The organism is Curvibacter soli (genome assembly GCF_029211125.1).
GTDB lineage: Bacteria > Pseudomonadota > Gammaproteobacteria > Burkholderiales > Burkholderiaceae_C > Curvibacter_A > Curvibacter_A soli.
In genome coordinates this window covers 1-56033 of record NZ_JARGEN010000074.1, presented here as the reverse complement: position 1 = coordinate 56033, position 56033 = coordinate 1, and the positions used below count along the sequence as shown (strand labels likewise).

The window sequence follows — 56033 nt, the reverse complement described above, 5'->3', positions numbered from 1 at the left end:
CGCCGACCGCTACCTGGGCACGCACTTCTTCACCAACGACGGCGGCGGCAACGCCATGATGTACATCAACCTCATCTGGATCTGGGGCCACCCCGAGGTGTACATCCTGGTGCTGCCCGCCTTCGGCATCTATTCCGAGATCGTCGCCACCTACTGCCGCAAGAAACTGTTCGGCTACACCTCCATGGTGTATGCCACCTCGGCCATCGGCGTGCTGTCGTTCATCGTGTGGCTGCACCACTTCTTCACCATGGGTTCGGGCGCCAACGTGAACGCCTTCTTCGGCATCACGACCATGATCATCTCCATCCCCACGGGGGTGAAGATTTTCAACTGGCTCTTCACCATGTACCGCGGGCGCGTGCAGTTCAGCGTGCCCATGCTCTGGACCATCGGCTTCATCATCACCTTCGTGATCGGCGGCATGACCGGCGTGCTGATGGCGATCCCGGCGGTTTCGTTCGTGCTGCACAACAGCCTGTTCCTGATCGCCCACTTCCACAACACCATCATCGGCGGCGTCGTGTTCGGCTACATCGCCGGGCTCGTGTACTGGTTCCCCAAGTCATTCGGCTTCAAGCTCAACGAGAAGTGGGGCAAGCGCTCGTTCTGGTGCTGGTTCGTCGGCTTCTACATGGCCTTCATGCCGCTCTACATCCTCGGCTTCATGGGCATGACGCGCCGGCTCAACACCACGACCGATCCATCCTGGCGCCCGTACCTGCTGTTCGCGCTGGCCGGCGCCGTGGTCATCATGATCGGCATCGCCTGCATGCTGGTGCAGATCGTGGTCAGCGTGGCCGAGCGCAAAAAGAGCCTGGACCTCACGGGCGACCCGTGGGACGGCCGCACGCTGGAGTGGTCGACCGCATCGCCGCCGCCGTTCTACAACTTCGCCCACGTGCCCCAGGTGCAGGCCCAGGACGACTTCTGGGCCAGCAAGGCCAACGGCTGCGCCTACGCGCCGCCGGCGCCCTATGAGGACATCCACATGCCGCGCAACACCAGCACCGGCCTGCTGATGGGACTCTTCAGCATGGTGCTGGGTTTCGCCCTCGTGTGGCACATCTGGTGGCTGGCCTTGATCGGCCTGGTGGGCATGGTGGGCGCCTTCATCGCGCGCAGCTTCGACAACGACACCGACTACTACGTGCCCGCCGCCGAGGTGGAGCGCATCGAATCCGCCCACCGCAAGCAACTGGCCTGCCTGGCACCGCAAGCCTGAACACCATGTCGAGCACTACCACCACCCATTCCTGCGCCATCCACGACGACGGCCACCACGACCACCACGATGCCGGGGCCAATACGGTCTACGGCTTCTGGGTCTACCTGATGAGCGACTGCATCGTGTTCGCCGGGCTGTTCGCCACGTTCGCGGTGCTCAGCACGGCCTACGCGGGCGGCCCTACGGGCAAGGAGCTTTTCGATTTGTCATACGTGCTGATCGAAACCTTCCTGCTGCTGTTGAGCAGCCTCACCTTCGGTTTCGCCATGCTGTCGGCCCACAGGCAAAACTTGCCTCAGGTGTACCTGTGGCTGGGCGTCACGTTCCTGTTCGGGCTTGGCTTCATGGGCATGGAACTCAACGAGTTCGCCCACCTGCTCCACGAAGGCGACGGCCCGGGCCGCAGCGCTTTCCTGTCGGCGTTCTTCACGCTGATCGGCACACACGGCCTGCACGTGAGCGCGGGCCTGCTGTGGATGGTGGTGCTCGTGATCCAACTCCTGCGCGGGGGCCTGACGCCTGCGCTCAACACGCGCCTGGCCTGCCTGAGCCTGTTCTGGCACTTTCTGGACATCGTCTGGATCGGCGTGTTCACCGTGGTCTACCTGATCGGAGCGATGTAAATGGCCAACGCCCACTCTTCCCACCACGCAAAGGCCGATGCGGGCCACGGCGGCCTGAAGTCCTACCTGACCGGCTTCATGCTGGCGGTGGTGCTGACGGTCATTGCGTTCGCGGTCGTGATGACCTCCGCCCTGGGCCGCGAGGGCATGCTGGTCGTCGTCGCCCTGGCGGCGGTGGCGCAGATCCTCGTGCATCTGTACTTCTTCCTGCACATGAACAGTTCGCCCGAGCAGCGCTCCACGGTGCTGACCTTCGCCTTCACGGTGCTGATCGTCGCCATCGTGATCGCGGGATCGCTGTGGATCATGTACAACCTGAACGCGAACATGATGATGTCGCACTGACGGTGCACGGACAGCACGCCTGCCCACTGCCCATTGCCCGCGACAGGCCCGGGCCCTGCCTGCGTGCGGGGCCTTTTCATGGATGCCCGCGGGATGCGCGCCTGCCCAGACGCGACAGTGCCAAGGCGCAACCGGTGGCGCCCGACTTATATTGCGCGCATGAACTCCTCCGCCCGCACGCTACCCATGGCCCAGGTCCTGCTCTGCGGGGCCGTCGTCGTCACCCTTTCCATGGGCATACGCCACGGCTTCGGCCTGTGGCTGCAGCCGATCACCCAGGAACAGGACTGGACGCGGCAGACCTTCGCGTTCGCGCTGGCGGTGCAGAACATCTCCTGGGGAATCTTCGGCATCCTCGCCGGCATGGTGGCCGACCGGTTCGGCGCGTTCCGCGTGCTGGTCGGCGGCGCGGCGCTGTATGGGCTGGGCCTGGCCGGCATGGCGCTGGCACCCACGCCCGCGCTGTTTGCGTTGACGGCGGGCGTGCTGATCGGCGCGGCGCAGGCGGGCACGACCTACGCCGTCATCTATGGCGTGCTGGGGCGGCAGATCGACCCGCAGAAGCGCTCCTGGGCCATGGGCATCACTGCGGCGGCGGGTTCGTTCGGCCAGTTCCTCATGGTGCCCGTGGAAGGCTGGCTGATCGGGTACTTCGGCTGGCGCGGCGCGCTGCTGGCGCTCGGCGCGGCGGTGCTGCTGGTGGTGCCGCTCGCATTCGGCCTGCGTGAACCGCGGCGGCAGGCAGCAGGAGCCGCGACCCACGACCAGACGATGCGCCAGGCGCTGGCGGAGGCGCTGCGCTACCCCAGCTTCCAGCTACTCATGGCGGGCTATTTCGTCTGCGGGTTCCAGGTGGTCTTCATCGGCGTGCACATGCCGAGCTACCTGAAGGACCACGGCTTGGCGCCCGCCGTGGCGAGCTACGCGCTGGCGCTGATCGGCCTGTTCAACGTAGTGGGCACCTATGCCGCCGGCGCACTCGGCCAGCGCATGGCCAAGCGGCACATCCTGGCGTTCATCTACTTCGCGCGGGCCGTGGTCATCGCGGCGTTCCTGCTCGCGCCGCTGTCGCCGGCCAGCGTGTATGCCTTCGCGGCGACCATGGGCCTGCTGTGGCTGTCCACCATCCCGCCCACGAACGCCGCCATCGCGCAGATATTCGGCATCCGGCACCTCTCGATGCTGGGCGGCTTCGTGTTCTTCAGCCACCAGGTCGGCTCGTTCCTGGGCGTGTGGCTGGGCGGCTTCCTGTACGACCGCACGGGCAGCTACGACATCGTCTGGTACATCGCCATCGCCCTGGGCATCTTCGCCGGCATCGTCAACCTGCCGGTCAAGGAAAGCCCCATTGCCCGCCCGCTGCCGCATGGAGCCACGCCATGAGAAAGCAGCCCGCGCTGCGCATCGCCGGTGCGGCCCTGGCCGCCGCGGTGCTGGCCGGGGTCTTCGCGCTGTACACCCAGCCGGACTTCCTGGTCACGCTGGCCGAGCGGCTATGGGCCTGCTTCTGACGCCCATGCAGGAAGCCTCGGAATGGATCCGGCGCTGGGCGCACCTGGTGCCGCCCGGTGGACGGGTGCTCGACGTGGCCTGCGGCGGCGGACGGCACATGCGCTGGTTCGCCGCGCGCGGCCACGCAGTCACGGGCGTGGACCGCGACGCGGAAAAGCTGCGCGCCCTGCAGCCCCACGGCGACACGGTGTGCGCCGATATCGAGAACGGCCCCTGGCCGTTCGCCGGGCGCGGCTTCGAGGCGGTGGTCGTCACGAACTACCTGTGGCGCCCTCTGTTTCCCGCGCTGCTCGGCGCGCTGGAGGCGGGCGGCGTGCTGCTGTACGAGACGTTCGCCCAGGGCAATGAAACCGTGGGGCGCCCCGCGCGGGCGGAGTTCCTGCTGCGGCCCGGCGAGCTGCTGCAAGCCTGCGCCGGGCTGTCCATCGTGGCCTATGAGGACGGCTTCGCCCGCACCCCCGACCGCTTCGTGCAGCGCATCGCAGCCGTGCGCCGCAACCTGGCGCAGCCGCTGCCGCGCCACCTGCTGGAGAATGCGGGCCGGCCGCCGGCTAATCAGTAGAATGCGCATTTCGCCATTCCGACCCCCGTTCATGACTTCCGCAACCGGCCCCATCACAGGCAGCATCGTGGCGCTGGCCACTCCCATGTTCGATGACGGCAGCGTCGACTACCCCACGCTGCGCAAACTGATCGACTGGCATGTCGCGGAAGGAACCGACTGCATCGGCGTGGTCGGCACCACGGGCGAATCCCCCACGGTCACGGTGGAAGAGCACCGCGAAATCATCCGCGTAGCGGTCGAGCAGGCGGCGGGGCGCGTGCCCATCATGGCGGGCTGCGGCGCCAACTCGACCGCCGAGGCCATCGAGCTGGCGCAGTTCGCCCAGCGCATCGGCGCCGACTGCCAGCTCCAGGTCGTGCCCTACTACAACAAGCCCACGCAGGAAGGCCAGTACCGCCACTTCAAGGCCATCGCCGAGGCCACGGGCGACCTGCCCATCATCCTCTACAACGTGCCGGGACGCACCGTGGCCGACATGCAGCACGACACCGTGCTGCGGCTCGCGCAGGTGCCGGGCATCGTCGGCATCAAGGAAGCCACCGGCAACATCGAGCGTGCGCAGTGGCTCATCCGCGAAGCGCCGCGCGGCTTCTGCGTCTACTCCGGCGACGACCCCACCGCCGTGGCCCTGATGCTCTGCGGCGGCCAGGGCAACGTCAGCGTCACCGCCAACATCGTCCCGCGGCGCATGCATGAACTCTGCGCCGCCGCCATCGCGGGCGATGCACGGCGGGCGATGGAAATCCAGTTCCAGCTCATGCCGCTGCACAAGCAGCTTTTCGTGGAAGCCAACCCCATTCCCCTCAAGTGGGCGATGGCACGCCTGGGCCTCTGCAAGGGCACCATGCGCCTGCCTCTGACCGCGCTCTCATCCTCGTACGAGGCGGCGGTCGAAGGCGCGCTGCGCGCCTGCGGCCTGCTCTGAGCACCCGCGCCCACCAGCACCCATTTCCCGAGATTCAACGAGGTCACTGCGTGAACCACCTAGCCAAACTGGGCCTGCTCGGCCTTTCCTTTGCGTTGTCCGCATGCTCCGTGCTGGAAAGCGACAAGATCGACTACAAAAGCGCCACCAAGGGCGGCTCCCTCGAAGTGCCTCCCGATCTGACGCAGCTCAGCCGGGATGCGCGCTACGCCATGCCGGGCGGCCCCGTATCGGCCAACGCCTTCCAGGCAGGCCAGCGCGCGGCCAACAACTCCAGCGACTCCAGTACTGCGGCCACGTCCATTGGCGACGTGCGCATCGAGCGCGACGGCAACCAGCGCTGGCTCGTCATCAGCCGCCCCGCCGACAAGCTCTGGGACCCGGTGCGCGAGTTCTGGCAGGAGAACGGCTTCCTTCTCGCGCTCGACCAGCCGGACCTGGGCATCATGGAAACGGACTGGGCCGAGAACCGCGCCAAACTGCCCCAGGACATCATCCGCAGCACCATCGGCAAGGTGTTCGACTCGCTGTATTCCACCAGCGAGCGCGACAAGTTCCGCACCCGCATGGAGCGCACCGCCAACGGCGGCACCGACATCTTCATCAGTCACCGCGGCATGGTCGAGGTGTACACCAGCGGGCAGAAAGAGCAGACCGTCTGGCAGCCGCGCCCCGCCGACCCGGAGCTGGAGACCGAGTTCCTGCGCCGCCTCATGGTGAAGCTCGGCGTCTCGCAGGAACAGTCCAAGGCCCTCGTCGCCTCCGGCGGGCAGACCCAGGCCATGGCGCGCGCGGCAACGGTCGATAACGTGCCTGTGGTGCAGCTCGACGAGGACTTCGACCGTGCCTGGCGCCGCGTGGGCCTGGCGCTGGACCGCACCGGCTTTACCGTCGAGGACCGCGACCGCAGCAAGGGCCTGTACTTCGTGCGCTACGTGGCGCCCAACCCCGACAAGCAGGAGCCCGGCTTCTTCGGCAAGCTGTTCGGCAAATCCGCCCTCGCCGCGCCGCCGCTCAAGTACCGCATCGCGGTGCGCACACAGGGCGGCGCGACCAACGTCTCCGTGCTCAACCAGAACGGCGAGCCCGACACGTCGGCCAACGCGCAGAACATCGTCAAGGTGCTGGTCGACGAGCTGAAGTAGCGGGCGCCGACGGCAATGCTGCGGTTCCGCAGCCTGGGCAGCGGCAGCACGGGCAATGCCATGGTCGTCGAAGGCGCTGCCGGCGCGGGTGGCGCGCGGCGCCTGCTCGTGGACTGCGGCTTCGGCCTGCGGGAGATCGGGCAGCGGCTCGCCCACGCCGGGCTGTGCGCTGACGACATCCACGCCATCTTCGTCACGCACGAACATTCCGACCACATCGGCTGCGCGCACGCGCTGGCCCTGCGCCACCGCATCCCGGTGTGGATGAGCCATGGCACGCACACCGCCATCGGCGCGCCCGATTTCGACGGCCTGCTGCGGGTGGCGCGCGATGGCGCCGCCATCGACCTCGGCGCCTTCGCGGCGCTGCCGTTCACCGTGCCGCACGACGCGCGCGAGCCCCTGCAACTGACCTGCGACGACGGCGGCGCGCGGCTGGGCATCCTGACCGACCTGGGGCACGCCACGCCGCACGTGCTGGAGCGGCTCGCTGGCTGCCACGCGCTGCTGCTGGAATCCAACCACGACCCCGACCTGCTGAGCGCCTCGGCCTATCCGCCGTTCCTCAAGCGGCGCGTGGGCGGCCCGTACGGCCACCTGGCCAACGCGGCGGCGGCGGACATCCTGCACGCGCTGCGGCATCCGGGCCTGCGGCGCGTGGCCGCCGCGCACCTGAGCGAGCGCAACAACCGGCCCGAACTCGCGCGCGCCGCACTGGCCGGCGCGCTGCAGTGGGACATGGCCGACATCGCCGTTGCCGACCCGCGCACGGGCACGGGCTGGCTGGGCTGCTGAGAAAGCGCCCACATGGAATCGGCATAGGGGGCCTCCAGCATAGGAGGCGCCCCTGCCACACCACCCGGCGTGCGGGTCCGCACCGGGCGGTTCGAGAGCTTGAGGTCATGAGAGTCTGGGTACGCCCAGCCTGTCGAAGTAGGCGATGGTCAGCACGGTCTTGCGCAGGCCGTCGCTGTTGCGCCACCAGCGGCGGCTGTTGGCCACCAAAAAGCCACCCGAAGGTGGCTTCGATGCCCGATAGGCGGAGCCGGTCTCAGTTCTTGGCGCCGCCCGCGGCATTGGCGGCAGCGGCTGCCGCAGACGAGGCGGCGGCATCGGCTGCTTTCTTCGCGGCATCCTCGGCGGCGGCAGCGGGAGCAGCGGCCGGCGCTTCGGCAGCGGGTGCAGGTGCCGGTGCGGGTGCCGGTGCCGGTGCTGGCGCAGGTGCCGGTGCCGGTGCGGGCTCTTCCTTATTGCCGCATGCGGCCAGTGCGACTGCGGCGACCAGGCTGGCCAAGACAAGCGATTTTTTCATTCCAGTTCCTTGCTGATAAGACATTGCGGAAAATCGTGCAGCCCCTTGGCGCACGGCTGCGGTGCGGCGTGGGGCGCGGGCCATTATCCTGGAAACGGCAGGTGCATGGCGCTCTCTTCACCCACGAGGTGAACGCCATCCGAAGCCGTCAACGCTCGATTTCATGCGGCCTGGCAAGGGATGCGAAGCGGTCAACTGCCGTTTCCAGGATTATAGAAACGGCCGCTTGCTGCCATGCCTGCAAGCGGCGGCGCAAAGGCCGATGGAATGCATACTCCCCCATATGCATCCGACTACCGCAGTATATACGCCGCATTTATTAACATACTCTCCGGGAGTATCGAAACCCCCCCCACCTGCGCCGCGCGAAGGGACGCGCAACCCGGGACGTGGCTCAAAGCCCCAGCGTCGTGGCCGGAAAAGCCGCCGCGCTCTTGCGCAGCCATTCGTCCACGCATTCGCGCACCTGCACGCGCCGCTCGGGCTCGCTGCCGCACCAGCCCGTGCTGTGGCGCGTATCCAGGCGCTGCAGTGTCCAGGCGGGCGACCAGACCACGCTCGGGAACTCCAGCGGATCGGCCTGCCGGCAGCCGCGGCATTCGATGATGTGGTCCCAGGTGCGGCGCCAGGCCACGAAGCGCGGGTGCTGGCGCTGCAGGCCAGCGTAGCCGCAGGCCAGCAGCGTCAGCCGGCGGCCGTTCCTGGACCAGGCCAGCAGCGTCTCGGCCACCGCGCGCTCGCCCAGCGGCCAATCCTCGAAGCTGGCGTCGCACAGCAGCAGCTCCCGCCAGCCTTCGCGTGCAGCGCAGGCCAGTGCGTCGCGCACAAGTTGCCGGAACGCATCGCGGCCCGCGAAGCGGCCCTGGGGCAGCGGCGGTGCGGCGCCGGCGGCTGCATCAGTCATCTGCATCTTCCTGCGCGGCATGCGCCCAGCCGTCCTCGCACCAGGCGGCGAGCAGCTCCTGTGCGTTGGCGCTCAAACCGCCGGCTTCGCGCCGTGTGAGCATGCGCGCATCGGCCAGCCGGCGCATCAGCGCGGCATCGCGGCCCGCGGCGCGGTAGCTCTCGCCGTTGATGAACACGTGCCGGTCGTCGTAGAGCATGCGGGTGCGGCGGTCCAGGCGCACGGGGCCGGGCGACCACGCCGCGCCGCCGTCGAACCAGACATGCGGCTTGGGCTCCGTCAGCACCTCGCCCAGCGCGCGTTCGAGCGCATGCGGCACCGCCAGGGCCCGCTGCAGCGCATCGCGCGCGAATGCCTGCAGCGGCGGGGGAATAGCCGCGGGCGCCTCCACGGCGGGCTGCTTCGGGTCGCGGTAGAGGTCTGGCACGGCGGCGTCCGCCCCCGCTTCGTCATCGTCATCGGCAATGCGCTGCAACAGCTCGCGCGCCAGGGCATGGCGCGCGGGCGCGCGAAACCCGATGGAATAGGTCATGCACTCGCCCACCGCAACGCCGTCGTGGGCATAGCGCGGCGGCAGGTACAGCATGTCGCCGGGGTTCAGCACCCATTCCTGCTCCGGCGTGAATTCCGCCAGGATCTTCAGCGGCACGTCGTCGCGCAGGCGCAAGTCCTTTTGCCTGCCGATGCGCCAGCGCCGCTGGCCCTGCGCCTGCAGCAGGAAGACGTCGTAGCTGTCGAAGTGCGGCCCCACGCCGCCGCCATCGGTGGCGTAGCTGACCATGAGGTCGTCGAGCCGCGCCCCGGGCACGAAGCGGAACCGCTGCATCAGCGCATGCGCGCGGTCGTCATGCAGGTCGACGCCCTGCACCAGCAGCGTCCACGCGCGCTGGTGCAGCGGCGGCAAGGCGCGGCGCGCGAACGGTCCGTGCCGAAGCTGCCACCGGGGCTGCTCGCGCACGAGCCGCGACTCCACGCCTTCGCGTGCGGCCAGCGCGAACAGTTCGGCGCGGCCCAGCGGCGGCGCGAAGCCCGCAATCGCCCCGCGCACGAGCAAAGGCTTGCGGTGCCAGTAGCGGGCCATGAACCGCGCCGGGCTCAAGCCCCCAAGCAGCGCCAGAGGTTGTGTGGTGTTCATGGAAGCAAAGGCATTCGGCGACGTTGCGCATCAAGCTGCGACAATTCTCCTATGGAAATCACCCCGCAATGCGTCGTCGCACTGACCTGGACGCTCAAGGACACGCTCGGCGAAGAACTCGACGTGCTCGATGAACCCGTTGAATTCCTCGTCGGCGGCGGCGATCTGCTCGCCACCATCGAAGCGGCGCTGCAAGGCCATGCCGTTGGCGACACGCTGCAGTTGCACATCGAGCCCGAGCAGGCGTTCGGCGACTTCGACGACCAGTTGATTTTTCTGCAGCCGCGCAGCCAATTCCCCGCGCAGCTCGCCGAAGGCATGGTGTTCGAGCCCTCTGCGCTGCCGTTCCCGCTGCCCGAGGGCGCGCCCCGCGATGCGCTCTACACCGTGACCGACGTCTACCCCGACCACGTGGTGCTGGACGCCAACCATCCGCTGGCCGGCATCGCGCTGCGCATCGCGCTCACCGTGCGCGGCGTGCGCGAGGCAAGCGAGGAGGAGATCGGGCGCGGCTCCGTCGGTGCCGGCTTCTTCACCATCCGCCCGCAGGCCCCTGGCAGCGACTCGCTGCACTAAACCCGGCTAAACCCGCGAAATCCGCCCGTCCTCGACGCGCACGCGGTCGCCCACGCGCAGGTCGCCGGGCGAACTGACGTCGAAGGCCCGGTAGCTGCCGTTGTCGATCTGGATGGAGATGCGCCAGGTTTCGCGCACTTCGTAGCGGCCGTCCTCGATGCGGTTGCCCACGACCGCCCCGCCGACCGCGCCGGCCGCGGTCGCCAGCGCCCGGCCCGAGCCACCGCCGATCTGGTTGCCCACCACGCCGCCGACCACGGCGCCGATCACCGCGCCCGCGCCGCTGGGCCGCGCGCGCTCTTCGGTGCGGACGGCTTCGATGCTGGCCACGCGGCCATATTCGACATAGGCCTGCGCCGCGGCCGGATGGGGCTGCTGCCCGTAGTACTGATCGCGCGCAGGCGCCCCGCAGGCGGCGAGCGAGCCCAGCAACAGGATGGTGCACGCCAGCGTGGCGATACGGGTGGATGGTTTATGCATGGCTATTCTCCTTGGAATGGATGCAGGCAGAGACGATCGTCGCGCCCGCGTGCCTGCCATTGGGTGCCCCATGCCCGCCTGCGCGCATCAGGCGCCACCGGCTGCCCGCGTGGGATGGCGATGCGGCACGGCGTAAGACCCAGACTACGCGCTCACGCCCGCCCGGTGGAGCCGTAGCCGCCCTCGCCGCGCTCCGAGGCCGGGAACTCCTGCACCACGTTGAACCGCGCCTGCACCACCGGCACGATGACGAGCTGCGCGATGCGCTCCATCGGCGCGATGGTGAAGGCCACATCGCTGCGGTTCCAGGCGCTCACCATGAGCTGGCCCTGGTAGTCGCTGTCGATCAGCCCCACCAGGTTGCCCAGCACGATGCCGTGCTTGTGGCCCAGTCCCGAGCGCGGCAGGATCAGCGCCGCGTAGCCCGGATCGCGCAGGTAGATGGCGATGCCCGTGGGCACGAGTTGCCAGGCGTTGGGCGCGAGCGTCAGCGGCGCGTCGAGGCAGGCGCGCAGGTCCAGCCCGGCGCTGCCGGGAGTGGCATAAGCGGGCAGTTGCTCCGCGATACGAGGGTCGATGATCTTGACGTCGATTTTCATGGGGAAAACTAGCCTCCAGCGCCCATTCGGCGGGCGATCTCTGCTATCAATTGACGAGCAAGAACGAGCTTGGGCGCGCGCGGCAGCGGCTGCACGCCCTGCGCATCGACGAGCATCATCTCGTTGTCGTCCTGTCCGAAGGTCAGCGGCCCGATGTTGCCCACCAGCAGCGGGATGCCCTTGCGCGCGCGTTTGGCCTGGGCGTGGGCGGCCAGGTCGTGGCTTTCCGCCGCGAAGCCCACGCAGAACAGCGCGCCGCTGCGCGCCCGCGCGCCTTGCGCCAGCGCCAGCAGGATGTCGGGGTTTTCGGTGAAGGCCAGCACCGGCGCGCGGCCCGAGCCGTCCTTCTTGATCTTGTGGTCGCTGGGCGCGGCGGGCCGCCAGTCGGCCACCGCGGCGGTGGCGACGAAAATGTCGGCGTCGTCCGCCTCGGCCTCGCAGGCGGCCAGCATCTGCCGGGCAGACTGCACGTCGATGCGCCGCACGCCGCGCGGCGTGGGCAGGTGCACCGGGCCGGCGACCAGCACGACGTCCGCCCCCGCCTCGCGCGCCGCGCGCGCCACGGCGAAGCCCATCTTGCCGGACGAATGATTGGTCACGCCGCGGATCGGGTCGATGGCCTCGAAGGTCGGCCCGGCGGTCACCAGCACGCGCCGGCCCGCCAGGCGCTGGGGCTGGAAGGCGGCGATGAGCTCTTCCACGATCTCGTGGGGCTCCAGCATGCGCCCATCGCCCGTTTCACCGCAGGCTTGGTCGCCCGTGCCCACGCCCGGCACCCGGGCGCCGTCGGCCCGCACCTGGGCCAGGTTGCGCTGCGTGGCCGGGTGCGCCCACATCTCGCGGTTCATCGCAGGCGCCAGCAGCAGCGGCACGCGCTGGGCGGGCCGCGCCAGGCACAACAGGCTCAGCAGTTCGTCGGCGCGGCCCTGGGCGAGCCGGGCGATGAAGTCGGCGCTGCACGGGGCGACGACGATGGCGTCGGCCTCGCGCCCCAGGTGGATGTGCGGCATGTTGTCGGGCATGCGCGCGTCCCACTGCGAGCCGTAGACCGGCCGGCCCGACAGCGCCTGCATGGTCACGGGCGTGATGAATTGGGCGGCGGCCTCGGTCATCACCACCTGCACGGTGGCGCCTTCCTTGACCAGGACGCGGCAGAGCTCGGCGGCCTTGTAGCACGCGACGCCCCCGCTCAGGCCGAGGAGGATGTGTTTTCCGGTGAGTTCCATGGGGCAGAGTCGTCGTGGAGCGGGCAATGTAGCAGAGACGCACCCGGGCCGCGGGAGGGGCTGCGGGGGCCACCTTTATAATCTCGCTTTACCACCTCCCGGGAGGCTTGCCTCCCGTCCCGACATGACCAAATTCGTCTTCGTCACCGGCGGTGTGGTGTCCTCCCTGGGCAAGGGAATCGCCTCAGCCTCCCTTGCCGCGATCCTCGAATCGCGGGGCCTGAAGGTCACGCTCATCAAGCTCGATCCGTACATCAACGTGGACCCGGGCACCATGTCGCCCTTCCAGCACGGCGAGGTGTTCGTCACCGACGACGGCGCCGAGACCGACCTCGATCTGGGCCACTACGAGCGCTTCGTCGAAACGCGCATGGGCCGCTCCAACAACTTCACCACCGGCCGCATCTACCAGAGCGTGCTGGAGAAGGAGCGCCGCGGCGACTACCTCGGCAAGACGGTGCAGGTGATCCCGCACGTCACCAACGAGATACAGGACTACATCAAGCGCGGCGCCGGCTTCGATACGCCCGAGGCGGTGGACGTGGCCATCGTCGAGATCGGCGGCACCGTGGGCGACATCGAGTCGCTGCCCTTCCTCGAGGCCGTGCGCCAGCTCAGCCTGCGGCTGGGGCCCAACAACACCGCCTTCGTGCACCTGACCTACGTGCCGTGGATCGCCGCTGCGGGCGAACTCAAGACCAAGCCCACCCAGCACACGGTGCAGAAGCTGCGCGAGATCGGCATCCAGCCCGACGCCCTGCTCTGCCGCGCCGACCGCCGCATCCCCGAGGACGAGCGCGCCAAGATCAGCCTGTTCACCAACGTACCCGAGTGGGGCGTGATCAGCATGTGGGACGTGGACACCATCTACAAGGTGCCGCGCATGCTGCACGAGCAGGGCCTCGACGGCCTGATCTGCGACAAGCTGCGCCTGAACACGCCGCCGGCCAACCTCGGGCGCTGGGACGATCTGGTGTTCGAGATCGAGCACCCGCAAGGCACCGTGACCATCGCCATGGTGGGCAAGTACATCGACCTGTCGGACAGCTACAAGTCGCTCAACGAGGCGCTGCGCCACGCGGGCATGAAGAACCACGTGCGCGTGCAGATCGAATACGTCGATTCCGAAACCATCACGCCCGACACGGTGGCGCAGCTCGGACAGTACGACGCGGTGCTGGTGCCGGGCGGCTTCGGCAAGCGCGGCATCGAAGGCAAGATCTGCGCCGCCCGCTACGCCCGCGAAGGCAGGATTCCCTACCTCGGCATCTGCCTGGGCATGCAGGTCGCCACCATCGAATTCGCGCGCCACATGGCCGGGCTGGCCGATGCCAACAGCACCGAGTTCGAGCCCGCCACGCCCCACCCCGTGATCGCCCTCATCACCGAGTGGAAGGACGCCGACGGCAGCATCCAGACCCGCGACGAGCACTCCGACCTCGGCGGCACCATGCGCCTGGGCTCGCAAAGCTCCAACGTGGCCCCCGGCACGCTGGCGCACAGCATCTACGGCGACGTGGTGACCGAGCGCCACCGCCACCGCTACGAAGCCAACGTCAACTACCTGGAGCGGCTGCGCGAGGCGGGTCTGGTGATCTCCGCGCTGACGCAGCGCGAGCAGTTGACCGAGATCGTCGAGCTGCCGCAGAGCGCCCACCCCTGGTTCATCGGCGTGCAGTTCCACCCCGAGTTCAAGTCCACGCCCTGGGCCGGGCACCCGCTGTTCAACGCCTTCATCGCCGCGGCACTGGCGCACCAGCACCAGCAGCCGGCGACGGCCCCGGCGCCAGCCAGCCTGAAGGCCGTGGGATGACCATGAAGCTCTGCGGATTCGACATCGGCCTGGACCGCCCGTTCTTCCTGATCGCCGGCCCGTGCGTGGTCGAGTCCGAGCAACTGCAGCTAGATGTCGCCGGCCAGCTCAAGGAAATGACGGGGGCGCTCGGCATTCCCTTCATCTTCAAGAGCAGCTACGACAAGGCCAACCGTTCCAGCGGCGCGAGCTTCCGCGGCCCAGGCATGGAAAAGGGCCTCGAAGTGCTGGCCAAGGTGAGGAAGCAGCTCGGCGTGCCCGTGCTCACCGACGTGCACACCGAGGCGGATATCCCCGCCGTCGCCGAGGTCGTGGACGTGCTGCAAACCCCCGCCTTCCTGTGCCGGCAGACCGACTTCATCCGCGCCGTGGCGCAGTCGGGCCTGCCGGTCAACATCAAGAAGGGCCAGTTCCTGGCGCCGCACGACATGAAAAACGTGATCGACAAGGCCCGCGCCGCCGCGCGCGAGGCCGGCCTGTCGGAAGACCGCTTCATGGCCTGCGAGCGCGGCGCGAGCTTCGGCTACAACAACCTGGTGAGCGACATGCGCAGCCTGGCCATCATGCGCGAGACCGGCGCGCCCGTGGTGTTCGACGCCACCCACAGCGTGCAGTTGCCCGGCGGCCAGGGCAGCAGCAGCGGCGGCCAGCGCGAAATGGTGCCGGTGCTGGCGCGCGCGGCCGTGGCCGTGGGCGTGGCCGGCCTGTTCATGGAAACCCACCCGGACCCGGCGCACGCTCTCTCCGACGGCCCCAACGCCGTGCCGCTCAGGCACATGAAAGCGCTGCTGGAGACGCTGGTGGCGATCGACGCCATCACCAAGAAAAACGGATTCCTCGAAAACAACTTTGGAGCCTGAAACAACCATGAGCAGCGGATACGTCATCGCCAGCGTCACCGTCACCAACCCCGCGCAGTACGAGGAGTACCGCAAATGGAGCACCGAGGCCATGCGCGTGCATGGCGCCGAGGTGTGCATCCGCGGCGGCAAGGTCGAGGTGCTGGAAGGCGACTGGCACCCGGGCCGCCTGGTGGTGCTGAAGTTCCCCTCCTTCGATGCCGCCCGCGCGTTCTACGACACGCCCGAATACCAGAAGGCGAAAGCCGCGCGCGAGGGCGCGGCCATCATGCGCTTGGTGTGCGTGGAAGGTAGCTGAGCTTTTTGCTCCTGAATTAATAGCTGCCATCGCAGGTATATAAAGCGCCGGATGCCGATTTGGCTTGAAAAACCGGCGCGGCCAAGAATCCAAAACTCCCCAAAGGAAAACCATGAGTGCCATCGTTGACATCGTAGGCCGCGAAGTGCTGGACAGCCGCGGCAACCCCACCGTCGAATGCGACGTGCTGCTCGAATCGGGCGTGATGGGCCGCGCCGCCGTGCCCTCGGGCGCCTCCACCGGCAGCCGCGAAGCCATCGAGCTGCGCGACGGCGACATGGGCCGCTACGGCGGCAAGGGCGTGCTCAAGGCCGTGGAGCACATCAACACCGAGATTTCCGAGGCCGTGCTGGGCCTCGACGCCGCCGAACAGGCCTTCCTCGACAAGACGCTGATCGACCTCGACGGCACCGACAACAAGTCGCGCCTGGGCGCCAACGCGATGCTGGCCGTCTCCATGGCCGTGGCGCGCGCCGCCGCCGAGGAATCGGGCCTGCCGCTGTACCGCTACTTCGGCGGCATGGGCGGCATGCAACTGCCGGTGCCGATGATGAACGTCATCAACGGCGGCGCGCACGCCAACAACAGCCTGGACCTGCAGGAGTTCATGATCATCCCGGTGGGCGCGCCGAGCTTTCGCGAGGCCGTGCGCTACGGCGCCGAGGTGTTCCATGCGCTCAAGAAGATCATCAACGACCGCGGCATGAGCACCGCGGTGGGCGACGAAGGCGGCTTCGCCCCCAGCGTGGCCAGCCACGAGGCGGCGATCCAGCTCATCCTCGAAGCCATCGAGAAAGCCGGCTACACCGCCGGCGAGCAGATCGTGCTGGGCCTGGACTGCGCGGCCAGCGAGTTCTACAAAGAAGGCAAGTACCACCTCGCAGGCGAAGGCCTGGTGCTGAACGCCGAGGAATGGACCAACGTGCTGGCGAGCTGGGTCGACAAGTACCCCATCATCAGCATCGAGGACGGCATGGCCGAGGGCGACTGGGACGGCTGGAAGCTGCTCACCGAGCGCCTGGGCAAGAAGGTGCAGTTGGTGGGCGACGACCTGTTCGTCACCAACACCAGGATCCTCCAGGAAGGCATCGACCGGCACATCGGCAACTCGATCCTCATCAAGATCAACCAGATCGGCACGCTGAGCGAGACCTTCGCCGCCATCGAGATGGCCAAGCGCGCGGGCTACACGGCGGTCATCAGCCACCGCAGCGGCGAGACGGAGGACAGCACGATCGCCGACATCGCCGTGGGCACCAACGCCGGGCAGATCAAGACCGGCTCCTTGAGCCGCAGCGACCGCATGGCCAAGTACAACCAGCTCCTGCGCATCGAGGAAGACCTGGGCGACGTGGCGTACTACCCGGGCCGCAGCGCGTTCTACAACCTGCGTTGACCGCCGCGTTCCGCGTTGCCGCCGCTGCCGCGCATGGGCTCGCGCCTCATCCCCGTCGTGCTGCTCATCCTGCTGGTGGCAGTGCATACCCAGCTCTGGTTCGGGCGCGGCGGCCTGCCCGAAGTGGCGCAGATGCGCCACCAGCTCGCCCGGCAGAAGGCCGCCAACGCGCAGGCGCAGCAGGCCAACGAGCGGCTGGCCTCCGAGGTCAGCGACCTCAAGGAAGGGCTGGACACGGTCGAGGAAAAGGCGCGCAGCGAACTCGGCATGGTCAAACAGGGCGAGATCTACGTGCAGGTCGCCCCTTGAGCCGCCTCTTACACGCTCATCTTTTGATAGCTGCCACCGCAATCAGTACGGGCGCTGGAGGCCAATATGGCTTGCAGCGCCCGCCCCTCACTGCACCGCCGCGCTGGCGGGCGGCTGCTTGCCGGGCTCGGTGAAGATCTGCGCCGCATCCACCGCGTCGAAGCGGTACTGCGCGCCGCAGAACTCGCAGCCCACCTCGATGTCGCCGCGCTCGGCGATGATCGACTCGGCCTCTTCCAGGCCCAGGCCGCGGATCATGCGCGCCACGCGCTCGCGGCTGCAGGCGCAGGCGAAATGCGGGCCAGACAGCCCCTGCCGCGGCACGAAGCGCATGAGCTTCTCCTCCCAGAACAGGCGGTGCAGGATGGTGTCCACGTCCAGCGCCAGCAGTTCCTCGGGCGTGAGGCTCCTGGCCAGCGTGGCGATGCGGTTGTAGTCCTCGCTGCTGCCGATGTCGTCCTCGTTGGCGCGGCCCGCCAGGTTGCCCTCGCCCTGCACCGGCATGCGCTGGATCAGCAGGCCCGCGGCCACCTCGCCGCTGGCGGCCAGCACCAGCGTGGTGTCGAGCTGTTCGCTCTGCAGCATGTAGTGCTCCAGCACTTCGCTGATGCGGCCGAGCTTTTCGCGCTGGTCGCCGTGCAGCGGCACCACGCCCTGGTAGGGCTGCTGGCCCGGCCGCCGCTCCTTCGGGTCGAGCGTGATGGCGCAGCGCCCGCCGTTGCCGGTGTTGACCAGGTCGGCCAGCCCCGCGTCCGGCGCCACGCCGCCCGCCAGCGTGGCCGTGGCACGCAGCGACAGGTCGGACTGCACCTCGACCACGGCGAGCTTGACCGGCCCGTCGCCGTAGATCTGCAGCACCAGCGCGCCGTTGAACTGGATATTGGCCTGCATCAGCACGCCCGCGGCGGCCATTTCGCCGAGCAGGCGGGCCACGGGCTCGGGGTAGGCGCCGGTGGCGGTGTTGGCGGCGCGGCGGTTCAGTATCTCGGCCCACGCGCCGGTGAGCCGCACGATGGCGCCGCGCACGGGCAGGCCGTCGAAGATGAATTTATGGAGTTCTGACACCCGGGGACTCCTGGAAACAATGGCCGCGATTAATGGCCGCGATTGGGGGGCGCGATTGGGGGGGCGCGGCGGGGCTCCAGCCGGCGGGTCAGGCCACACGGTGCAGCCCGGCCTTGAAGCGCCGGGCGTTCTCGACGTAATGGCGCGCGCTCTGGCGCAGACCCTCGATCTGCTCGGGCGTGAGCTGGCGCACCACCTTCGCGGGGCTGCCGAGGATCATGGAGCCGTCGGGAAATTCCTTGCCCTCGGTCACCAGCGAGCCCGCGCCCACCAGGCAGTTGCGGCCTATCCTGGCGCCGTTGAGCACGATGGCGCCGATGCCGATCAGCGATTCATCGCCGATGGTGCAGCCGTGCAGCATCACCTGATGGCCCACGGTGACGCGCTCGCCGATGACGAGCGGCTTGCCGTGGTCGGCGTGCAGCACGCTGGCGTCCTGGATGTTGCTGCCCGCGCCGATGGTGATGCTGTCTGTGTCGCCGCGCACCACGCTGCCGAACCAGACGCTGGCATCCTCACCCAGCGTTACCTGGCCCACCACCTGCGCGCTCTCGGCCACCCAGGCCGATCCGGCCACCTGCGGGGCCACGTCATCGAGTTCATACACCGCCATGTCTTGCTCCAAGTGACAAAACTAGAATTGTAGGGATGGAGCTACGCCACCATGCCCTGCAGGTCTTGCGCCTGGCCGATCCCGCACAAAAAGCGGCCCAGGCGCTCGATATGCTTGCGGCAGCAGCTACCTTTTCGATAGCAGAGCAAGGCCCTGCGGAGCCCGCCGATCCGCACGCCCTGCCCGGCCGACCGGCCCGGCCCGTGTTGCTCGACCACACCGCGGTGCCGCGCCGCTCACCCTTCACCGGCGCGGGGCGCGCGGCGCTGGTCCATGCCATCGCGCACATCGAGTTCAACGCCATCAACCTCGCCCTCGACGCCGTGTGGCGCTTCGACGGCATGCCGGTGGCGTTCTACCTCGACTGGCTGCGCGTGGCCGGCGAGGAAGCGCGCCACTTCACGCTGCTGCGCGAGCACCTGCGCGCAATGGGCCGCGACTACGGCGACTTTCCCGCCCACCAGGGCCTGTGGAGCATGTGCGAGAAGACGCGCCACGACGTCGTGGCGCGCATGGCGCTGGTGCCGCGCACGCTGGAGGCGCGCGGCCTCGACGCCACGCCGCCGATCCAGGACAAGCTCAGGCGCGTGGGCACGCCCGACGCGCTGCGCGCCGTGGCCATCCTCGACACCATCCTCGCCGAGGAAGTGGGCCACGTGGCCATCGGCAACCGCTGGTACCGCTGGCTCTGCGCGCGCGACGGGCTGGACCCGGTGGAACACTACGCAGTCCTGGTGCGCGCCTACGAGGCGCCGCGCCCCAGGCCGCCCTTCAACACCCAGGCCCGCCGCGCCGCGGGTTTCTCGGATGCGGAGCTGGACTGGCTGGCGAACGGGTAGCCGAGGGACACCGAAACTCGACATTCCGCCGCCCCGATCATTGCGACGTTCTTAGAATGACGCTACTTGCTTTTTTGACACGAGGCCCTACCCACCATGACGAGCACTCCCGTTCCCGGGCCCGCGCCGGTACACCCCAACGATGCCGGCAAGGAGCCCGTCGCCATGATCGCCCGCCAGGCCATCATGAACGCGCAGCACGTCGTGATCGGCTACGAGCTGTTCAACCGATCGAAATCCCCGGGTGGCCATACCGCGGCCAGCGATGTGTCGCTGGTGTTCAACGCCCTGTCGCACGCGGGCACCGAAGACCTGATCGGGCGCATGCTGATCTTCGTGAACTGCACGCTCAACAGCCTGGCGGGCGGCCACCTGGAGTTGATCAACCCCGAGAAGGTGGTGCTCGAAATCCCCCCGGTGGAGCCGGCCACGCCCGAGGAGATCGAAAACCGCGTCACCACCCTGGCCGAGCTGCGCGCACGCGGCTTTCAGATCGCCTTCAACCACACGGTGCTGCACCGCGCCTACCTGTCATGGCTGCCGCTGGCCGACTACGTGAAGCTCGATCTGCTGCAGATCAAGCCCGAGCAGCTCGCGCCCCTGATCCGCTACGCACAGGCGCACACCGAGGCCGAGCTGATCGCCGAGAAGGTCGAGACCGCCGAGCAGTACGACCTGGTGTCCAGCATGGGCGTGCAGCTCTTCCAGGGCTACTGGTTCTCCAAGCCCTCGGTGGTGGAGACCAAGCTCGTCAGCCCTTCGCAGGCCTATACCATCCAGCTCATCAATCTGGTGCGCAAGCAGGCCGGCACGGCGGAGATCGAAGAGGTGCTCAAGAAGGACGCGGGCCTTGCGTTCAACCTCATGCGGCTCATCAACTCCTCGGGCTTCGGCTTCGCGCACGAGATCACCTCGTTTCGCCAGGCCGTGATGATCCTGGGGCTCAAGAAGCTGTTCCGCTGGGCCGCGCTGCTGCTGACCGCCTCGCGCGCCAACGGCACGCCGCCCGCGGTCGGCAGCATGGCCGTGGTGCGCGGGCGGCTGATGGAGCTGCTCACCGCCGAGGTCATGCCGCAGGAAGAAGCCGACAACGCCTTCGTCGTCGGCATCTTCTCGCTGCTCGACGTGATGCTCGGCATGCCGATGGACAAGGCGGTCGCGCTGCTGGCGCTGCCGCCCCTGGTGGAAGACGCCCTGCTGCGCCGCAAGGGCATCTACGCACCGTTCCTGGAACTCACCATCGCCTGCGAAACCGGCGACGACGCCACCTTCACGCGGGCCGCGGCGGCGCTCAAGCTCAGCAACCAGCAAATCAATTGGGCCCACCTGCAGGCGCTGGCCTGGACGGAGCAGTTGCTGGCTTGATGCTTCACTCAAGCTTCCCGCCGGCCCGGTCGCCCTGGATGGATCAATGGAGGTAGCGGCCAGCCGCCGCGCCGCCTAGAATGAACCCAACCCCTTCCAGGCTCTGCCCGCCATGTCTACCGCCACACAACCCGCCGATCTGACTGACCATTCGACGCCCGATGACGGCAACACCGCCGTCATCGCGCGGCAGGCCATCGTCGACGGGGAACGGGCGGTCTACGGCTACGAACTGTTCGACCGCTCCATCGCCCACCACGCCCACACCGCGGCCAGCGATGCGGCGCTGCTCTTCAACGCCCTGTCCTACGCCGGCACCGAGGCCATCGTCGGCTCGAAGTCGGTGTTCATCAACTGCACCCACGAAAGCCTGGCCGGCGGCCATCTGGAGCTGATCCATCCCGAAAAGGTGGTGCTGGAAGTGCCCACGCTGGCCGACGGCGCCACGCCAGAGGACATCGAGGCGCGCGTCAGCGTGCTCGACGGCCTGCGCCAGCGCGGCTTCCGCCTGGCGTTCAACCAGCAGGTGCTGCGGCGCAGCTACGTGTCCTGGCTGCCGCTGGCGGCCTTCATCAAGCTGGAGATGCCGGCCTTCAAGCCCGAGATGGCCGAGGCGCTGGTGCGCTTCGCGCGCGGCAACACCCAGGCCGAAATGGTGGCCGAGAAAATCGAGACCGAGGAGCAGTTCAACCTCATGCGCGGGCTGGGCGTCAAGCTGTTCCAGGGCTACTGGTTCGCCCGCCCCACGCTGGTGAAGGCGCAAACCATCCGCCCCTCGCAAGCCACGATCATCCAGCTCATCAACCTCGTGCGCAAACAGGCCAGCACGATGGAGATCGAGGAAGTTCTCAAGCGCGACCCGACGCTCTCGTTTTCCCTGCTGCGCTTCATCAACTCGGCGGGCTTCGGGCTGAGCTGCGAGATCACCTCGTTCCGCCACGCGGTGATGATCCTGGGGCTCAAGAAGCTGTTTCGCTGGGCCGCGCTGCTGCTGACCACCTCGCGCAACGGCGGCGCCCCGCCCATCGTGGGCACGACCGCCGTGGTGCGGGGCCGGCTGATGGAACTGCTGGCCGCCGAACTGCTGCCGCCCGAGGACTGCGACAACGCCTTCGTGGTAGGCGTATTCTCGCTGCTCGACTCCATGCTCGGCGTGCCCATGGACAAGGCGCTGGCATCGCTGGCCCTGCCGCAGCAGGTCAATGACGCACTGCTTCACAAGAGCGGCGTTTTCGCGCCCTTCCTGGAATTGACCATCGCCTGCGAAGTGGGCGACGACACAGCCTTCGCGCGCAACGCCGATGCGCTGCAGCTCTCCAACCGCCAGGTCAACTGGGCGCACCTGCAGGCGCTGGCCTGGGCCGAGACGCTGGGCAGCGAGTAGCCCCGCGACAGTCCGGGGGCCGCACCCCTGTCGCGCGAGCCGGTTGCGCGGCCTGACCGGGGATTCCGCACAGGCCGGCAGTGTCAACCTGGAAACGGCAGTTGACCGCTTTGTATCCCTTGCCAGGCCGCAGGAAATCGAGCGTTGCCGGCTTCGATGGCGTTCGCCTCGTGGGTGAGAGCGCTATGCACCTGCCAGCACCGCGCTCGGCGCGCCATGCGGCGTTGCTCCTCCTTGCGGGCAGTAGCCCGCCGGAAAAGTGGCCCAAGGCCAAGGGGCACTGAGCGCGCGGCAACGAGGCCGGCGCGCGCGTTCAGCCGCGCGGGTGGTGCTCGGCGTGCAATGCCTTGAGCCGCTCGCGCGCCACGTGGGTGTAGATGGTGGTGGTGGAGATGTCGGCGTGGCCCAGCAGCATCTGCACGGCGCGCAGGTCGGCGCCGTGGTTGAGCAGGTGCGTCGCGAAGGCATGCCGCAACGTGTGCGGCGACAGCGGCGCATGGATGCCTGCGGCGGCGGCCTGCTTCTTGACGATCATCCAGAACATGACGCGCGACATGCCCTTGCCGCGCGCCGTCACGAACAGGTCGTCGGTCTGCTGCCCGCCGAGGATGGCCTGGCGCGACGCTGCCAGGTAGCGCTCGAGCCACAGGCGCGCCACTTCGCCGAACGGCACCAGCCGCTCCTTGTCGCCCTTGCCGGTGACGCGCAGCACGCCTTCGTTGAGGCCGACGTGGAAGGTCTTGAGCGTGACCAGCTCCGTCACCCGCAGGCCGCTGGCATACATCAGCTCCAGCATGGCGCGGTCGCGCAGGCCCAGCGGCGTGTCCACGTCCGCCGCCTCCAGCAGCGCCACGACCTGCGCCTGCGTCAGTGTCTTGGGCACGCGCAGCGGGCGCTTGGCGGCCTGCAGCTTGAGCGTGGGGTCGACCTGCACGCGCCGCTCGCGCAGCGCCCAGTGGAAATAGCGCTTGAACACCGTGAGCCGCCGGTTGGCCGTGGTGGCGCGCGTGGCGCCGTGGCGGGCTGCGAAGTAGCCCTGCAGGTGGTGCTCGGCAGTCTGGTCGATCTGCAGGCCCTGGCCATCGAGCCACTGGGCGTACAGGGTCAGGTCGCGGCGGTAGGCGGCGAGCGTGTTGCGCGAGAGTCCGTCCTCGAGCCACAGCGCGTCAAGGAAATCGTCGATGCTGGACAGGCGCTCGGGAAACATCCCGTAACGATAACAAAAGAAAAGGCCCCCCGTGCGCCGGGCGGCCCTATCTGCATGCGGGTGTTGCGGTTTTGCCCGCGGCGGCTCATTCAAGCACGAGCTTCTGCTTGGCTACCACCTGCTTGTAGACGGCGAACTCGGCCTTGATCTGCTCGGCGAACTCCTCGGGCGTGTTGGCCACGATGAGTGAGCCCGTGTCCACTATGCGCTTGCGCACCGCGGGGTCTTCGAGTGCCTTCTTCACGCCGGCGCTGATCTTGTCCACCACGTCCTTCGGCAGGCCCTTGGGCCCGAGCAGGCCGTAGTAGGCCATGCGGTTCACGGGCTCCAGGCCTACCTCCTTGAAGGTGGGCACGTTGGGCAGCACGGCCAGGCGCTGCGGCGCCGCCACCACGATGGGCACCAGGCGGCCCTGCTGGATGAAGGGCAGCGCCGAGGGCAGGTTGTCGAACATGATCGGCACCTGGCCGGACACCACGTCGTTGAGCGCCGGGCCCGCGCCGCGGTACGGAATGTGGGTGATGAAGGTTTCGGTCAGGCTCTTGTAGAGCTCCATCTGCAAGTGGCCGATGCCACCCGTGCCCGAGGATGCGAACGAGTATTTGCCCGGGGCCTTCTTCACTGCGGCGATGAACTCCTGGTAGTTCTTGGCCGGGAAGCTCGGGTGCACCGCGATGATGTTGGGGGTAGCCGCGATGTTGATGATGGGAGTGAAGTCCGCCACCGGGTCGTACGGGATCTTGGGGTTGATCGCCGGGTTGGCCGCTGTGGTGGATACGGTGGCCACGCCAAGCGCGTAGCCGTCGGGCGGCGCGCGCATGATGTCGGCGGCCCCCACCACGCCGCCGCCGCCGGACTTGTTCTCCACCACTACGGTCTGGCCCAGCGCCTTGCCCAGCGGGTCGGCGATGACGCGCGCGACGATGTCGGTGGTGCCGCCGGGCGCGAACGGCACGACCAGACGGATGGGCTTGTTCGGATAACTCTGCGCCCAGGCGGGGCTGGCAGCGGCGCAGGCGGCCGCGACAGCGGCAATGGCAAACCAGGAACGGCGTTGCATGTCGACTCCTACTTTTCGCAAAAGTCCATGGTAAGGGCAGGCCATGCCCAGGGCTACTGGCGTCATCCCGAAAATTGCGGGTTAACCCGCAGGTCATGGCCCCATGCGTCAGCCTGCTGCAAGCTTTTCGGCCTCCGCTTCTGCTTTTTCAGCCTCCCGTTCATTGACAGGTTCAGAAAAAATACGCTTTTCAGTTATCCATGGCGCTCGCGCGCCACCCGCGACGCATGAAACTGGCGCAGCCCAATGCCAGGGATACCGCGCAACCGGCTTTGCCGGGCCGCTGGTATCGCCCCCGGCGGGGGGTTGGTGGCCACACGCAGTGGGCAAGCCTGGGGGAGTGTTCCATCTCAGCATGCTGATATTCTTCTGCGAGTGAATTACACCCTCCTGCTGCTACCCGATTTCTCGCTCATCCTTTGCGGCTACCTGCTCTGCCGCTTCACGCCGCTGAACCGGAGCGTCTGGCAGCAGGTCGAAAGCCTGGTGTATTTCTTCATGTTCCCGGTGCTGCTGTTCAGTTCCATCGTGCGCAGCCCGCTGGCCCTGGGCGAGGCATCGGGCCTGATCTGCGCGGGCGTGCTGACGGTCCTGGCGGGCATCGCTCTGGCATATGGCATTGTTCGCCTGCCCTGGCTGGGGCGCCATGTGGATCGGCGCGACCACGCTGCCGCCGCGCAGGTGGCGTTTCGCTTCAACTCCTTCATCGCGCTGGCGCTGGCCGAGCGGCTGGCGGGTCCGCGCGGGCTGCAACTGATCGCCATACTGATCGGCGTGGGCGTACCACTGGCCAACGTGGCGGCGGTCTGGCCGATGGCCCGCCACGGCCAGCGCGGCTTCGTGCGCGAGTTGCTGCGCAATCCACTGATCATCGCCACCGCCTCGGGCCTGCTGGCCAACCTGGCCGGGCTGCGCATTCCCGGCTGGCTGGAGCCCACCACCGCGCGCATCGACACGGCGGCACTGGCGCTGGGGCTCATGTCGGCAGGCGCGGGCCTGCAACTCGGCCAACTGTCGCGCAGCCGCCCGCTGTCTGCGGCGCTGCTGGCCATCCGCCACTGCGCCCTGCCGCTCGTCGCCTGGGGCCTGGCGCGGCTGTTCGCTTTGGATGCGGGGCAGGCCACGGTACTACTGGCGTTCGCGGCACTGCCCACGGCATCGACCTGCTACGTGCTGGCCGCGCGCATGGGCTACAACGGGCCTTACGTGGCAGGACTGGTCACGCTGTCCACCATCCTGGGCATTGCCAGCCTGCCGTTCGCGCTCGGTCTGCGCTGACGGATGCTACATTTTTGATAGCTACAACAGCTTGTATATAAAGCGCCAGAGGCCTATTTCACTCCTAAGATCCCATGCATGCGCCGGCCCGGCACAATGCACGGCATGGAGGCATCTATGCAAACCGCCGGCATGCGGCTCGACAAATGGCTGTGGTGCGCGCGATTTTTCAAGACCCGCGCCATCGCGGTGGAGGAAGTCGGCCGGGGCCGCGTGGAGGTCAACGGCCAGCCGGCCAAGGCGGCACGCGAGCTGCGCCCCGGCGACAGCGTGACGCTGCGCCAGGGCCCCGTGGTGCGCACGGTCGTCGTGCATGCGCTCAGCGCCACGCGCAGCCCTGCGCCCGTGGCCCAGCAGTTGTACGAAGAGACGCCGGACAGCATCGCCCGGCGCGAGCGCCTGGCCGAACAGCGGCGGCTGGCGCCCGAGCCGGCCCTGACGCTGGCCACCGGACGGCCCACCAAGCGCGACCGCCGCGGCATGGAGCGCACGGCGCGCGACTGGAACAACCGCTGGAGCGCATCGCTCGACGAATAGCGCCGGCGCGCACGGCATGCCCGGCCCAAAAAACAGCCCGCGCATCGCAAGATGGCGGGCTGCGCCAGAGAGACACTGGCGCGGTGCGCCGCGCGTGCGGACGCTGCGCTCCATGGTGGCTCCTGCGTTCGGCACGTTGCGCTGCGGTTGTGGCTGCGGCAACGAAGAAAAACGCCCGTCCATATGCGCTCGCCAGGCGCTTCGCGGCCACGCCAGGGCGCCGGGACGCACCGATAGAATCGGCCACCCTCCCCTCCTGCGCCTTCAGCCCCGCCCGTGTCCGAACGCCTGACCGTTCTCCTGCAATACCTCGTGCCGAAACAGGCGCTCACCATCTTCGCGGGGTGCGTGGCATCGTGGCGCGGCGGCGGGGCCACCACGGCCATCATCCGCCGCTTCGTGCGCCGCTACGGCGTGGACATGGCCGAGGCCGCCGAGCCCGACATCGCGGCCTACCCCACGTTCAACGACTTCTTCACCCGCGCGCTGCGCCCCGGCGCCCGCCCGCTGGCGCAGGCCGACTGGGTCTGCCCGGTGGACGGGGCGGTGAGCCAGATCGGGCCCGTCGAAGGCGGCCAGATCTTCCAGGCCAAGGGCCACCACTACAGCGCCACTGCGCTCGTGGGCGGCGACGCCGCGCTGGCCGCGCGCTTCGCCGGCGGCCACTTCGCCACCATCTACCTCAGTCCACGCGACTACCACCGCATCCACATGCCCTGCGACGGGCGGCTGCTGCGCATGGTGTACGTGCCGGGCGAGCTGTTCTCGGTCAATCCGGCCACGGCCCGCTACATACCGGGCCTGTTCGCGCGCAACGAGCGCGTGGTGTGTGAATTCGACACCGCCCACGGCCCGCTGGTGCTGGTGCTCGTCGGCGCGACCATCGTGGGCAGCATGGCCACCGCATGGCACGGCGTGGTCAACCCGCCGCGCCCAGGCCACCCACGCGAATGGCGCTACGACGGCGCCGGCCAGGACGTGCGGCTGCGCCAGGGCGAGGAAATGGGCCGCTTCCTGCTCGGCTCCACCGTGGTGGCGCTGCTGCCACCCGTACCGCTGGCCTTCGCCCCGGGCTGGGCCGCGCAGCGCCCTGTACGCCTGGGCGAGCGCATGGCCAGCAGATCCCCCGCAGGCTGAACCGCCGACCCGCGTTGCCCGTACCCGCGCACTGGGCGCGTACGGGCCCGTTACTTGCTTTTGCATCCCGAAACACTTTGGGAATTGCCATGCAAATCCGGGAACCAGCATCCCTGCAGGAACCGCTGCCCATCGACGTGTTCCTGCCTTTCATGCGCGACGTGACGCTGTGCGAGCAGTCCCTCAAGGAACTGAACCTCATGTGGCGCCTCATCGAGTCCTCGGCCAAGATGAACTGCCCGCAGGAAGCCAAGACCATCCTGCCCACGATGGCGGCCACGCGCAGCGGCTTTTCCAAGCTCGAAAAGGAGCTGGTCAAGAGCCTGGTGGAGGAGAAGGTGCGCACCGTCATGGCCGGCATCGGCACCAAGGCGAAGTACGTCATCGACATCGTGGTGCGCAACCTCTACGAGCGCACCGCCGACGTGGGCTTCCTGGCCACCGACCGCGAGCTGTGCCACTTCGTGGCGCAACCGACCGAGGACGGCAACATCGCCCGCGCCCGCCTGCGCGAATACCGCGACAAGTACACGGTCTACGACGAAATCATCCTGCTCGACACCGCGGGCAACGTGCTGGTGCAGATCGACCCGGCCACTCCGCTGGAACACAGCAGCGATCCGCTGGTGGCCGAGACGCTGGCCAGCGACAACTACGTGGAGACCTTCCGCCACACCGACCTGCGCCCCGCCAAGGAGCGCGCGCTGGTGTACTCGCGCCGCATGCACCACCCCGACACGGGCGCCGTCATCGGCGTGCTGTGCCTGTGCTTCGGCTTCGAGCAGGAGATGCAGGGCATCTTCGAATCGCACGGCGACGATGACCTGCGCTCCAACATGCTGCTGCTCTCGGGAGACGGCCGCGTGATCGCCAGCGCCGATCCGCTGTGGATCCCGCCCGGCGCCCGGGTGCCGGTGAACCTGCACACCGAGTCGCGCCTGATGCGCTTCTGCGGGCGCGAATACCTCGTCAGCACCTATGCGTCCGCCGGCTACCAGGGCTATCCTGGGCCTCCGGGCTGGATGGGGCAGGCGATGATCCCGGTGGACGTGGCGTTCCGCACCGCGCTGGCCGACCTGCTCAGCGGCCTGGACCCCGCCGTGGCGCAGGGGCTGCTGTCGCATGCCGAGACCTTCTGCCCGCCGCTGTACGACATCATGCAGGCGGCCAAGACCATCCAGCGCATCGTCTGGAACGGTCAGGTCATGACGGCCGGCCAGCAGGGCGACATGCAGAAACTCAAGACCGTGCTCGAACAGATCAGCGAGACCGGCGGGCGCAGCAACGAGCTGTTCGCGCAATCCATCCACGACCTGTACCAGACCGTGCTGGCCTCCAGCATGCGCGACGCGGAATTCACCTCGCATCTCATGGTCGACCTGCTCGACCGCAACCTGTACGAACGCGCCGACGACTGCCGCTGGTGGGCGCTGACGCCCGAACTGCGCCAGGGCCTGGCCCAGGACACCCCCTCGCCCGAGACCCTGGCGCGCTTCGGCGAGATCCTGCTCTACATCAACGGCCTCTACACCGTCTATACCCGGCTCTTCGTCTACGACCGCCATGGACGCATCCTGGCCATCACCGGGCCCGACGCCTGCGGCGACGGCAGCGCGGCCCTGGGCCGGCAGGTGGAGCCCGACACGCTGGCGCGCGTGCTGGCGCTGGGCACGAGCCAGGACTACTGCGTGACGCCCTTCGCGCCCACCGCGCTCTACGATGGGCGCAGCACCTACGTCTACCACGCGGCCATCCGCGCCCTGAGCAGCAACACGGCGGTGGGCGGCATCGGCATCGTGTTCGACGCGGAGCCGGAGTTCCGCAACATGCTGCGCGCGGGTCTGGCCGGCAAGGCCAACAGCCAGGCGCTGTACGTGACCCGACAGGGGCGCATCCTCTCCTCCACCGACGAGCGCCACCCCGAGGGCGGCACGCTGACGATCGACCCGGCCCTGCTGGCCCTGCCCAGCGGACAAAGCGCGTCGCGCATCACCATCCACGACGGCCAGTACGCCGTGGTGGCCTGCACCGCGTCCAGCGGCTACCGCGAGTTCAAGACCTCCGATGGCTACAAGGAAGACGTGGTGGCCGTGGTCTACCAGTTCTTCGGCGAGCAGCGCTACCAGGGCGCGCTGGTGCGCGGCGCCGTGCCGGCCATCGACCAGGGCGACACCGCGCCCGACGCGCAGGAGTTCGCCACCTTCATCTGCAACGACGGGCTCTACGCGCTGGCGGCGGAGCACGTGCTGGAGGCCGTGCCGTTCTCCGACGTGCGGCTCACGCCGCTGGGCGGCGGCGGGCGCATCGGCATCCTGGGCGTGCAGCGCACGGACATGCAGCAGCGCTTCATGTGGGTGTTCGACCTCGTGCAACTGCTCGGCAAGCGCGCCACGCCGCCCACGCCGGGCAGCCAGGTCATGGTGGTGCGCCAGGGCGCGTACACGCTGGGCCTGCTGGTGGACGAGCTGCATGCCGTGCCCAAGTTCGACGCCAGCCAGATCGCGCACACGCCGCTGGTGCTGCAGGGCCAGTCGATGTTCACCTCGGGCATGGTCAAGGCCAACGGCGGCGAGCTGCTGATCCAGGTGGTGGACGCGCAGCGCCTGTTCGACTGGCTCATCGATGGCAAGGCTCCCGCGCCCGGTGAAGATGCGGTGCACGCAGCGCTGCAGGCATGAGCACGGCAGTGCGACAGGCGTGTGACGCACGCCGCATGTGCGTTTTCGCCACGGATGTGCTTTTGGTCACCTCTGTTGATACAGCATTCTTCTAGACTGGCACTCACCCTCCACCCAGATCCTCCACCCAGGCCAGCATGGCCGTCGCCCGGAAGGAAGCCACCATGCGTTCGACCACCATCACCGCCCCGCACGCTCCCCCAGCCCGCCCCGCCGCCGGCCAGCCGTGGTGGCGCGCCCTGCTGCCGCGCAGGGCGCCGGCGCCCCAGCGCCAGCAGCCTGCGCAACGGCCGCAGCAACAGGCGGCGGCGAGCGACCCGCTCGACCTGGCCCAGCGCGTGCGCGAAGTCGGCGAGTGGTAATCAGCCTAGAAACGGCAGTTGACCGCTTCGTATCCCTTGCCAGGCCGCATGAAATCGAGCGTTGACGGCTTCGATGACGTTCACCTCGTGGGTGAGGGCGCTATGCACCTGCCAGCACCGCGCTCGGCGCGCCATGCGGCGTTGCTCCTCCTTGCGGGCATGAGCCCGCCGCGTCGTCGCGCCTTGCCTGGCACCCCGATCACGGCACCGGCAGGCGCATCCAACTGCCGTTTCTAGGATCAGTCGAATATCTTGCCGGGGTTCATCAGCCCCAGCGGGTCGAGCGCGCGCTTGATGGCGCGCATCGCCTGCACCTCCTGCGGTGTGCGGCTCGCGTCCAGCCAGGGTTTCTTGTGCGTGCCGATGCCGTGCTCGGCGGACACGCTGCCGCCCATCTCCTCCACCAGCGCATAGACGATCCCTTCCACCGCGTGCGCGGCCTCGACGCACGCCAGGCCGGGCAGCGAGCGCGCGTCCGTGGTCAAGTGCAGGTTGCCGTCGCCCAGGTGGCCGAAGCGCAGCGTGCGGTGGCCCGGCCAGCGCTGCGCAAGGGCCTGCACGCAGCGCTCGGCAAAGCCGCCGATGTCCGCCAGCGGCAGGCTGACGTCGAAGTTGACCGGCTCCATGCGGGCGGGGAACTGCGTCGGCGCCTCGCGGATGCGCCAGAGCGACCGGGCCTGCGCCTGCGACTGGGCGATCACCGCGTCGGCCGCCACGCCCTGCTCCATCGCCTGTTCCAGCACGGCCTGCAGCCCCGCATCGAGCGCCGCCGCATCGCCGCCCGCCACATCCACGAGCACCGCGAGCGGATGCTCCAGCGCGAGTGGCGAAGGCTGGTTCAGCCACGCGAGCGAGGTGGTGAAGAAATCCGCCCACATCAGCTCGAACGCCGCCAGCGCGCCGGGAAACGCAGCCTGCAAGCGCTGCAGCAGGGCGACGGCAGCGGGATAGTCAGGCAGCGCCACGAGGGCCGTGCGCAATTCTTGCGGCGCGGGCCGCAGCCGCAGCACGGCGCGCGTGACGACGCCCAGCGTGCCCTCGGCGCCGATGAAGAACTGCTTGAGGTCGTAGCCGGTGTTGTTCTTCAGCATGGGCCGCAGCATGGGCAGCACTGTGCCGTCCGCCAGTACCACCTCCAGGCCCAGCACCTGCTCGCGCATCATGCCGAACTGCACCACGCCGTTTCCGCCCGCGTTGGTGGCGATGTTGCCGCCGATCTGGCAGGTGCCGCGCGCGCCCAGGTCCACGCCGAAGCGCAGGCCCGCGCCCTCGGCGGCCTGCTGCACCGCTTGCAGCGTGGCGCCGGCCTGCGCGGTCAGCGTGGCGGCAGCGGCGTCCACCGCTTCGATGGCGTCCATGCGGTCGAGCGAGAACGCCAGCGCATCGGCGCGCGGCACGGCACCGCCGGCCAGGCCGGTACGCCCGCCTTGCGGCACCACGGGCACGCGGTGCGCATGGCAGATGCGCAGCGCGGCGGCCACTTCGCGCGTGCTGCGCGGGCGCAGCAGCGCGCGCGGGCGCACGGGCGGCGCGCCGCTCCAGTCGGTGCAAAACGCGGCGGGCACGGCCTCGCCCAACGCCACCGCATCGGGGCCCAGGGCCTGGTACAGATCGAGCAGAAAGCGGTCCACGGCGCGCGGCCTATTGCATGTCTATTGCGCTTGAGCGAACTCCAGCATCGCGCCCAGCATGCGCCGCAGCAGCGGCTGCACGCGCGCGGCGGTTTCCGGCAGGTAGGCGAAGGGCGCTTCGAGCTGCATGTAGCAGCTCCAGGCCATCTCCAACTGCACGACGTGAATGCCGCTGGCGGGCCGGCCATGGTGCCGGGTGATGTAGCCGCCCGTGAAGCGGCCGTTGAGCACCGAGGTATAGCCCGGCTCGGCCTGCGCCAGCGCAAGCAGCCGCTCGCCCAGGCCCGGTGCACAGCTCGTGCCCTGGGCGGTGCCGAGGTTCAGGTCGGGCAGGCGGCCGTCGAAAAAGCGCGGCAGTACGGGATGGATGGAATGCGCGTCCCACAGCATGGCCACGCCGTGGGCTGCGCGGATGCGCGCGAGTTCGGCGGCCAGCTTGTCGTGGTAGGGCTGCCAGATGGCGGCGCGGCGCGCGGCGATCTCGGCCTCGCCGGGCTGGTCCGCCGCGTCGGCGTAGATCGGCTCGTACAGAAAGGTGTCCACGGGGCACAGGCCGGTGACGCTGCGACCCGGGTACAGGCTGGCGCCGTCGGGCGGGCGGTTGATGTCTATCACGTAGCGCGAATGCGTGGCGCGCAGCACGGAGGCCCCCATATCCACGGCGAAGGCATAGAGCAGGTCGAGGTGCCAGTCGGTGTCTGCCACGAGCCGGCCCGCGGGCGTGAAGCGCGCGGCCAGCGCGGGCGGTATATGGGTGCCCATGTGCGGAATGGAAACCAGCAGCGGCCGGGTGCCCTGGTGGAAGAGGAACGGCGGCTCGGCGGTCTGGAAGGCGGTCATGGTGCGAGTCTCTCTCAAAGTAAGGCCCGGCGGGCATCGATGAACGCCCGCGCGGCCTGCGCATGCAGCGCGTGCCGGCCCTCAGCCACGCACTGCACGCCCCTCGACCATACGCCTGCCACGGCGCTGGTGCGGTGGCTGGCGAACACGTGGGCCGCCAGCATCTGCTGCGGCGCGGACAGGCCCTGCAGCGCCACGTGCCGCGCGTCGAGCGCGACGAAATCCGCCTGCTGCCCGACCGCCAGCCCGGCCACCGCGCGGCCCGCCGCCTGGGCGCCGCCCCGCATGGCCTGCAGCGTCATGGCGGTGGCCACGTCGGGCTGGCCGGGCGCGGCCAGCACGTTGCGCTGGCGCAGCCGCAGGCGCTGGCCGTATTCGAGCAGCATCAGCTCCTGCGCCGCGTTGACGCTGGCGTGGCTGTCGGAGCCCACGCCCCAGGCACCGCCTGCATCGCGCCACGCGGGCAGCTCGAACAGGCCGTCGCCCAGATTGGCCTCGGTGCTGGGGCACAGGCCGGCCACGGCGCCGGTGGCGGCGGCGCGCGCGTATTCGGCCGCCGTCATGTGCGTGGCGTGCACCAGGCACCAGCGGGCATCGACCGGCGCATGCTCCAGCAGCCACTCCACCGGGCGCTGGCCGCTCCAGGCGATGCAGTCGTCCACCTCCTGCGTCTGCTCGGCGATGTGGATGTGCACGGGTGCCGTGGCGTCCTGCGCGGCCAGGCCCGCGAGCGCTTGGCTCAATGCGCCGGGCGGCACGGCGCGCAGCGAGTGCGGGGCCAGGCCCAGGCGCGCGCCCTGCGCGGCGCAGGCGGGGCGCAGGCGCTCGAGCAGGCGCAGCATGTCCTGCGTGCCGCGGATGAAGCGGCGCTGGCCGTCGCGCGGCGGCTGCGCGCCGAAACCGCTGGCCTGGTACAGCACGGGCAGCAGCGTGAGGCCGATGCCCGCCGCCTGCGCCGCGCGCAGCAGGCACAGCGCGAGCGTGGCGTCGTCGGCATAGGGCCGGCCGTCCGCGTCATGGTGAAGGTAATGGAACTCACACACGCTGGTGAAGCCGGCTTCCAGCATTTCCACGTACAGCCAGGTGGCGATGGCTTCGAGCTGCGCGGGGGTGATGCGCGCGGCGAAGCGGTACATCAGCGCGCGCCAGCTCCAGAAACTGTCCTGGCCGCTGGCGCGGTACTCGGCAAGGCCGGCGAAGGCGCGCTGGAAGGCGTGGGAGTGGAGGTTGGGCAGGCCGGGGATGACGGGGCCTTGTGCTGCCGGTATGCCTGGGGGGTGGGGGGTGTCGGGGTGGACGGTGATCAGGGTGCCCTGGGCGTTCCAGGCGAGCAGGACGTTGCTGGCCCAGCCGGTGGGGAGGAGGGCCTGGGTTGCGAAGAGGGTTGCGGCTGTCATGGGCGGTGCGCTCGATGGCGGTGCTTTTGGCCGGGATGTGCGACCGGCCAGCCACAGCAAACTCCAAAACACGGCAAAAACAAGATACTCCCAAATATCCTACCCGCCAGCGCAGTAAAATCAAGCACTGAAACCATATACTCCCCCACTCCGCACTACCCCCAGCACACCGCGCCCCCCAAACCAGTAGGCCATCTCCTCCACATCCCGCAAATCCCACAGCACGAAGTTCGCCGGCCTCCCCACCCCGATGGCGCCGTGCGTCTCCTGCAGCCCCAGCGCCCGCGCCGCATGCACGGTCACACCCGCGATCGCCTCCGGCACCGTCAGCCGGAACAGCGTGCAGGCCATGTTGACCATCAGCAGCAGACTCAGGCACGGCGAAGTGCCGGGGTTGTGGTCGGTCGATACGGCCATCGGCACGCCCGCCGCGCGCAAGCCCGCTATGGGCGGCAGTTGCGTATCGCGCAGCGTGTAATAGGCCCCCGGCAGCAGCACCGCCACCGTGCCCGCGTCGCGCATCGCGTCGATCCCCGCCTGCGACAGATGCTCGATGTGGTCGCACGACAGCGCGCCGTAGCGCGCGGCAAGCCGTGCTCCGTCCATGTCCGACAACTGCTCGGCATGCAGCTTGACCGGCAGGCCCAGGCGTTGCGCGGCCTGGAACACCTGCTCGGTTTCATCGAGCGAGAACGCGATGCGCTCGCAGAACACGTCCACCGCGTCCACCAGCCCCTCGGCATGCAGCGCCGGCAGCACCTCCTCGCAGACCAGGCGTATGTAGTCGCCGCTGCGCCCCGCATACTCGGGCGGCAGTGCGTGCGCGCCGAGGAAGGTGGCGCGCACCGTCACGCCGTGCGCCTGCGCCAGCCGCCGCGCCACGCGCAACTGCTTGCGCTCGTGCTCCAGCGCAAGGCCGTAGCCGGACTTGATCTCGACGGCGCACACGCCCTCGGCCAGCAGGTTCTGCAGCCGCGCGCTGGCGCTGGCGAACAGCTCGTCCTCGCTGGCCTCGCGCGTGGCGCGCACGGTGGAGACGATGCCGCCGCCGGCCTGCGCCACTTGCTCGTAGCTCGCGCCTGCCAACCGCATGGCGAATTCGCCCGCGCGCTGGCCGCCGTAGACCAGGTGCGTGTGGCAATCGACCAGCCCCGGCGTGACCAGCGCGCCGCCGCCCGCGTGGCGCGGCAGGCCCGCATGGGCGGCGGGCAGTTCGGCCAGCGCACCGACCCAGGCGATGGCGCCCCGCGCCACCACCAGCGCGTCGGCACGCAAGGCATCGGCCACGCCGTCTAGGCTGCCGGGTGCGAAGCGCAGGCCACTCCAGAGGCCATCGGCACTGTGATTTGCTACTGTATTCATAGCTGCTACCGCTTATCTTTCCTGCGCTGGAGGCATATTTCATTCATGAATGCGTGATGCGCACAACGGCCAGTGCGGCATCGCCGCCGTCCGCCCGCGCCTGCCAGCCGAGCGCCTGCCCGGCCCACCACACGCCCTGCCCTGGCGCGCAGTCGAAAGCCGCAGGCCCTGCCGCCAGCCGCCACGGGCCGCGCAACGCGAGCAGCACGCCAGCCTGCGCCACGTTGATGGCGCGGGCCTCGCCCGCCAGCACGCGCAGCTCGCCCCGCACGCGGCCGCGCCGGGCCATGAGGTTGAGGTCGCTCGACGCGCCGCCCAGCAGTTCGCAGTCCAGCACCGCATCGCCCGAAAAAGCGAACGGCTGCCACGGCGTGGCGAGCGCATGGTCGATGGCGCCGTGCGCCGAGCGCAGCCGCACGCCCGCGCCGTCGAGCAGCATGATCTGCCGCTCCACGCCAGGGAAGGCCGAGAACGGCCCGCCCGCCGCGATGGTGGCGACACTCACGCGCCAGTCGAACGCATCGAGGCCCGCGCCGGGCGGCCAGCAGGCGATCTCGCGCGTGGTGCCGCCGCCGTTCTTCCACGGCGTGGCGGGCAGCGCGGCGAGGTCGAAGCGGTGCATGGCGGCGCCCTTGCCCTACCTGAGCATCGGCAGGTTCAGGCCGTGCCGCTTCGCCGCCGCGACGGCGATGTCGTAGCCCGCATCGGCATGGCGCATGACGCCCGTGGCCGGGTCGTTCCACAGCACGCGGGCGATGCGCCTGGCGGCGGCATCGGTGCCGTCGCAGACGATGACCACGCCCGCGTGCTGCGAGTAGCCCATGCCCACGCCTCCGCCGTGGTGCAGGCTGACCCAGGTGGCACCGCCCGCCGTGTTGAGCAGCGCGTTGAGCAGCGGCCAGTCGGAGACGGCGTCGGTGCCGTCCTGCATCGCCTCCGTCTCGCGGTTCGGGCTGGCCACGGAGCCGGTGTCCAGATGGTCGCGGCCGATGACGATGGGCGCCTTCAGCTCGCCGCTCCTCACCATCTCGTTGAAGGCCAGGCCGGCCTTGTGGCGCTCGCCCAGGCCCAGCCAGCAGATGCGCGCCGGCAGGCCCTGGAAGGCGATGCGTTCGCGCGCCATGTCGAGCCAGCGGTGGGTGTGCGTGTTCTCGGGGAACAGCTCCTTGATCTTGGCGTCGGTCTTGTAGATGTCCTCCGGGTCGCCCGACAGCGCGACCCAGCGAAACGGGCCCTTGCCCTCGCAGAACAGCGGGCGGATGTAGGCGGGCACGAAGCCCGGAAAGTCGAAGGCGTTGGCCACGCCCTGGTCGAGCGCCACCTGCCGGATGTTGTTGCCATAGTCCACCGTGGGCACGCCCATGGCCTGGAAGGCCAGCATGGCCCGCACGTGCGCGGCGCAGCTCTGGGCGGCGGCGGCCTTCAGCGCCGCGTGCTGCGCCGGGTCGGCGGCGGCGGCGCGCCACTGCGCCACGCTCCAGCCCGCGGGCAGGTAGCCGTTGACGAGGTCGTGCGCCGAGGTCTGGTCGGTCACGATGTCGGGGCGGATGCTGCCGGCCTGGGCGCGCCGCGCCAGCTCCGGCAGCACTTGCGCCGCGTTGCCGAGCAGCGCGATGGAGACGGCTTCCTTGCGCGCCGTGTGCTGGGCGATCAGCGCCAGCGCGTCGTCGATGTCGCGGGCCTGCTTGTCGACGTAGCGCGTGCGCAGGCGAAAGTCGATGCTGCTCTGCTGGCATTCGACGGCCAGCACGCAGGCGCCGGCCAGCACGCCCGCGAGCGGCTGCGCGCCGCCCATGCCGCCGAGGCCGGCGGTCAGTATCCACCGGCCCGCCAGGTCGTTGCCGTAGTGCTGGCGCCCGGCCTCGACGAAGGTCTCGAACGTGCCCTGCACGATGCCCTGCGCACCGATGTAGATCCAGCTACCCGCCGTCATCTGGCCGTACATGAACAGGCCCTTGCGGTCGAGCTCGTCGAAATGCTCCCAGGTGGCCCATCTGGGCACGAGGTTGGAGTTGGCGATCAGCACGCGCGGCGCGTCGGCGTGCGTGCGGAACACGCCCACGGGCTTGCCCGACTGCACGAGCAGGGTTTCGTCGTCGCTCAGTTCCTTGAGCGCAGCGAGGATGGCGTCGAAGCATTCCCAGTTGCGCGCCGCGCGCCCGATGCCGCCGTAGACCACCAGGTCCTGCGGGCGCTCGGCCACGTCGGGGTGCAGGTTGTTCTGCAGCATGCGAAACGGCGCCTCGGTGAGCCAGCTCTTGCACGACAGCGTACTGCCCGTGGGCGCGGCGATGTGACGGCTGGGGTCGTGGCGCGGGTCGGCGGCGGTCTTCTGGGGTGCATTCATGTGTTCTTCCTCCTCGGTGGATCTGCAATGCATGTTTCAGGCCCGGCTGGGCAGCAGCGCGCGCAGCGGCTGCGGCCAATGCGCGGGCGCGCGCAGCGCCCAAGCGCGCATAGCCTGCACGTCGGGGGCGAGCAGGCGGTCCTGCGCGAGAAAAGCCACGCGCGCGCGCAGTTCGCCGAGCGCGGCTTCCACCAGCGGCGAGCTTTTCAGCCCGCCCTGCCCGCGCGGGCCCTGCTTGAGCTCGATCCCCTGGGCGGCGGCCATGGCCTCGATGCCCACGACCGTGGCCGTGTTGTCCACCATGTCGCCCAGGCGCCGAGCGGCGAAGGTGGCCATGGACACATGGTCCTCCTGGTTGGCCGAGGTGGGCAGGCTGTCCACGCTGGCCGGGTGGGCCAGCGACTTGTTCTCCGACGCCAGCGCGGCGGCGGTGACCTGGGCGATCATGAAACCCGAGTTGACGCCGCCGTCCTGCACCAGGAATGGCGGCAGGTTCGAGAGCCCGCTGTCGAGCAACAGTGCCATGCGGCGCTCGGAAATCGCGCCGACCTCGGCCACGGCGAGCGCGATGATGTCCGCCGCGAAGGCCACCGGCTCGGCGTGGAAGTTGCCGCCGGAGATCACCTCGCCGGTGTCTGCGAACACCAATGGGTTGTCCGACGCCGCGTTGGCCTCGGTGGCGAGCACGCGCGCCGCATGGCCCAGGTTGTCCAGGCAGGCGCCCATGACCTGCGGCACGCAGCGGATCGAGTACGGGTCCTGCACGCGCCCGCAGTGGATGTGCGAGGGCACGATCTCGCTGCCCTCCAGCAGTTCGCGCAGCGCCGCCGCCACCGCCATCTGCCCCGGCTGGCCGCGCGCCGCGTGGATGCGCGCATCCAGCGGCTTGACCGAGCCCAGGATGGCTTCGAGCGAGAGCGCGCCCGCCAGCAGCCCGGCGGCGAACACGCTCTCGGCCCCGAACAGGCCGGCGAGCGCGAGCGCGGTCGATACCTGCGTGCCGTTGAGCAGCGCCAGACCTTCCTTCGGCCCCAGCACGAACGGCACACGGCCGATGCGGCGCATGGCCTCGGCGCCGCCGATGACCTCGCCGTCGGGCGTGCTGGCCTCGCCCTCGCCGATCAGCACGCAGGCCAGGTGCGCGAGCGGCGCCAGGTCGCCCGATGCGCCGACCGAGCCCTTGGCCGGGATGCGCGGCATGAGGCCGGCGTTGAACAGGTCGAGCAGCGCGTCCACCAGCTCGGGCCGCACGCCCGAATGGCCGCGCGCCAGGCTCACGGCCTTGGTGGCCAGCACCAGCCGCACCACGCCGTCGTCGAGCGGCGCGCCCGTGCCCACGCTGTGCGACAGCACCAGATTGCGCTGCAGCTCGGCCAGCCGCGCGTGCGCGATGACGGTCTGCGCCAGCTTGCCGAAGCCGGTATTGATGCCGTAGACCACGGCGTCGGCATCGACGATGCGCTGCACCGCTGCCTGCGCGTCCCGCATGCCGGCGCGAGCGCCATCGGCCAGCGCCAGCCGCAAGCCACCCGCGTGAATGCGGCGCAGCGCGGCCAGCGGCACGTGGCCGGGTTCCAGTACCAGGGTGTTGTCATGGGCTGTCATGGTCTGATCCTGTCTATACAAGTAGTCTCGAACGGAAAATCGGGGCAGTCAACCGAACACCGGGTTGCCATCGGCGCGGAAGCGGCTGCCCAGGCGGTAGCGCGAGGCCGGGTGCAGGCAGCGCACCATGGTCACGGGCACGCCGCGCGTCCAGGTGCGGCGGGTCAGCAGCAGGCAGGGCTGGGCCGGGTCCATCTCCAGCGCCCGCGCCTGCTCGGACGTGGGCAGCACGGCGTCGATCACGTGCTCCATCTGGTCGAACGGCACGGTGCGCACCAGGTATTCAGAGGGCTGCAGGACACTGAAATCCTGGCGCGTGAAGTCGGGCGCCATGCGCGGGTTCACGTAGCGGTCCTCCAGTTGCACCGGCACGCCGTTCTCGCGGTGCACGCAGACCGCGTGGAACACCGATTCGCCGGTGCGCAGGTCCAGCGCGGCGGCGGTCTCCAGCGACGCGGCCACGCGCTCGACCGCCAGCACGTCGCAGCGGTAGTCGTGCCCGCGCTGGCGGATCTCGCTCGCCAGGTTGGCGATCTGCAGCAGGGTGGACTGGGGCCTGTCCTCGGCCACGAAGCTGCCCACGCCGGCCACACGCACCACGCGGCCTTGCTCGGCCAGTTCGCGCAGCGCGCGGTTGGCCGTCATGCGCGAGATGCCGAACTGCGCCACCAGCTCGTGCTCGGAGGGCAGGCGCTGCCCGGCAGCCCAGGAGCCGTCCTGGATCTTGCGCGCGATGAAGTCCTTGACCTGCTGGTACAGCGCCAGGGCCGGCGCGGGCGCCGTGGCGCTGCTGCGCGACGCCGGCAGTTGCGCATGGGTCTTGCGGCGGGTGGTGGGTGTGGGCATGGTGCGTTGGAACGTGTTCATCAGTGCTGCGCGCCAGCCAGCGCCTCGGCGCGGATTTCTTCCGTCAGCCGCGCCTTGAGCGCCATGAACGCGGACGAGGTCTTGAGCGTGTAGCTGCGCGGGTGCGGAAAATCGACCGCCACCTCGGCCTTGATGCGCCCGGGCCGGGCGCTGAACACTGCCACGCGGTTGGCCATAAAGATGGCCTCGTCGATGTCGTGGGTGACGAACAGCACCGTCTTGCGCGCTGATTCCCAGATACCCAGCAGCAGCTCCTGCATCAGCACGCGGGTCTGGTTGTCGAGCGCGCCGAACGGCTCGTCGAGCAGCAGTATCTTGGGGTCGTTGGCCAATGCGCGGGCGATGGCCGTGCGCTGCTGCATGCCGCCCGAGAGCTGCCTGGGATAGTGCCGCTCGAAGCCGCGCAGGCCCACGCGGGCGATGAAGTAGTCGCTGCGCTCCTTCTGCTGCGCAGCGGGCAGGCCGCGCTCGCGCAGGCCGAAGCGGATGTTCTGCTCGATGGTGAGCCAGGGGAACAGCGTGTAGCTCTGGAACACCATGCCGCGGTCGGCGCCCGGCCCGGCGACGGGCACGCCATCGAGTTGTACGCGGCCCGTGCTCGGCTGGTCCAGGCCGGCCACGATGCGCAGCAGCGTCGATTTGCCGCAGCCCGAGGGGCCGAGGATGGTGACGAAGTCGTTCTCGCGCACCTCGAAGTCGATGGGCAGCAGCGCCTGCGTGCGCTGGCCCCGGCTGCCGGAGAAGACGCGCGACACGCCCTGGATGGAAAGCTGGGGCGGCGCGTTCATCGCAGCGTGCTCCAGGCGAAGAGGCGGCGGTTGGCGGCCTTGAAGGCGAAGTCGGACACCAGCCCGATGACGCCGATGACGATGATGCCGAAGATGATCTGCCCGGTGTTGAGCAGCGCCTGGCTGTCCACGATCATGTGGCCGATGCCGGAGGACGAGCCGATCAGCTCGGCCACGATCACGTAGGTCCAGGCCCAGCCCAGCACCAGCCGCAGCGTCTCGGCGATGTCGGGCGCGGCGCCGGGTATCAGCACGCGCGTGACGATGCCGCGGTTGCCCGCGCCCAGCGTGTAGGCGGCTTCCACCAAGTCGCGCCGCGCGCCGCCCACGGTGACGGCCACCATCAGCACGATCTGGAAGAACGATCCGATGAAGATGAGCAGCACCTTCTGCAGCTCGCCAATGCCGGCCCAGAGGATCAGCAGCGGAATGAAGGCCGATGCTGGCAGATAGCGGCAGAAGGAGACGAAAGGCTCGAAGAACGCCTCCACCCCCTTCCAGGCGCCCATGGCGATGCCCAGCGGCACGCCGACGGCGGCGGCCAGCGCGAAGCCGCCCAGCACGCGCCACACCGTCATGCCGATGTCGTGCGCGAAGTGGTATTCGGTGAACAGCAGCCAGCCTTCGCGCACCATGGTCACAGGGCTGGCCAGGAACGTGGGCGAGACGAAGCCGCCGAGCGTGAATACCGCCCACGCGGCCACGAAGACGGCGAAGAATGCCAGCCCCAGCAGCCAGCGCGCCCGCGCACTGACGGGCTCCAGCGGCACGCAGAGGCGCCGCCGCGCGGGTGCGGGCGCCGCCGGCATGGATGCGGGCGCCGCCACGGCGGCGCCCAGCGCGGGATTACTGGATGTAGCGGGCATCGAAGGTCGCGGACAAGTCCTCGGGCGCCTTGCGGATCACCCCGGCTTCGAGCAGGATGGGCACCGAATCCTTCATGAACGCGGTGAGTTCGCCGCCGAAGAACTTCTGGTTGGCGGCCTTGTCCTGCCAGCGCAGGTAGGCGGCGGACTTCGAGAACTGCTCGCCGCTCTGCTTGACCGCCGCGCCCATGATTTCATACGACTTGTCGGGCTCGGCCTTGATCATGTCGAGCGCCTCGAAATACGCCGCGGTCAGCGCCTGCGCCGCCTTGGCGTTGGCCTGGAGCCAGGTGGGCGCGCAACCCACGGTGTCCATCACCATCGGGTAGTCGAGCGTAGTGGCCAGTATCTTGCCGGCAGCCGGGTTGGCGCGGATGGTGGAAAGATAGGGCTCGTAGGCGAAGGCACCGTCGTTCTGGCCGGCCACGAAGGCCTGCGAGGCCGGACCCGGCTCCAGCGTGGCCACCTTCACGTCCTTGATGCTCATGCCGTTCTTGTTGAGCATCCAGGCCAGACCGAAGTACGGCGAGGTGCCCGGCGCGCTGACGCCGATGGTCTTGCCCTTCAGGTCGGCGAAGCCCTTGATGTCATTGCGCACGGCCAGGCCGTCGGCGCCGTAGGACTTGTCCATCTGGAAGATCTGCACGATGGGCACGCCATTGGCGTTCCAGGCCACGTGCGTTTCCACCGTGGTGGCGGCGCACTGGATGGCGTTGGACGCCAGCGCGAGATGGCGGTCCTTCTGCGGGATCATCTTGAGTTCCACGTCCAGCCCGTGCTTCTTGAAGATGCCGGCCTTGTCGGCCAGCGTCAGCGGCGCGAAGCCCGTCCAGCCCGACATGCCCAGCGCAAGCCTGGTTTCCTGCGCCTGGGCCATGCCCGCCACGCCTGCGGCCACTGCCAGCAGCGCCATTCCCTTGACCATTTTCCGATTCATGCTCGACTCCTGTGAAGACTGCTGCCGGCACGGCGCGCCTGGGCACCGTGCCGGGGGTTGTGGTTCCAGGCGCATGCACCACCTGTCTATACATGCCCGGCACCCGACGCACGGCACCCGACGCACGGCAATGGTGCAGCATGCAGCAAGCCGCCATGCACCGCATCAGGGTTGTTTCCGATGGCTTTGTATATACAGGACCATGCACTGCGGCCCGGCGAGATAAAAAGCACGAACCATGCCTGGCATCGCGCCGGCGCTGGAAGCCGCGCCAGCGCCGGGCCCGGTACTGGGTACTGGGTACTGGGATGCCACCTTGACAAGGCTCGGCAACACCTCTGGTGCAGTGTTCAACCTGGAAACAGCAGTTGACCGCTTTGCATCCCTTGCCAGGCCGCATGCAATCAGGCGTTGACGGCTTCGATGACGTTCACCTCGTGGGTGAGCGCGCCATGCACCTGCCAGCACCGCGCTCGGCGCGCCATGCGGCGTTGCTCCTCCTTGCGGGCACCAGCCCGCCCGCGTCGTCGCGTCTTGCCTGGCACCCCGATCACGGCCCCGGCAGGCGCATCCAACCGCCGTTTCCAGGTTCAAGCAGGTGGCGGCGACCGCACCAGCATGGAGCGGCACCGCTTCATGCTGGCCGACGCCGTGCGCGGCGCCGCCCTGCGCCTGCGGCGCTGGGACCCGCTGCACCCTGTGGCGCTGCACCGGGACCTGGCCGAAAACGTGGCCACGGACAGCTACCCGGGCCCGCTGGAACAGGTGCCGACCTACCTGCTCGACGATGCGCTCACGCACGCCTTCCAGGGGCAGGCCGGCCATACCTACCCACCGCAGCAGCCGCAAGGCCCCGGGCACTGCGTGCGGGTATCGCCCGCTGCCGCACGGCACCGGATTGTGGTCCAATCGCCGGCATGAGCGAGACATCCCTTCCCTCCCCCGCCGCGCTGCGCGGCACCCGCGTCCTGAGCCTCGCGCTCAACCTGCCCGGCCCGGCGGCGCTGATGCGCTGCCGGGACATGGGCGCCTCGTGCGCCAAGCTGGAGCCGCCCGCGCCTGCGGGGGCGGACACGGCGGACCCGATGGGCGTCTACAGCCCCGCCGCCTACCGCGCGCTGCACGCGGGCGTGGAAATCCTGCACGCCAACCTCAAGACCGACGCGGGCCAGGCGCTGCTGCAGGCCGAACTGGCGCGCACCGACGTACTCATCACCTCGTTTCGCCCCTCGGCGCTGGAAAAACTGGGGCTGGGCTGGGAGGCGCTGCGGGCGCGTCACCCACGCCTGTCGCTCGTGGCCATCGTCGGCGCGCCCGGTGCCCGCGCCGAGGAGCCAGGGCACGACCTGACCTACCAGGCCGAGAGCGGCCTGGTCCCCGGCACCGCGCTGCCGTCCACGCTGTACGCCGACATGGCCGGCGCGCTGGCCGCGAGCGAGGCCGTGCTGCAGGCCCTGCTGCAGCGCGCCGCCAGCGGCCACGGCGTGCGCATCGAAGTGGCCTTGTCCGGCGCCGCGCACTTCCTGGCGCTGCCGCGCGACTGGGGCCTCACGCAGCCCCAGGGCCAGGTCGGGGGCGCGCATGCGGGCTACCAGGTCTATGCCTGCGCCGATGGCCGCGTGGCCGTGGCGGCGCTGGAGCCGCACTTCGCTGCCGCGCTCTGCGCCGCCGCCGGCCTGCCCGCCGGCACCGACATGCAGGCACCCGCCACGCACGCGGCCATCGCCGCCTTCGTGCGCGGACAGTCGCGCGCGCAACTGGAGCGGCTGGCGCGCGAGCGCGACATACCGCTGCACACGCTGGCGCCTTGAGAACCCGGGCCCGCTGTTCCGCATCCACCGGAGACGCGTGCGGGCCGGCGGCAGCAAGGCCTACGACTTCCGACTGTACCTGCGCGTCATCTACCAGGCGCTGTGCGGCAACCACCTCGGAACGGATCTCCGGTCCAGAAAACCGGGCACCAGCCCCAAGGCCGGCGGGCCGCATTACCTCTACCGCTTCTGCGCCGAGCAGACCGTTACCGCCAACACGGCGGCTGCGGGCGGCGATGTTGCGCGGCGCGCGCGCCATCGAGCGGCCGCCCCAGTCGGGGCGCAAACCCGGGCTCCAGGCCGCGATCCCGCATGGCCTCGATGGCAATGCGCACCAGATCGCTGCGGCTGCAGTGAGAACATGCTCAGTGCGGCCCCGCCGCAGCGGGCCTGAGCAGCAGAAACACCACGATGGCCGCCACCGACAGCGCGGCGGCCAGCCCGAAAGCCAGGCCCGGAGACACCGCCCACAGCGCCCCCGCCACCAGCGATGCGGGCAGATACAGACCACCCGTCACGAAGTTGTAGACGCCTATGGCCGTGGCACGGCGCTCGGGCTCCAGGTCGGCAATGAAGGCCTTGCTTTGCGACTCCTCGATGGCGTAGAACAAGCCATACAGGCAAAAGACGCCCACCATTTCCCAGCGGCTGCCCGCCACCACCAGCCACAGGTTGAGACCCGCATACACCGCATAGCCCAGCACCACGATGCGGCTGCGCCCCACCCTGTCGCCCAGCTTTCCTGCCAGCGGCGCGGCCACCACGCAAACCACATTGAACAGCGCATACAGCAGCACCACGTCGGTCATGCCAAAGCCCACGTCATGGGCCTTGAGCAGAACAAAGCCCAGGCTGAAATACGCCAGCGCAAACACCCCCGCCGGCGGCAGGAAGCGCTTGAATCCCGCGCTGAGCTGCTGCCAGTTCTCACGCACGCTCTCGCGCGCATGGGGCTGGCCGCGCCGGTCCGGAATGCGCGTGAGCACCAGCACGCTGACCACCGCCGGCACAAAGGCCACCAGGAACAGCAGGCTGTAGGTGCGGGCCGATTCGCCCAGCCACTTGAGCAGCGCATAGGCCACCAGCGGCCCCAGCACGGCACCCGATTTGTCGAGAGCCTTGTGCACGCCAAACGCATAGCCGCGCGATTCCTTCGCGGCGATGGACGACAGCCAGGCATCGCGCGGCGGGCCGCGAAAGCCCTTGCCCAGCCGCTCGATGACGCGAAAGACCGACAGCGCCACGATGGACGACGACACCAGCAAAATCAGCTTGGCCAGCGTCGAAAAGCCGTAACCCGCCGTGGCCAGCCACTTGCGCTGACCGCTGCGGTCCGACAGCCAGCCGGCCAGATAGTTGAGCGACGAGGCCGAAAAATCCGCCAGCCCCTCGATCAGCCCCAGCAAGGCCGTCGATGCACCGGCCACCGTGGTGAAGAACACGGCGAACACCGAAAAGATCATCTCGGAGCTCAGGTCGGTGAGAAAGCTCACCAGGCCGAGCTTGAGCACATCGGGGTGAATCTTGCCGCGCGTGGCGGTGCCGGCAGAATCCTTGCGAACGGACTGGCGCATCGTGTTTCCTCGGAGGTACCTGGCGCCATTGTGCAATGCCACCGGCGTGAACAGGTACGCCGCAACTATCGAAACAGTAGCTGCCTGCGCTTTACAGGCAAGCGTTTGAGCCCGATTTCAACCTAGAAGCGGCAGTTGGATGCACCTGCCAGTGCCGTGATCGGGGTGCCAGGCAAGGCGGGACGACGCGGCGGGCTGGTGCCCGCAAGGAGGAGCAACGCCGCATGGCGCCCCGAGCGCGGTGCTGGCAGGTGCATAGCGCTCTTACCCACAAGGTGAACGTCATCGAAGTCATCAACACTTGATTTCATGCGGCCTGGCAAAGGCTACGAAGCGGTCAACTGCCGTTTCTAGGGCCAATCCAAATCACCTGCCCCGGCAAGCCTATCGCCATGCCACAACCCTACACTGGCGGCATGCCCTGCTTTCGTGGCAGCGGCGACCCCCGCGCCCCGGCCCATGGCCAGCGACCCATGAGGAAGATTGCAATGCCAACCGATCAAGCCACACCGCTGCGCGAAGCACCCACGTTGCAAGGCCTGAGCGCCGCCGAAGCGGCCCGCCGCCTGGCGGCCGAAGGCCCCAACCTGCTGCCCGGCAGCGCCCCCAAGTCCATGCTGGCCATCGTGCGCGACGTGGTCACCGAACCCATGTTCCTGATGCTGCTGGCCGCCGGCGGCATCTACCTGGCGCTGGGTGACCGCGCCGAGGCCATGTTCCTGCTGGGCTTTGTGTTCGTGGTCATCGGCATCACGCTGGCGCAGGAGCGCAAGACGCAGCGCGCGCTCGAATCCCTGCGCGACCTGTCGGCCCCGCGCGCACTGGTGATTCGCGACGGCCAGGAACAGCGCATCGCCGGGCGCGAAGTGGTGCGTGGCGACCTGCTGGTGCTGCACGAGGGCGACCGCATCGCCGCCGACGCGCTGCTGATCGACGGCCAGATCGAAGTGGACGAATCCCTGCTCACCGGCGAAGCCGTGCCCGTGACCAAGCTGCCCGCAGCTGCGGGCACCATGCAGACGATGCAGGCCCCGGCCCCGGGCGGCGACGGCACGCCGGGCCTGTTTGCCAGCACCGTGGTCACGCGCGGCGTGGGGATCGCCGAGGTATATGCCACGGCGGCCCACACGGCCGTGGGGCGCATCGGCGCCGACCTGGCCACCACGGTGCAGCCGCCTTCTGCACTGCAGCAGGACTCGCGCCGGCTGGTGCGCAACCTCGGCACGGGCGCGGTGGTGCTGGCATTCGCCCAGGTGCTGCTGGGCTGGTGGTGGAATGGGCAGCCTCTGCTGGAGAGCCTGCTGTCGGGCATTGCGCTGGCCATGGCCATCCTGCCCGAGGAGATTCCGGTCATCCTCACCGTGTTCCTGGCGCTGGGCGCCTGGCGCATCTCGCGCCAGAAGGTGCTGACGCGGGTCGTCACCGCCGTCGAGGCGCTGGGCGCCATCACCGTGCTGGCCGTGGACAAGACGGGCACGCTCACCATCAACCGCATGGCCGTGGCCGAACTGGCCAGCGCCGACGAGCATTTTCGCCCCGAGGGGGCCAGCGAATTGCCCGAACACTTTCACCTGCTGACCGAGTTCGCCATGCTGGCCACGCCGGGCGACCCGTTCGACCCCATGGAAAAGGCCATCCAGCAGTTTGGCCACCAGTGGCTGCAGGGCACCGAGCATGTGCACGATGGGCGCGAGCCGGAGTTCGAATACGCGCTCTCGGGCGAGATTCTGGCCATGACGCGCGTGTTCGCCAGCGACGAGCCGGGTGTGCACCTGCTGGCCACCAAAGGCGCACCCGAGGCCGTGGCCGATTTGTGCCACCTGGATGCCGGGCAGCGCGATGCCATCCGCCGCCAGGTGGAGGCCATGGCCGAGCGCGGCCTGCGCGTGCTCGGTGTGGCGCGCGGCCGCTGGAAGGGCGCGGCCCCGGCGCCCGACCAGAGCCCGCCCTGGCCGCAGAGCCAGCACGACTTCGACTTCGATTTTCTGGGCCTGGTGGCGCTGGCCGACCCGCCGCGCCCCGAAGTGCCCGCCGCCCTGGCCGAATGCCGGCGCGCCGGCGTGCGCGTGATCATGATGACCGGCGACCACCCCGCCACGGCCCGCGCCATCGCCCGGCAGGTGGGCCTGTCGGAGCGCCCCGAAATCATCACCGGCGCCGAACTGGAGACGCTGGACGATGCCGCCCTGCGCGAGCGCCTGCGCCATGTGGACCTGTGCGCACGCCTGCAGCCGCGGCACAAGCTGCGCCTGGTGCAACTGCTGCGCGCATCGGGCGAGGTGGTGGCCATGACCGGTGACGGCGTGAACGACGCCCCCGCCCTCAAGGCCGCCGATGTGGGCATTGCCATGGGCGAGCGCGGCACCGACGTGGCGCGCGAGGCCGCCGCACTGGTGTTGCTGGACGACAGCTTCGCGCGCATCGTCGCCGCCATCCGCCAGGGCCGGCGCATCGACGGCAACATCCGCAAGGCCACGCGCTTTGTGTTTGCCGTGCATGCACCCATCATTGCGCTGGCCATGGTGCCCACGCTGCTGCACTGGCCGGTGCTGCTGCTGCCGGTGCACATCGTGCTGCTGGAGCTGCTGATCGACCCGGCCTGCTCCATCGTCTTCGAGGCCGAAGCCGAAGACAGCGACACCATGGAGCGCGCGCCGCGCCCGGTGTCCGACTCGCCGTTTGCCTTCGTACCGCTGCTGTGGTCGGTGCTGCAGGGCCTGGGCATGGCCGCCGTGCTGCTGGCCGGCCAGGCCTGGCTGGTGCATCAGGGCTGGCACCCCGACCAGGGCCGCGCCGTGGTGTTCAGCACGCTGGTGCTGGGCGTGCTGCTGCTGATCCTGGCCAACCGCGACCTCTCGCGCCCGGCGCTGTGGGGTGTGACCGACCCCAACCCCTGGCTGTGGCGCATGGCCACCGGCATGGGCATGCTGCTGGCGGCGGTGCTGGGCATTCCCTGGCTGCGCAGACTGATGGGGCTGGCCCTGCCCGACTCACAAGGCCTGGTGGTGGCCGCGAGCCTGCTGGCGCTGTGCCTGGCCTGGCTGGAACTGGTGCGGCTGGCGGGCCGGCTCCTGGGCGCCAGCGGCAAGGCCGGGCGTGGCACCGCACGGCCTCCTGAACGCCTACGGCCGTGATGCGCTGCCGCCCGCGGGCGGCACGGCATGGTCCAGATCGGGGCGGCGCCACGGGTCCACATGGGCCATGAGGTTGAGCACGCGGTGGCGTTGCAGCACGCGATGGCGGGCCTGCACCGCAATGTCATGGCCTGCCTCGACCGTCAGGGCGGCGTTCACCTCCAGGTGCGCATCGACCACAATCATGTCGCCCATCTTGCGCGTGCGCACGTCGTGCACGCCGCTCACACCCGGCGTCTCCAGCAGCGTCTGGCGAATGGCCTGCACCTCCTGCTCGTCCACCGAGCGGTCCATGAGATCGTGCAGCGCATCCCAGCCAAACTCCCAGCCCATCCTGGCCACCATGAAACCGACGATCAGCGCGGCAATCGGGTCCAGGATGGGAAAGCCGGCCAGGTTGCCTGCAATGCCAATGCCCACCACCAGCGACGAGGCTGCATCCGAGCGCGCATGCCAGGCATTGGCCACCAGCATGCTCGACTTGACGCGCTTGGCCACGGCCAGCATGTAGCGAAACAACAGCTCTTTGCCCACCAGCGCGGCACCGGCCACCCACAGGGCCACCATGTGCACCTGCGGCACGGCCTCGGGATTCTCCAGCTTGACGACCGCCGACCACACCATGCCCAGGCCCACGCCCAGCAACAACAGGCCCAGCACCAGCGAGGCCGCCGTCTCGAAACGGTGGTGTCCGTAAGGGTGGCCCTCGTCGGCGTCTTTTTGGGCATGGTGGTTGGCAAACAGCACCACGAAATCGGCCACCAGGTCCGACAGCGAGTGGATGCCATCGGCAATCAGGCCCTGCGACCTGGCCATCACCCCCACCATGATCTGGATGGTGGACAACACCAGGTTGACGCCCACACTCACCCAGGTGCTGCGCGATGCGGCGGCCGCGCGCTGCGCGGGGGTGTGATCGGTGTCTTCGGAGTCGTCGGCAAAGTCATTGAATTTCATGGTGGATGCCTGTCAGGGCGGCTGAGGACGGAAGGCAAATTGCCTGGGTTGCGCCCGAAAAATAGCGCGGGGCCCCGCCTACGGCCGTATTTTGCCCCGTGGCTGCAAGCCAAATGCTGTGTGATTCAGTCAATGCCAGTGCGTGTGGTGGGCATCTGGCACATTGAAACCTATTGATACGACCCTTTGAAGTCGAGAGTCGTCGTGGACGGACTGCCACAGGCAAACGACTCACGAAAGTTAAAAATTCATGGGACCGGAGCAATAGTAAAACCAGCCTCGCCGAAGCAGGAAGTCAGCGGCGCATTTGCTCAGCAATGAGTCGGTTTGCATAGGTCTGACAGAACGGTTGGGTTGCCGGCAACCTGCCCCAGCGCCCACGCCACATGCTCGCGCACCAGCGCGCTCGCGTGGCCTGCGCGCTCGGCCAGCGCCGCGCGCAGGCCCGCGTCGTCGTGCGCGCGCAGCGCGTTGCCCAGCGCCACCGCGAGGTTGCGCAGCCAACGCTCGTGGCCGATGCGGCGGATGGGGCTGCCCTCGGTGCGGCGCAGGAACTCGTCCTCGCTCCATGCGAACAGGGCCGCGAGCGTGCTGCCCGCCAGCCCCGCGCGCGCGTCGAAGTCGGGCAGCGCGCTGCGGCGGGCAAACTTGTTCCACGGGCAGACGAGCTGGCAGTCGTCGCAGCCATAGATGCGGTTGCCCAGCAGCGGGCGCAACTCCGCGGGAATGGACCCCGCGTGCTCGATGGTCAGGTACGAGATGCAGCGCCGCGCGTCGAGCCGCCCTGGCGCCACGATGGCCTGCGTGGGGCACACGTCGATGCAGGCGCTGCACTGGCCGCAGTGGGCGGTCACGGGCGCGCTGGCGGGCAGCGCGATGTCCACGTAGATCTCGCCGAGGAAGAACATCGACCCGGCCTCGCGGCTCAGCACCAGCGTGTGCTTGCCGCGCCAGCCCTGGCCGCTGCGGGCGGCCAGTTCGGCCTCCAGCACGGGCGCCGAATCGGTGAACACGCGGTGGCCCAGCGGCCCCACCTCGGCGGCGATGCGTTCGGCCAGCGCCTGCAGCCGCGCGCGCAGCACCTTGTGGTAGTCGCGCCCCCGGGCGTAGAGCGACACCACGGCCTCGCGCGGGCGATGCAGCCGCGCCAGTTCGATGCCCTGCCAGCCCTCTGGCGTGGCGGCGGGCAGGTAGTCCATGCGCGCGGTGATCACGCTCAGCGTGCCGGGCACCAGCTCCGCCGGGCGCGCGCGCTTGAGCCCATGGGCCGCCATGTACTGCATGCCGCCATGGAACCCTTGGGCCAGCCAGGCACGCAACCCGGGCTCCGCCGACGACAGGTCCACGCCGGCCACGCCGATTTGGGAGAATCCCAGTTCGCGTGCCCACTGCTGGATGTGAGAGACGAGTTGACTGCTGCCGACCACCATCGACCGATTGTAGAAACCCGCCTGCTCTGGCGCGACGAGGCCGACACCGCCGCCTTCGCGCAGGCATTGGCCAGGACGTTCGCGCAGCAGCCCGCGCCGCGCGACGCCTACATCGAGCTGCAAGGCGACCTCGGCGCGGGCAAGACCACGCTGGTGCGCCACCTGCTGCGCGCGCTGGGCGTGGCCGGGCGCATCAAGAGCCCCACCTACGCGGTGGTCGAGCCGCACGATGCGGCGGGCCTGCCGGTGTGGCATTTCGACTTCTACCGCTTCGGCGACCCGCGCGAATGGGAGGACGCGGGCCTGCGCGATATCTTCGCCAGCCCCGGCCTGAAGATCGCCGAATGGCCCGAAAACGCCGCTGCGCTTGTTCCAATTGCCGATCTAGCTATTAAAATAGAAGCGGACCAGGACGAACTACGGCACGTCACGCTGCGCGCGGCCAGCGCGCGCGGGCAGGCGCTGCTGCGAGGAGCCACCACCGCATGACCAACCGCACACGCCGCCACCTGTTGCAGACCGGCAGCCTCGTGCTGCTGCTGGGTGCGCAGCAGATCGCGCGCGGCGCCAGCATCCTGGCCGTGCGCGTATGGCCCGCGCCCGAGTATTCGCGCGTCACCATCGAGTCCGACGGGCAGCTCACGGCCAGGCAGTTCTTCGTGTCCAGCCCGCCGCGCCTGGCCGTGGACATCGAGGGCATCGACCTGGACGCCGCGCTGCGCGAGCTGGTCGCCAAGGTCAAGCCCGACGACCCGTTCATCAACGGCATCCGCGTGGGCCAGAACACGCCGGGCGTCGTGCGGCTGGTGGTCGACCTGAAGCAGCCCGCCATGCCCCAGGTCTTCACGCTGCCGCCGGTGGCGGCCTACCAGCACCGGCTGGTGTTCGACCTGTACCCGGCGCAGGAGGCCGACCCGCTGGAGGCGCTGATCGCCGAGCGCTTCCAGGACGCGCAGCGCGGCCCCGCCGCCGCCCCATCGGCGCCACCCGCTGCCGCGCCGGTGCCCGACCCGCTGGGCGAGCTGATCGCCCGGCAGGCCGGCAAGCCCGCGCCGCCCGTCGCCGCCGCGCCGCCGCCCGCACCGGCGCAGGAGCCCACGCCCTCGCGCACCGACCGCATCATCATCGTCGCGCTCGACCCCGGCCACGGCGGTGAAGACCCCGGTGCCACCGGTCCCGCCGGCACGCGCGAGAAGGACGTGGTGCTGAAGGTGGCCCACCTGCTGCGCGAGCGCATCAACGCCACCAGCATCGGCGGCAATCCGATGCGCGCCTTCATGACGCGCGACGCCGACTTCTTCGTGCCCCTGGGCACGCGCGTGGACAAGGCCCGGCGCGTGCAGGCCGACCTGTTCGTCAGCATCCACGCCGACGCCTTCACCAACCCCGACGCGCGCGGCGCCAGCGTGTTCGCGCTGAGCCAGGGCGGCGCGTCGAGCAGCGCCGCGCGCTGGCTGGCCAACAAGGAGAATCAGGCCGACCTGGTGGGCGGCCTCAACGTCAAGGCCCAGGACGCCCACGTGCGGCGCGCCCTGCTGGACATGAGCACCACGGCGCAGATCAACGACAGCCTCAAGCTCGGCGGCGCGCTGCTGGGCGAGATCGGCAGCCTGGGCCGGCTGCACAAGGGCCAGGTGGAGCAGGCCGGCTTCGCCGTGCTGAAGGCGCCCGACATCCCCAGCGTGCTGGTGGAAACCGCCTTCATCAGCAACCCCGAGGAAGAGGTGCGGCTGCGCAGCGGCGCCTACCAGGAGCAACTGGCCGACGCGCTGATGCGCGGCATCAAGCGCTACTTCGCACGCAACCCGCCGCTGGCGCGCAGCCGCAGCCTGTAGTCGGAACCCACCGGGGGGGGGGAGTATCCACTCCCTTCGCTTTATTTTCCTGCGCCAGCAGGCAGGGTAGGGGGGAGTATCCAGAGCCGGATGGGGCGGACCGCGCCGCCCGCGGGGCTCCGTGCGCGTTGTCAGGCCGTGCGTGGGCCGACGGTGAAGCTGAACTCGGCCACGCCGTCCACGCCGCCGGACACCACGTCGCCGATCTGCACCGGGCCCACGCCTGACGGGGTGCCGGTGAAGATCAGGTCGCCGGGCTCCAGCCGCACCGACTGCGACAGGTAGGCGATCACGTCGGCCACGGGCCAGATCAGCTCGGCCAGGTCGCCCTGTTGCCTGGCCTGCCCGTTCACGCCGAGCCAGATGCGGCCCTTGGACGGATGGCCTGTCACGGCCACGGGCACCAGCGGCGTGCTCGGGCCCGAGGCGTCGAAGCCCTTGGCGAAATCCCACGGGCGGCCCATCTTCTTGGCCACGGCCTGCAAATCGCGACGGGTGAAATCGACGCCCACGGCATAGCCCCAGACATGGTCCAGCGCCTGCTCCACCGGAATGTTCGCGCCGCCTTCGCCGATGGCCACGACGAGTTCGATCTCGTGGTGCAGGTCGCTGGTCAGCGGCGGGTACGGCACCGTGCCCGCGGCGGGCACCACGGCGTCGGCGGGCTTGCTGAAGAAGAACGGCGGCTCGCGGTCGGGGTCGTGGCCCATTTCGCGGGCATGCTCGGCGTAGTTGCGGCCCACGCAGTAGACGCGGCGCAGCGGGAAGCGCGCAGACTGGCCCTCGATGGCCAGCGTGGCGGGGGCGACGGTGGGGATGGCGGGGAAAGACATGGCTTGCAATCCTTGGGTGACAGGGGAAACCACCCAGTCTAGTGCAGTGTTCAACGCTAAGCAGCACATGAAACCGCGCCTTTTGCCGCATGGCGGCGTTGCAAATCCTCGCGATAGCTACGGCTATCGCTGTGGTTTGCGCCATGCCCTGCGCCAAAACGCATCGCTTTTATCCTGGAAACGGCAGTTGGATGCGCCTGCCAGCGCCGTGATCGGGGTGCCCCAGGCAAGACGCGACGACGCGGCGGGCTTGCTGCCCGCAAGGAGGAGCAACGCCGCATGGCGCGCCGAGCGCGGTGCTGGCAGGTGCATAGCGCTCTCACCCACGAGGTGAACCCATCGAAGCCGTCAGCGCTCGATTTCATGCGGCCTGGCAAGGGATGCAAAGCGGTCAACTGCCGTTTCCAGGTTTATTGGTGCCGCCAAGCATCGAACACTGCACTAGCGGCGCGTCCGCACGCCGAATTGGACACAGCTACGCGCTTGTTGGACGCTCACCCTGCCCCACCTGCCTGCCGGTATCCGCGCGGCGAGACGCCAAAGCGCAGCCGGAAGCGGCGCGAAAAATACGCCTCGTCGGCGAAGCCGCAGGCGTGCGCAATGTCGCCGATGCGCCGCCCCGTGCCCGCCAGCAGCGACTGCGCCAGCGCCATGCGCCGCTCCAGCACCAGGTCGGTGAAGGTGTGGCCCGTCTCCTTGCGCAGCAGGTGGGCCAGGTAGTTGGGCGACAGAAAAGCCGCCCGCGCCGCGCCGGCCTGCGACAGCCCCGGATCGCCCAGATGCGCTGCAATGTAGGCCCGCGCTGGCGGTTGGTGATGCGCATCTTCTCCAGCAACATCAGCAATTGCGGCATCTCGGCCTCGGGCACGGTGAAATCCTGGTATTCCTGAAACCGGAACGGTGCCAGCTCAGGCGCTTCGGCCAGCGGCACGTCTTCCAGGTCGAGCGGATCACACAGCAGGTCGCGGCGCAGGAATCACAAGTTCGACACTTCCTGAATGTAAGTGTTTGATTCCATTAGAAATGGATGTCAAACCGCAGAC

54 protein-coding genes and 2 pseudogenes (1 of these 56 running past the window's edge) are annotated in these 56033 nt (G+C 69.2%); 29 read left to right on the top strand and 27 right to left on the bottom strand.

Going from position 1 to position 56033, the window contains the following annotated elements:
- The 9 genes from cyoB to PY257_RS15170 form a co-directional block, all read left to right on the top strand.
- Positions 1–1225 carry the 3' portion of a cytochrome o ubiquinol oxidase subunit I gene (gene cyoB / locus PY257_RS15210; RefSeq protein WP_275743357.1) on the top strand. The gene continues 761 nt to the left of window position 1, outside the view, so 1225 of the gene's 1986 nt are visible here — the last part of the coding sequence; the start codon falls outside the window, past its left edge; the stop codon is at positions 1223–1225.
- A gap of 5 nt (positions 1226–1230) precedes the next feature.
- Positions 1231–1851 (top strand): cytochrome o ubiquinol oxidase subunit III, encoded by a 621-nt coding sequence (gene cyoC / locus PY257_RS15205; RefSeq protein WP_275743355.1) that lies wholly within the window; start codon positions 1231–1233, stop codon positions 1849–1851.
- Positions 1852–2196, top strand: coding sequence for a cytochrome o ubiquinol oxidase subunit IV (gene cyoD, locus PY257_RS15200; protein WP_275743353.1), 345 nt, complete (start codon positions 1852–1854; stop codon positions 2194–2196).
- 159 nt (positions 2197–2355) lie between these two features.
- Complete coding sequence (locus tag PY257_RS15195) at positions 2356–3579, top strand: MFS transporter (RefSeq protein WP_275743351.1); 1224 nt, start codon at positions 2356–2358, stop codon at positions 3577–3579.
- On the top strand, positions 3576–3707 hold the full coding sequence (locus PY257_RS15190; protein ID WP_275743349.1) for a hypothetical protein: 132 nt from the start codon (positions 3576–3578) through the stop codon (positions 3705–3707). Before PY257_RS15195 ends, PY257_RS15190 begins: the two co-directional genes overlap by 4 nt.
- On the top strand, positions 3692–4270 hold the full coding sequence (locus tag PY257_RS15185) for a class I SAM-dependent methyltransferase (protein ID WP_275743347.1): 579 nt from the start codon (positions 3692–3694) through the stop codon (positions 4268–4270). Before PY257_RS15190 ends, PY257_RS15185 begins: the two co-directional genes overlap by 16 nt.
- 31 nt (positions 4271–4301) lie before the next feature.
- Positions 4302–5198 (top strand): 4-hydroxy-tetrahydrodipicolinate synthase, encoded by an 897-nt coding sequence (gene dapA, locus PY257_RS15180; protein WP_275743344.1) that lies wholly within the window; start codon positions 4302–4304, stop codon positions 5196–5198.
- 50 nt (positions 5199–5248) lie between these two features.
- Positions 5249–6343 (top strand): outer membrane protein assembly factor BamC, encoded by a 1095-nt coding sequence (gene bamC / locus PY257_RS15175; protein ID WP_275743342.1) that lies wholly within the window; start codon positions 5249–5251, stop codon positions 6341–6343.
- Between the two features lie 15 nt (positions 6344–6358).
- Positions 6359–7138, top strand: a complete 780-nt coding sequence (locus tag PY257_RS15170) for an MBL fold metallo-hydrolase (RefSeq protein WP_275743340.1) — start codon at positions 6359–6361, stop codon at positions 7136–7138.
- A 105-nt stretch (positions 7139–7243) separates the two neighbouring features.
- Here PY257_RS15170 and PY257_RS15165 read toward each other — a convergent pair.
- The 4 genes and pseudogenes from PY257_RS15165 to PY257_RS15150 form a co-directional block, all read right to left on the bottom strand.
- Positions 7244–7348: pseudogene (locus PY257_RS15165) on the bottom strand (reverse transcriptase domain-containing protein); the annotation flags it as partial.
- A gap of 46 nt (positions 7349–7394) precedes the next feature.
- Positions 7395–7655 carry a hypothetical protein gene (locus PY257_RS15160; RefSeq protein ID WP_275743338.1) on the bottom strand — a complete coding sequence of 87 codons (261 nt, stop codon included), beginning with the start codon at positions 7653–7655 and terminating at the stop codon, positions 7395–7397.
- Positions 7656–8049: 394 nt separating this feature from the next.
- Complete coding sequence (locus PY257_RS15155; RefSeq protein ID WP_419095726.1) at positions 8050–8565, bottom strand: hypothetical protein; 516 nt, start codon at positions 8563–8565, stop codon at positions 8050–8052.
- Positions 8552–9694, bottom strand: a complete 1143-nt coding sequence (locus PY257_RS15150; RefSeq protein WP_275743334.1) for a JmjC domain-containing protein — start codon at positions 9692–9694, stop codon at positions 8552–8554. Before PY257_RS15150 ends, PY257_RS15155 begins: the two co-directional genes overlap by 14 nt.
- Positions 9695–9745: 51 nt before the next feature.
- On the opposite strand from PY257_RS15150, the gene PY257_RS15145 reads away from it, so the two are divergent.
- Positions 9746–10270 carry an FKBP-type peptidyl-prolyl cis-trans isomerase gene (locus tag PY257_RS15145; RefSeq protein WP_275743332.1) on the top strand — a complete coding sequence of 175 codons (525 nt, stop codon included), beginning with the start codon at positions 9746–9748 and terminating at the stop codon, positions 10268–10270.
- A 6-nt stretch (positions 10271–10276) separates the two neighbouring features.
- Here PY257_RS15145 and PY257_RS15140 read toward each other — a convergent pair whose 3' ends face one another.
- The 3 genes from PY257_RS15140 to coaBC all read right to left on the bottom strand — a co-directional run bounded on the left by PY257_RS15140 (position 10277) and on the right by coaBC (position 12575).
- Positions 10277–10750 (bottom strand): glycine zipper 2TM domain-containing protein, encoded by a 474-nt coding sequence (locus PY257_RS15140; RefSeq protein ID WP_275743330.1) that lies wholly within the window; start codon positions 10748–10750, stop codon positions 10277–10279.
- Between the two features lie 152 nt (positions 10751–10902).
- Entirely contained in the window at positions 10903–11349 is a 447-nt protein-coding gene (gene dut, locus PY257_RS15135) for a dUTP diphosphatase (RefSeq protein WP_275743328.1), read from the bottom strand.
- Positions 11350–11357: 8 nt separating this feature from the next.
- On the bottom strand, positions 11358–12575 hold the full coding sequence (gene coaBC / locus PY257_RS15130) for a bifunctional phosphopantothenoylcysteine decarboxylase/phosphopantothenate--cysteine ligase CoaBC (protein WP_275743326.1): 1218 nt from the start codon (positions 12573–12575) through the stop codon (positions 11358–11360).
- A gap of 124 nt (positions 12576–12699) precedes the next feature.
- On the opposite strand from coaBC, the gene PY257_RS15125 reads away from it, so the two are divergent.
- From PY257_RS15125 to ftsB, 5 genes are all read left to right on the top strand, one after another.
- Positions 12700–14388, top strand: coding sequence for a CTP synthase (locus PY257_RS15125; protein WP_275743324.1), 1689 nt, complete (start codon positions 12700–12702; stop codon positions 14386–14388).
- Between the two features lie 2 nt (positions 14389–14390).
- A complete protein-coding gene (gene kdsA / locus PY257_RS15120; RefSeq protein ID WP_275743322.1) occupies positions 14391–15248 on the top strand; it encodes a 3-deoxy-8-phosphooctulonate synthase in 858 nt (285 codons plus the stop codon).
- A 7-nt stretch (positions 15249–15255) separates the two neighbouring features.
- Positions 15256–15546, top strand: coding sequence for a DUF1330 domain-containing protein (locus PY257_RS15115; protein WP_275743320.1), 291 nt, complete (start codon positions 15256–15258; stop codon positions 15544–15546).
- Positions 15547–15658: 112 nt separating this feature from the next.
- Entirely contained in the window at positions 15659–16942 is a 1284-nt protein-coding gene (gene eno / locus PY257_RS15110) for a phosphopyruvate hydratase (RefSeq protein ID WP_275743318.1), read from the top strand.
- A 33-nt stretch (positions 16943–16975) separates the two neighbouring features.
- Positions 16976–17251 carry a cell division protein FtsB gene (gene ftsB / locus PY257_RS15105; RefSeq protein ID WP_275743316.1) on the top strand — a complete coding sequence of 92 codons (276 nt, stop codon included), beginning with the start codon at positions 16976–16978 and terminating at the stop codon, positions 17249–17251.
- 87 nt (positions 17252–17338) lie between these two features.
- On the opposite strand, the gene hslO is transcribed toward ftsB, so the two are convergent.
- Positions 17339–18316, bottom strand: a complete 978-nt coding sequence (gene hslO / locus PY257_RS15100) for an Hsp33 family molecular chaperone HslO (protein WP_275743314.1) — start codon at positions 18314–18316, stop codon at positions 17339–17341.
- A gap of 88 nt (positions 18317–18404) precedes the next feature.
- Complete coding sequence (locus PY257_RS15095) at positions 18405–18929, bottom strand: gamma carbonic anhydrase family protein (protein ID WP_275743312.1); 525 nt, start codon at positions 18927–18929, stop codon at positions 18405–18407.
- A 35-nt stretch (positions 18930–18964) separates the two neighbouring features.
- Between PY257_RS15095 and PY257_RS15090 the strand changes: the two genes are divergently transcribed.
- The 3 genes from PY257_RS15090 (at position 18965) to PY257_RS15080 (ending at position 22517) form a co-directional block, all read left to right on the top strand.
- Positions 18965–19768, top strand: coding sequence for a ferritin-like domain-containing protein (locus PY257_RS15090; protein ID WP_275743310.1), 804 nt, complete (start codon positions 18965–18967; stop codon positions 19766–19768).
- Positions 19769–19864: 96 nt separating this feature from the next.
- Positions 19865–21133, top strand: coding sequence for an EAL and HDOD domain-containing protein (locus PY257_RS15085; RefSeq protein ID WP_275743308.1), 1269 nt, complete (start codon positions 19865–19867; stop codon positions 21131–21133).
- 112 nt (positions 21134–21245) lie between these two features.
- Entirely contained in the window at positions 21246–22517 is a 1272-nt protein-coding gene (locus PY257_RS15080) for an EAL and HDOD domain-containing protein (RefSeq protein WP_275743306.1), read from the top strand.
- 313 nt (positions 22518–22830) lie between these two features.
- Here PY257_RS15080 and xerD read toward each other — a convergent pair whose 3' ends face one another.
- Both xerD and PY257_RS15070 read right to left on the bottom strand, forming a co-directional pair.
- Entirely contained in the window at positions 22831–23724 is an 894-nt protein-coding gene (gene xerD, locus PY257_RS15075) for a site-specific tyrosine recombinase XerD (protein WP_275743304.1), read from the bottom strand.
- Between the two features lie 85 nt (positions 23725–23809).
- Complete coding sequence (locus PY257_RS15070) at positions 23810–24784, bottom strand: tripartite tricarboxylate transporter substrate binding protein BugE (RefSeq protein ID WP_275743302.1); 975 nt, start codon at positions 24782–24784, stop codon at positions 23810–23812.
- A gap of 375 nt (positions 24785–25159) precedes the next feature.
- Here PY257_RS15070 and PY257_RS15065 point away from each other — a divergent pair, with 375 nt between their 5' ends.
- The 6 genes from PY257_RS15065 to PY257_RS15040 all read left to right on the top strand — a co-directional run bounded on the left by PY257_RS15065 (position 25160) and on the right by PY257_RS15040 (position 31013).
- Entirely contained in the window at positions 25160–26062 is a 903-nt protein-coding gene (locus PY257_RS15065; RefSeq protein WP_275743300.1) for an AEC family transporter, read from the top strand.
- Between the two features lie 117 nt (positions 26063–26179).
- Positions 26180–26599, top strand: coding sequence for an RNA-binding S4 domain-containing protein (locus tag PY257_RS15060; protein ID WP_275743298.1), 420 nt, complete (start codon positions 26180–26182; stop codon positions 26597–26599).
- A 276-nt stretch (positions 26600–26875) separates the two neighbouring features.
- Entirely contained in the window at positions 26876–27736 is an 861-nt protein-coding gene (asd, locus tag PY257_RS15055; RefSeq protein WP_275743296.1) for an archaetidylserine decarboxylase, read from the top strand.
- An 89-nt stretch (positions 27737–27825) separates the two neighbouring features.
- Complete coding sequence (locus PY257_RS15050) at positions 27826–30414, top strand: chemotaxis protein CheW (RefSeq protein WP_275743294.1); 2589 nt, start codon at positions 27826–27828, stop codon at positions 30412–30414.
- A gap of 164 nt (positions 30415–30578) precedes the next feature.
- Positions 30579–30776 (top strand): hypothetical protein, encoded by a 198-nt coding sequence (locus PY257_RS15045; RefSeq protein ID WP_275743292.1) that lies wholly within the window; start codon positions 30579–30581, stop codon positions 30774–30776.
- A 48-nt stretch (positions 30777–30824) separates the two neighbouring features.
- Positions 30825–31013: a hypothetical protein gene (locus tag PY257_RS15040; protein ID WP_275743290.1), complete on the top strand. Its 189-nt coding sequence runs from the start codon at positions 30825–30827 to the stop codon at positions 31011–31013.
- A gap of 2 nt (positions 31014–31015) precedes the next feature.
- On the opposite strand, the gene PY257_RS15035 is transcribed toward PY257_RS15040, so the two are convergent.
- From PY257_RS15035 to PY257_RS14985, 11 genes are all read right to left on the bottom strand, one after another.
- The gene (locus PY257_RS15035; protein WP_419095725.1) at positions 31016–32407 is read right to left on the bottom strand and encodes an FAD-binding oxidoreductase; all 1392 of its coding nucleotides are present in this window, start codon (positions 32405–32407) and stop codon (positions 31016–31018) included.
- A gap of 21 nt (positions 32408–32428) precedes the next feature.
- Entirely contained in the window at positions 32429–33247 is an 819-nt protein-coding gene (hutG, locus tag PY257_RS15030) for an N-formylglutamate deformylase (protein ID WP_275743288.1), read from the bottom strand.
- Positions 33248–33261: 14 nt separating this feature from the next.
- A complete protein-coding gene (locus PY257_RS15025) occupies positions 33262–34644 on the bottom strand; it encodes a formimidoylglutamate deiminase (protein WP_275743286.1) in 1383 nt (460 codons plus the stop codon).
- Between the two features lie 120 nt (positions 34645–34764).
- Complete coding sequence (hutI, locus tag PY257_RS15020) at positions 34765–36006, bottom strand: imidazolonepropionase (RefSeq protein WP_275743284.1); 1242 nt, start codon at positions 36004–36006, stop codon at positions 34765–34767.
- A gap of 43 nt (positions 36007–36049) precedes the next feature.
- Positions 36050–36628, bottom strand: a complete 579-nt coding sequence (locus PY257_RS15015; protein ID WP_275743282.1) for a HutD/Ves family protein — start codon at positions 36626–36628, stop codon at positions 36050–36052.
- A gap of 15 nt (positions 36629–36643) precedes the next feature.
- Complete coding sequence (hutU, locus tag PY257_RS15010) at positions 36644–38353, bottom strand: urocanate hydratase (protein WP_275743280.1); 1710 nt, start codon at positions 38351–38353, stop codon at positions 36644–36646.
- 36 nt (positions 38354–38389) lie between these two features.
- A complete protein-coding gene (gene hutH / locus PY257_RS15005) occupies positions 38390–39958 on the bottom strand; it encodes a histidine ammonia-lyase (RefSeq protein ID WP_275743278.1) in 1569 nt (522 codons plus the stop codon).
- A gap of 48 nt (positions 39959–40006) precedes the next feature.
- Positions 40007–40804 carry a histidine utilization repressor gene (gene hutC / locus PY257_RS15000; RefSeq protein ID WP_275743276.1) on the bottom strand — a complete coding sequence of 266 codons (798 nt, stop codon included), beginning with the start codon at positions 40802–40804 and terminating at the stop codon, positions 40007–40009.
- Positions 40805–40824: 20 nt separating this feature from the next.
- Complete coding sequence (locus PY257_RS14995; RefSeq protein ID WP_275743274.1) at positions 40825–41613, bottom strand: ABC transporter ATP-binding protein; 789 nt, start codon at positions 41611–41613, stop codon at positions 40825–40827.
- Positions 41610–42479 (bottom strand): ABC transporter permease, encoded by an 870-nt coding sequence (locus PY257_RS14990; RefSeq protein ID WP_275743272.1) that lies wholly within the window; start codon positions 42477–42479, stop codon positions 41610–41612. Before PY257_RS14990 ends, PY257_RS14995 begins: the two co-directional genes overlap by 4 nt.
- Positions 42460–43416: an ABC transporter substrate-binding protein gene (locus PY257_RS14985; protein ID WP_275743270.1), complete on the bottom strand. Its 957-nt coding sequence runs from the start codon at positions 43414–43416 to the stop codon at positions 42460–42462. Before PY257_RS14985 ends, PY257_RS14990 begins: the two co-directional genes overlap by 20 nt.
- A 534-nt stretch (positions 43417–43950) precedes the next feature.
- Here PY257_RS14985 and PY257_RS14980 point away from each other — a divergent pair.
- Complete coding sequence (locus PY257_RS14980) at positions 43951–44337, top strand: hypothetical protein (protein WP_275743268.1); 387 nt, start codon at positions 43951–43953, stop codon at positions 44335–44337.
- The gene (locus tag PY257_RS14975) at positions 44334–45227 is read left to right on the top strand and encodes a CoA transferase (protein ID WP_275743266.1); all 894 of its coding nucleotides are present in this window, start codon (positions 44334–44336) and stop codon (positions 45225–45227) included. Before PY257_RS14980 ends, PY257_RS14975 begins: the two co-directional genes overlap by 4 nt.
- Positions 45228–45592: 365 nt before the next feature.
- On the opposite strand, the gene PY257_RS14970 is transcribed toward PY257_RS14975, so the two are convergent.
- On the bottom strand, positions 45593–46801 hold the full coding sequence (locus tag PY257_RS14970; protein WP_275743263.1) for an MFS transporter: 1209 nt from the start codon (positions 46799–46801) through the stop codon (positions 45593–45595).
- Between the two features lie 488 nt (positions 46802–47289).
- On the opposite strand from PY257_RS14970, the gene PY257_RS14965 reads away from it, so the two are divergent.
- A complete protein-coding gene (locus tag PY257_RS14965; RefSeq protein WP_275743261.1) occupies positions 47290–49935 on the top strand; it encodes a cation-translocating P-type ATPase in 2646 nt (881 codons plus the stop codon).
- Here PY257_RS14965 and PY257_RS14960 read toward each other — a convergent pair.
- Both PY257_RS14960 and queG read right to left on the bottom strand, forming a co-directional pair.
- Positions 49924–50892, bottom strand: a complete 969-nt coding sequence (locus PY257_RS14960) for a cation diffusion facilitator family transporter (RefSeq protein WP_275743259.1) — start codon at positions 50890–50892, stop codon at positions 49924–49926. The two genes, PY257_RS14965 and PY257_RS14960, sit on opposite strands and share 12 nt — an antisense overlap.
- Positions 50893–51203: 311 nt before the next feature.
- Positions 51204–52322, bottom strand: coding sequence for a tRNA epoxyqueuosine(34) reductase QueG (queG, locus tag PY257_RS14955; protein WP_419095724.1), 1119 nt, complete (start codon positions 52320–52322; stop codon positions 51204–51206).
- Between queG and tsaE the strand changes: the two genes are divergently transcribed.
- A complete protein-coding gene (gene tsaE / locus PY257_RS14950) occupies positions 52302–52811 on the top strand; it encodes a tRNA (adenosine(37)-N6)-threonylcarbamoyltransferase complex ATPase subunit type 1 TsaE (RefSeq protein ID WP_275743257.1) in 510 nt (169 codons plus the stop codon). The two genes, queG and tsaE, sit on opposite strands and share 21 nt — an antisense overlap.
- Positions 52808–54157 carry an N-acetylmuramoyl-L-alanine amidase gene (locus PY257_RS14945; RefSeq protein ID WP_275743255.1) on the top strand — a complete coding sequence of 450 codons (1350 nt, stop codon included), beginning with the start codon at positions 52808–52810 and terminating at the stop codon, positions 54155–54157. The genes tsaE and PY257_RS14945 overlap by 4 nt, the downstream gene beginning before the upstream one ends.
- Positions 54158–54288: 131 nt before the next feature.
- Here PY257_RS14945 and PY257_RS14940 read toward each other — a convergent pair whose 3' ends face one another.
- Positions 54289–54990, bottom strand: coding sequence for a fumarylacetoacetate hydrolase family protein (locus PY257_RS14940; protein WP_275743253.1), 702 nt, complete (start codon positions 54988–54990; stop codon positions 54289–54291).
- Positions 54991–55484: 494 nt separating this feature from the next.
- Positions 55485–55966 (bottom strand): annotated as a pseudogene (locus PY257_RS14935) (helix-turn-helix transcriptional regulator); the annotation flags it as partial.
- Positions 55967–56033: the final 67 nt, after the last annotated feature.

Excerpts from the sequence above, each read along its gene's own strand:
- PY257_RS15070 (WP_275743302.1), bottom strand. The coding sequence starts at position 24,784 with ATGCAACGCCGTTCCTGGTTTGCCATTGCCGCTGTCGCGGCCGCCTGC.
- PY257_RS15080 (WP_275743306.1), top strand. The coding sequence starts at position 21,246 with ATGTCTACCGCCACACAACCCGCCGATCTGACTGACCATTCGACGCCC.
- PY257_RS14995 (WP_275743274.1), bottom strand. The coding sequence starts at position 41,613 with ATGAACGCGCCGCCCCAGCTTTCCATCCAGGGCGTGTCGCGCGTCTTC.
- hutI (WP_275743284.1), bottom strand. The coding sequence starts at position 36,006 with ATGAATACAGTAGCAAATCACAGTGCCGATGGCCTCTGGAGTGGCCTG.
- PY257_RS15040 (WP_275743290.1), top strand. The coding sequence starts at position 30,825 with ATGAAATCGAGCGTTGACGGCTTCGATGACGTTCACCTCGTGGGTGAG.
- PY257_RS15045 (WP_275743292.1), top strand. The coding sequence starts at position 30,579 with ATGCGTTCGACCACCATCACCGCCCCGCACGCTCCCCCAGCCCGCCCC.
- PY257_RS15025 (WP_275743286.1), bottom strand. The coding sequence starts at position 34,644 with ATGACAGCCGCAACCCTCTTCGCAACCCAGGCCCTCCTCCCCACCGGC.
- PY257_RS15090 (WP_275743310.1), top strand. The coding sequence starts at position 18,965 with ATGGAGCTACGCCACCATGCCCTGCAGGTCTTGCGCCTGGCCGATCCC.
- dut (WP_275743328.1), bottom strand. The coding sequence starts at position 11,349 with ATGAAAATCGACGTCAAGATCATCGACCCTCGTATCGCGGAGCAACTG.
- hutU (WP_275743280.1), bottom strand. The coding sequence starts at position 38,353 with ATGAATGCACCCCAGAAGACCGCCGCCGACCCGCGCCACGACCCCAGC.
- PY257_RS15195 (WP_275743351.1), top strand. The coding sequence starts at position 2,356 with ATGAACTCCTCCGCCCGCACGCTACCCATGGCCCAGGTCCTGCTCTGC.
- cyoD (WP_275743353.1), top strand. The coding sequence starts at position 1,852 with ATGGCCAACGCCCACTCTTCCCACCACGCAAAGGCCGATGCGGGCCAC.
- PY257_RS15050 (WP_275743294.1), top strand. The coding sequence starts at position 27,826 with ATGCAAATCCGGGAACCAGCATCCCTGCAGGAACCGCTGCCCATCGAC.
- PY257_RS14975 (WP_275743266.1), top strand. The coding sequence starts at position 44,334 with ATGAGCGAGACATCCCTTCCCTCCCCCGCCGCGCTGCGCGGCACCCGC.
- xerD (WP_275743304.1), bottom strand. The coding sequence starts at position 23,724 with ATGTTTCCCGAGCGCCTGTCCAGCATCGACGATTTCCTTGACGCGCTG.
- PY257_RS14970 (WP_275743263.1), bottom strand. The coding sequence starts at position 46,801 with ATGCGCCAGTCCGTTCGCAAGGATTCTGCCGGCACCGCCACGCGCGGC.
- PY257_RS14940 (WP_275743253.1), bottom strand. The coding sequence starts at position 54,990 with ATGTCTTTCCCCGCCATCCCCACCGTCGCCCCCGCCACGCTGGCCATC.
- dapA (WP_275743344.1), top strand. The coding sequence starts at position 4,302 with ATGACTTCCGCAACCGGCCCCATCACAGGCAGCATCGTGGCGCTGGCC.
- ftsB (WP_275743316.1), top strand. The coding sequence starts at position 16,976 with ATGGGCTCGCGCCTCATCCCCGTCGTGCTGCTCATCCTGCTGGTGGCA.
- PY257_RS15085 (WP_275743308.1), top strand. The coding sequence starts at position 19,865 with ATGACGAGCACTCCCGTTCCCGGGCCCGCGCCGGTACACCCCAACGAT.
- coaBC (WP_275743326.1), bottom strand. The coding sequence starts at position 12,575 with ATGGAACTCACCGGAAAACACATCCTCCTCGGCCTGAGCGGGGGCGTC.
- PY257_RS15155 (WP_419095726.1), bottom strand. The coding sequence starts at position 8,565 with ATGCAGATGACTGATGCAGCCGCCGGCGCCGCACCGCCGCTGCCCCAG.
- PY257_RS15150 (WP_275743334.1), bottom strand. The coding sequence starts at position 9,694 with ATGAACACCACACAACCTCTGGCGCTGCTTGGGGGCTTGAGCCCGGCG.
- queG (WP_419095724.1), bottom strand. The coding sequence starts at position 52,322 with ATGGTGGTCGGCAGCAGTCAACTCGTCTCTCACATCCAGCAGTGGGCA.
- PY257_RS15060 (WP_275743298.1), top strand. The coding sequence starts at position 26,180 with ATGCAAACCGCCGGCATGCGGCTCGACAAATGGCTGTGGTGCGCGCGA.
- PY257_RS14965 (WP_275743261.1), top strand. The coding sequence starts at position 47,290 with ATGCCAACCGATCAAGCCACACCGCTGCGCGAAGCACCCACGTTGCAA.
- PY257_RS15125 (WP_275743324.1), top strand. The coding sequence starts at position 12,700 with ATGACCAAATTCGTCTTCGTCACCGGCGGTGTGGTGTCCTCCCTGGGC.
- PY257_RS14990 (WP_275743272.1), bottom strand. The coding sequence starts at position 42,479 with ATGCCCGCTACATCCAGTAATCCCGCGCTGGGCGCCGCCGTGGCGGCG.
- hutC (WP_275743276.1), bottom strand. The coding sequence starts at position 40,804 with ATGCCCACACCCACCACCCGCCGCAAGACCCATGCGCAACTGCCGGCG.
- PY257_RS15185 (WP_275743347.1), top strand. The coding sequence starts at position 3,692 with ATGGGCCTGCTTCTGACGCCCATGCAGGAAGCCTCGGAATGGATCCGG.
- hutH (WP_275743278.1), bottom strand. The coding sequence starts at position 39,958 with ATGACAGCCCATGACAACACCCTGGTACTGGAACCCGGCCACGTGCCG.
- PY257_RS15095 (WP_275743312.1), bottom strand. The coding sequence starts at position 18,929 with ATGGCGGTGTATGAACTCGATGACGTGGCCCCGCAGGTGGCCGGATCG.
- PY257_RS14960 (WP_275743259.1), bottom strand. The coding sequence starts at position 50,892 with ATGAAATTCAATGACTTTGCCGACGACTCCGAAGACACCGATCACACC.
- kdsA (WP_275743322.1), top strand. The coding sequence starts at position 14,391 with ATGAAGCTCTGCGGATTCGACATCGGCCTGGACCGCCCGTTCTTCCTG.
- PY257_RS15140 (WP_275743330.1), bottom strand. The coding sequence starts at position 10,750 with ATGCATAAACCATCCACCCGTATCGCCACGCTGGCGTGCACCATCCTG.
- PY257_RS14945 (WP_275743255.1), top strand. The coding sequence starts at position 52,808 with ATGACCAACCGCACACGCCGCCACCTGTTGCAGACCGGCAGCCTCGTG.
- PY257_RS14985 (WP_275743270.1), bottom strand. The coding sequence starts at position 43,416 with ATGAATCGGAAAATGGTCAAGGGAATGGCGCTGCTGGCAGTGGCCGCA.
- PY257_RS15015 (WP_275743282.1), bottom strand. The coding sequence starts at position 36,628 with ATGCACCGCTTCGACCTCGCCGCGCTGCCCGCCACGCCGTGGAAGAAC.
- PY257_RS15170 (WP_275743340.1), top strand. The coding sequence starts at position 6,359 with ATGCTGCGGTTCCGCAGCCTGGGCAGCGGCAGCACGGGCAATGCCATG.
- PY257_RS15145 (WP_275743332.1), top strand. The coding sequence starts at position 9,746 with ATGGAAATCACCCCGCAATGCGTCGTCGCACTGACCTGGACGCTCAAG.
- PY257_RS15115 (WP_275743320.1), top strand. The coding sequence starts at position 15,256 with ATGAGCAGCGGATACGTCATCGCCAGCGTCACCGTCACCAACCCCGCG.
- PY257_RS15160 (WP_275743338.1), bottom strand. The coding sequence starts at position 7,655 with ATGAAAAAATCGCTTGTCTTGGCCAGCCTGGTCGCCGCAGTCGCACTG.
- PY257_RS15190 (WP_275743349.1), top strand. The coding sequence starts at position 3,576 with ATGAGAAAGCAGCCCGCGCTGCGCATCGCCGGTGCGGCCCTGGCCGCC.
- hutG (WP_275743288.1), bottom strand. The coding sequence starts at position 33,247 with ATGACCGCCTTCCAGACCGCCGAGCCGCCGTTCCTCTTCCACCAGGGC.
- eno (WP_275743318.1), top strand. The coding sequence starts at position 15,659 with ATGAGTGCCATCGTTGACATCGTAGGCCGCGAAGTGCTGGACAGCCGC.
- cyoC (WP_275743355.1), top strand. The coding sequence starts at position 1,231 with ATGTCGAGCACTACCACCACCCATTCCTGCGCCATCCACGACGACGGC.